A 57,671-nucleotide genomic window follows, 5' to 3' on the forward strand; every position below is an offset into this window, starting at 1 on the left:
GTCCCCGGGTGATCGGGGAGCGCCCTCCGGCGTTCGCTCGCGCGGTCGGCCGTGCGGTGTCGGCCGCGGTGCCTCAGTGGTTGCCGCCGCCACCGGGTCGGCCGCCGCCGCCACCGGCACCGTTCCCGCCGATGACGCCGGGCGGGAGGGTGAAGGTGCCGCCGATGACCCCGCCGTGGTGGCCGCCGGGCTGGCCCTGGTTGCCGCCGGCCGCCGCCGCGTCGCCGCTCGGCGGGGTGGCGGGGGCGGTCGGGTTGGGGTCGGCCTTGACCGGGTCCGGGATGGTGACGGTCTTGAAGTCGATCCGCTGGGTGCCCTTGAGGGCCTGGTTCATGGCCATCTGCCAGATCGGGCCGGGGCCGGTGGCGCCGAAGACGTCCGGGAAGTACGTGCCGCCGATGCTGATGTTCTTCATCTTCACGCCGCCGGCCGGGCCGCCGAGCCAGACGGCGGTGGCGAGCTGCGGGGTGTAGCCGTTGAACCAGGCGGCCTTCTTCTCGTCGGTGGTACCGGTCTTGCCGGCGATCTGGCGGCCGTCGTCCAGACCGAGGTTGCGGGCGGTACCGCCCTTCTCGGTGACGCCGAGCAGGACGGTGTTGAGGCTGTCGGCGGTCTCCTCGGACAGCGCCTGGGAGCACTGGCTGGCCGGGACCTTGACGTCCTTGCCGTCGACCGTGGTGATCTTGTTGATCGCGACCGGGGTGCAGTACTTGCCGCGCGCCGCGAAGGTCGCGTAGACGTTGGCCATGGTCAGCGGCGACAGCTCCTGCGCGCCGAGGACCATCGACGGGACCTCCTGGAAGTCCTTGCCGCTGGCGAGCTTGGAGATGCCGAGCTTGTTGGCCATCTGCTTGATCGGGCAGAGGCCGATCTGCTGCTCCATCTGCACGAAGTAGGTGTTGACGGAGAGCGCCATCGCCTCCTTCAGCTGGTAGGGGCCGACCTCGCTCTCGGACTCGTTCTTCACCGTGGCCTTGGGGCGGTCGGTGTTCTTCCAGGTGCCCGTGCAGGTGGACATCGAGGGGTACTCGATCTTGTTCTCGGAGGGGAACGCCTGGGTCGGGGACATGCCCGCCTCCAGCGCCGCCGCCGCGAGCAGGGGCTTGAACGTCGAACCGGTCTGGAAGCCGTTGCCGCCGCCCATCGCGGCGTCGACGTTCAGGTTGATGATCGTCTGGTTCTTGTTGGCGTCCAGGCCGTAGGGGCGGGTCTGGGCCATCGCGAGGATCTTGCCGGAACCGGGCTCCATCATGGTGGCGGCGGCCGAGACGGTGTCGGTGACCTTGACCTTGCTGGTCACCGCGTTCTGCGCGGCGGCCTGCTTCACCGGGTCGAGGGTGGTGTAGATGTTCAGGCCGCCCTGGTTCCAGAGCTTCTTGCGGTCGGCGGCGGTCTTGCCGAACACCGGGTCCTGCTTGACCACGTGCCGGACGTAGTCGCAGAAGAAGCCCATGCCCGCGTTGGCGGTGATGCAGCCGTTCTGCGGCTCCTTGTACTTCAGCCCCAGGTCGCTGGCCTTCGCCTCCTTGGCCTGCTCCGGGGTGATGTGCTTGTTCTCCAGCATCTTGTCGAGGACGACGTTGCGGCGCTTGACGGTGCTCTCCGGGTAGCGCACCGGGTCGTACTGCGACGGGTTCTGCACCAGTCCGGCCAGGGTGGCGGCCTCGCCGATGGTCAGGTCCTTGTTGGCCTTGCTGAAGTAGCGCTGCGCGGCGGCCTCGACCCCGTAGGCCTGGTGGCCGTAGAAGGTGATGTTGAGGTAGTTGGTGAGGATCTGGTCCTTCGTCAGGTCCTCCTCCAGCTTGATCGCGACCTTCAGCTCCTGGATCTTGCGGCCGAGGGTCTTGCGCTGGGCCTCCAGGACGGCGGCGGTGTCGTCGCCGGCCTTCTCCACGTTGACGTTCTTCACGTACTGCTGGGTGAGCGTGGAGGCGCCCTGGGAGGTGGTGCCGCTCTCGGCGTTCTTGCCGATCGCGCGGAGCACGCCCTTGAGGTCGACGGCGCCGTGCTCGTAGAAGCGGGCGTCCTCGATGTCGACCTGGGCCTGCCGCATGTACGGGGACATCTGCTCGGCGGTGAGCACGGTGCGGTCGCGCTCGTAGACCTTGGCGATCAGGCCGCCGTTGGCGTCGTAGATCTGGGTCGCCTGGGAGAGCGGCGGGGTCTTGAAGTCGTCCGGGATGTCCTCGAAGCTCTCCGCGGTGTTTTTGGCGGTGAGGCCGAGCGCGCCGACGGCGGGCAGGGCCATGCCGGCCATCAGCACGCCGGACAGCACGCTGACACCCACGAACTTCACGCCGTGGCCCGCCAGGTCGACGGGGGAGCCCCGGCGGGGGGTTCGCGGAGCCCCGGATTCGCCGGGGTGGTCGGGGCGTCGGGGTGCCTGGGGGCGCTTCGGTGCCATGGGGAGAACCCTACGTCGCCGAATACCGTACATAGGGGCAGGTGTTCGCCTAGGCTTGTCACAAGCTTGCGACAGCTTCGGTGCGTCAACATCGGTCACTCTTGTGAGTGATGAGCTTTGCCCGAATTGACCCATTGTCGCCCGTTATTGGGGTGGCTGTCACCTGCTGTGCACCAGGATTTCGTAGCGCTGTGTAGTGGCGCGCGTGGCGAGAGTGGTGTGCGTTTCCCTGGCAAGGCTTGCGACCTGCAGTCACTCCAACGAGTGAGCTGACCGATACCCATAGTCCAATCGGGTCATTCGAGATTGAGCCCGAAGGGGCTGTTGCAAGCTGCCGTTCTTCCGTAACGTCCTCAACTGGCAACGGTGAATATGCCGTTGCCGCCGTGGGGGAGCCTCGATTCGGGAGAGGACGGCGCCGGCATGGGCTGGGTAGACGACTGGAGTGCGCAGGCCGCCTGCCGCACGAGTGATCCGGACGAACTGTTCGTTCAGGGGGCGGCACAGAACCGCGCCAAGGCGGTGTGCAGCGGGTGCCCCGTGCGCACCGAGTGCCTGGCGGACGCACTCGACAACCGGGTGGAGTTCGGGGTCTGGGGCGGGATGACGGAGCGCGAGCGGCGGGCGCTGCTGCGCCGCCGGCCGACCGTGATGTCGTGGCGGCGGCTGCTGGAGACCGCCCGTACGGAGTACGAGGCATCGCTGGCGACCGGCGTGATACTGACGGACTACGCACAGGCGGGCTGAGCCCGCGACACACCGCTCGGCCCCGCGACACGCCGGGCGGAGCTCGGAGGGCAGCACCGCGGACGGGCCGTTCGGCCCGGTGCGGAGCCGGCACGGCAGCGCGGAATGGGGGGTCAGACCGCGCCGCTGAGCCGCTCGCCGATCGCCCGCAGACCGTCCAGGTCGTGGACGTCCCCGGGCAGTGCGGCCACCTCGACGATCGGTACGTCGGGGTAGACCGAGACGAAGCGGTCCCGGGTGCGGCGCTCGCGCCCCATGATCTGCATCCGCTCGGCGTGCAGTCGCAGCAGTCCGGCAGCCAGGAGCTCGGCCGCGGGGGAGGAGTTCTCCGAGCCGTTCTCCTCCAGTGCCTCGGCCGCGGCCAGGGCCCGTTCGGCGGTGAGCTGCGGGGCGTCCGTGCCGTGCACCCGGTTGAGCACCAGGCCGGCCAGCGGCATCCGGTCGGCGGCCAGCCGGTCGACGAAGTACGCGGCCTCGCGCAGCGCGTCCCGCTCGGGTGCCGCCACCACCAGGAACGCCGTGCCCGGCGCCTTCAGCAGCTGGTACGTCCGGTCGGCGCGCTCGCGGAAGCCGCCGAACATCGAGTCCATCGCGCTGACGAAGGTCTGCACGTCGGTGAGCAGCTGGGCGCCGAAGATCTTGCCCAGGGTGCCGGTGAGCAGGCCCATCCCGGCGTTGAGGAACTTCATCGCGCTGCGCCCGCCGACCTTGGCCGGTGCGGTCAGCACCCGGATGAGCTTGCCGTCCAGGAAGGACCCGAGCCGGTTCGGCGCGTCCAGGAAGTCCAGCGCGGAGCGGGACGGCGGGGTGTCGACGACGATGAGGTCCCACTCCTCGGCCGAGCGGAGCTGGCCGAGCTTCTCCATCGCCATGTACTCCTGCGTGCCCGCGAAGCCGGCCGACAGGGACTGGTAGAACGGGTTCTCCATGATCGCCCGGGCCCGCTCGGGGTCGGCGTGGGCCAGCACGACCTCGTCGAAGGTCCGCTTCATGTCGAGCATCATGGCCTGCAGTTCGCCGTCGCCGGTGACGCCCTTGACGATGCGCGGGGTGTTGTCCAGCTCGGTCAGGCCCATCGACTGGGCGAGCCGGCGGGCCGGGTCGATCGTCAGGACGACGACCTTGCGGCCGCGTTCGGCGGCCCGCAGGCCGATCGCCGCGGCCGTGGTGGTCTTGCCGACGCCGCCGGAGCCGCAGCAGACCACGATCCGGGTCGCCGGGTCGTCGATCAGGGCGTCCACGGCGAGCCGGTTGCCGCCCCCGCGCACGCCGTCACCGCTGCCGCCCATGCCGATCCCGCCCGCCGTTGTGCCGCCGCTCACGCCGCCCCCTGCCGCTTCAGTTCACCCGCCAGCCGGTACAGCCCGGCCAGGTCCGCGCCCTCGCCCAGCAGCGGCAGCTCGTACGCGGGGAGCTTCAGCTGCTGCAGATCGCCCCGCTGGGCGCGCTCCAGTTCCACCCGCTCGGCGTGCTCGCGGGCCTGCCGCAGCAGCGGGTCGAGCAGCGGCTCCACCGCCGCCCGGACGGTCTCCGGCCGGCGCGAGCGCCCGCCGAGCCCGGCCTCGCCGAGTGCCAGCGCGACCTCCTCGCGGTGGTCGCCGTCCACCGCAGCGACCGCCGCCGCGTCCAGGACGGGCGGGCGGACCATGTTCACCAGCACCCCGCCCACCGGCAGCCCGGCCTCGCGGAGTTCGGCGAAGCCGTCGACGGTCTCCTGCACCGGCATCTCCTCCAGCAGGGTGACCAGGTGCACCGCGGTCTCGGGTGACTTCAGCACCCGCATCACGGCCTGCGCCTGGGTGTGGATCGGCCCGAACCTGGCCAGCCCGGCCACCTCGGAGTTGACGTTCAGGAACCTGGTGAGCCGACCGGTCGGCGGGGCGTCCATGACGATCGCGTCGTACGCGCGCCGCCCGTCCGGGCCCTTGCGCCGGGCCGCCTCGCAGGCCTTGCCGGTCAGCAGGACGTCGCGCACGCCCGGGGCGATGGTGGTCGCGAAGTCGACGAAGCCGACCTTCTGCAGGGCCTTCCCGGCGCGGCCGAGCTTGTAGAACATGTCGAGGTACTCAAGCAGCGCCTGCTCGGGGTCGATGGCCAGCGCGAACACCTCGCCGGCGCCCGAGCCCCTGCCCGCGTCGGGGTCCCTGCCGGCACCCGTACCCGGGCCGGCGCCCCGGCCCGCGCCGTCGGCCGGGCCGAGCTGCGCGAGCGACACCGAGGCGATCCGGCGCTCCTCGTACGGCAGTGCGGCTATCCCGAACAGTTCGGCGATCCCCTGGCGGCCCTCGACCTCGATCAGCAGGGTGCGCCGGCCCTCCGCGGCGAGCGCCAGCGCGAGCGCCGCCGCCACCGTCGTCTTGCCGGTGCCGCCCTTGCCGCTGACCACGTGCAGCCGGACGCCCTCCCAGTCGGGATCACGCCGGGCCGCCTGGCCGGGGGTGCGTGCCACGCTCCGTCTCCGTCCGTCTCCGAGGGCCGTCCGTCTTCGAGGGCGGCCCGCCTCCGAGCGGCGGGAGGCCGCTCCGAGGGCCGGCACCGCTCAGGTGCCCTCCCGCGAGGGTAACCAGGGACCGCGCCGGATGCCCGGAGCATCGGGGGGACCGGACCTGAATCATGCCCGGTTTGTGGGCCACCTCACACGCCGGGGTGCGGGCCGCCCCGCCACCCGGACCGGCTCGTCTAGAGTCAGCCCATGACCAAGTGGGAATACATGACGGCGCCCCTGCTGGTGCACGCCACCAAGCAGATCCTGGACAACTTCGGCGAGGACGGCTGGGAGCTCGTCCAGGTCGTGCCCGGCCCGAACCCGGAGCAGCTGGTGGCCTACTTCAAGCGGGAGAAGGCGGCATGAGCAAGGTCGAGGAGAAGCTCGCCGAGCTGGGCCTGACCCTGCCGCCGGTGGCCGCCCCGGTCGCCGCGTACGTGCCGGCCCTGCGCTCGGGCGAGTTCGTGTTCACCTCCGGCCAGCTGCCGATGGTGGGCGGCAAGCTGCCGAGCACCGGCAAGGTCGGCGCCGAGGTCACCCCCGAGGAGGCCAAGGAGCTGGCGCAGATCTGCGCGCTGAACGCGCTGGCCGCCATCAAGTCGGTGGTCGGTGACCTGGACCTGGTCGAGCGGGTCGTGAAGGTCGTCGGCTTCGTCGCCTCCGCGCCGGACTTCACCGGCCAGCCGGGCGTGATCAACGGCACCAGCGAGCTGCTCGGCAAGGTGCTGGGCGACGCCGGGGTGCACGCCCGCAGCGCCGTCGGCGTCACCGTGCTGCCGCTGGACGCCCCGGTCGAGGTCGAGCTGCAGGTCCGGGTCCGCGCCGACGTGTGACCCCGGGCACGGCCGCGCGTGCGGTCGAAGGCGGGGTTGGCTCTTCCAACCCCGCCTTCCGGACGCTTAGCATCCGGGCATGGACCATCGAGCAACGTCGCTCCCGATGCCGCCCGGTTGGCCTGCCCGGATCCGGGCAGTCGCCGCCGGCGAGCTGACCCCGCCGGAGCCCCGGCCCGCCGCCACCGTGGTGCTGCTCCGGGACGGCACGGCCGGCCCCGAGGCGTACCTGCTGCGCCGGCGCACCTCGATGGCCTTCGCCGGCGGGATGTACGCCTACCCGGGCGGCGGCGTCGACCGGCGCGACGCCGAGGCCGAGCTCGGCTGGGTCGGCCCCGGCCCCCAGGAGTGGGCCAAGCGGCTCGGCGTCGATCCGGCGACCGCCCAGGCGGTGGTGTGCGCCGCCGTCCGCGAGACCTTCGAGGAGGCCGGCGTCCTGCTGGCCGGCCCGGACGCCGGGAGCACCGCCGAGCCCCGCGACTGGAGCGCCGAGCGGGCCGCCCTGGAGGCGCACGAGCTCTCCTTCGCCGACTTCCTGCGCGAGCACCGCCTGCTGCTGCGCAGCGATCTGCTGGCCGGCTGGGCGCGCTGGGTCACCCCGGCCTTCGAGGAGCGCCGGTACGACACCTGGTTCTTCGTCGCCGCCCTGCCCGCCGACCAGAGCGCGGCCCTGGAGGTCGGCGAGGCCGACCGCGTCGCCTGGCTCTCCCCCGCCGAAGCCGTCCGGGGGTACCGGGAGGGCCGGTACGGCATGCTGCCGCCGACCGTCACCGTGCTGCGCGAGCTGCAGTCGCTGCACACCGCCGCCCAGGCGCTGGACGCGGCGGAGGACCGCGTGCTGGAGCCGGTCCTCGGAACGGCCGAGGTCCGCGGCGATCGGATCACCGTTCGCTGGGCAGGGTATGAGGAGCTGACCATCGACGGGGAGTTCCCGGGTACGAGCACCGCACCGGAGTCCTGACCCGCCGCACCGGAACCGCAGTCCCAAACCGCACTACGGCGGTCCTGAACCGCCGCAACCGCACCGCAACCCGCACCACGACCGCAACCGCGACGCAGAGAGGAAGACCTCCGATGACCCACAACGACGTGGCTCGCCGGACGGCACACGAGATGCCCGCCCGCAGCCTGACGCCCCGCACCACCGCCTGCGACTGCGACCTCGCCGAGTCGTACGGACCGGGCCGGCGCGCACTCACCAGGGCACTGCCGTTGCGCGCCCTGTTCAGGACCTGCGAGGGCGGCCGGTGAGCGGTCTCCTCCCCGGTGACCCCGCCGCCGTCGTCGACGGCGGGGCCACCCCCCGGGCGGTCTGCGTGCTGGCGCCGAACCCGTCGCCGATGACGCTGGACGGCACCAACACCTGGCTGCTCTCCGAGCCCGGCTCGGACGTCGCCGCGGTGGTCGACCCCGGCCCGCTCGACGAGGGCCACCTGCGCCGCGTGCTCGACCTCGCCGAGCAGCAGGGCAAGCGGATCGCGCTGACCCTGCTCACCCACGGCCACGCCGACCACGCCGAGGGGGCGGCCCGCTTCGCCGAACTCACCCGCACCGACGTGCTGGCCCTCGACCCCGCGCACCGGCTTGGCTCCGAGGGGCTGATCGCCGGCCGGCGCCTGGACATCGGCGGACTCGACCTGCGGGTGGTCGCCACCCCCGGCCACACCTCGGACTCGCTGACCTTCCACCTGCCCGCGGACGGCGCCGTCCTCACCGGCGACACCGTGCTGGGCCGCGGCACCACCATGGTCGCCCACCCCGACGGGCGGCTCGGCGACTACCTGGACTCGCTGCGCCGGCTGCACACGATGGCCTCCGAGCACGGCGTGCGCACGGTGCTGCCCGGCCACGGGCCGGTGCTGCGGGACGCCCTCGGCGCCGTCGACTACTACCTCGCCCACCGCGCCAACCGGCTCGCCCAGGTGGAGACGGCCGTGGAGGCCGGCTGCCGGACGGCCCCGGACGTGGTGGCCCGGGTCTACGCGGACGTGGACCGCGCGCTCTGGCCGGCCGCCGAGCTGTCGGTGCGCGCCCAGCTGGAGTACCTGGAGGAGCACGGGCTGATCTGACCCTCCCGGGTGGGGCGTGCGGGAGGGCCCGTACGCATCGGCGTACGGGCCCTCCCGGCGTGCGGACGGCGGTGCGCCCGCGGGGTCGGTCAGCGGGAGCGGCGCGACAGCCGCTCGACGTCCAGCAGGACGACCGCGCGGGCCTCCAGCTTCAGCCAGCCGCGGCCGGCGAAGTCGGCGAGCGCCTTGTTGACCGTCTCGCGGGAGGCGCCGACCAGCTGGGCCAGCTCCTCCTGGGTCAGGTCGTGCGCGACGTGGATGCCCTCCTCCGACTGCACGCCGAAGCGGCGGGAGAGGTCCAGCAGGGCCTTGGCGACGCGGCCGGGCACGTCGGAGAAGACCAGGTCGGACATCACGTCGTTGGTGCGGCGCAGTCGGCGGGCGATGGCGCGCAGCAGGGCGATGGAGACCTCGGGGCGGGCGTGCAGCCAGGGCTGGAGGTCGCCGTGGCCGAGGCCGAGCAGCTTGACCTCGGTCAGCGCGCTGGCGGTCGCGGTGCGCGGGCCCGGGTCGAAGAGCGACAGCTCGCCGATCATCTCGCTGGGGCCGAGGACGGCGAGCATGTTCTCGCGGCCGTCCGGCGAGGCGCGGTGCAGCTTGACCTTGCCCTCGGCGACGACGTAGAGGCGGTCGCCCGGGTCGCCCTCGTGGAACAGCGACTCACCGCGGGCGAGGGTCACCTCGGTCATGGAAGCGCGCAGCTCGCCGGCCTGTTCGTCGTCGAGTGCCGCGAAGAGTGCGGCGCGCCGCAGAACGTCGTCCACGTGCTTCCTCCTTCTCGGCCGGTCGGCTGTCAAGCCGGTCGGCGCAAGTTCGTACAGTGCTCTGCATCACCAAGCATGGCGCATGTCGCTCCGATCATATGAGGAGGGGGTGCGCCGAGGTGTCCTGCGCGGGGCCATTCGTACTCAGGGGTCACGTCCGGACGACCCGGTCCGGTGCCCGCCCCGTCCGGCACCGGGGCCTGCCGTCCGCCGCGCCCGTCCGCGCCGGCCGGCCGTCCACCGTGTCCCGCACCGGGCCGGCCGTCAGCCCGCGGCGGCGGCCAGCAGGGTGTCGGCGGCCGCGGTCCGCGCGTACAGCACCGAGCGGCCCGCCCGGTGGGCGCTGACCAGGCCGGCGGCGCGCAGGGCGGTGAGGTGCTGGGAGGTGCCGGCGGGGGAGAGGCCGCAGCGCCGGGCCAGCTCGGTGGTGGACGCCGGGGTGTCCAGTTCGGCGAGCAGTCGGGCCCGGGAGCGGCCGAGCACCGCGCAGACGCCCTCGGCCGGCGTGCGGTCGCGCTGCTCCCAGAGGGTGGCGGCGGCGCGCGCCGGATAGGCCAGCTGGGGCGGCTCGGGCGCCATGATCCGGGTCAGCACCCGGGGCCAGGCGAAGACCGAGGGGACGAGCACCAGGCCGCGTCCGGCGCTCTCCCGGGTGATCACGCAGTGCCGCTCGGCCAGGCGCAGGGTGCCGTCCTGCCAGCTGATGGTGGGGTGCAGGTCGCCGAGCAGACGGGCGGCGCCGTGCTCGGCCAGCTGCAGGGCCCGGTGGCGGACGTCGGCCTCCAGCACCGTGCGGATCCGGCTCCAGTACGGCGCGAGCGCCAGCTCCCAGTACTGCTCGGCCTCCTCGGCCAGCCGGGCGGTCGTCCGGCGGTGGTCGCCGGTCAGGTGCCGCAGCCGGGCGGGGACCGGTGGCAGCAGGGCGAGGTCGCGGGCGAGCTGCTCGGCGCCGGTGGCCCGGATCGCGGCGAGTTCGTCGGCGAGCCGCGGGGCCGCGGAGGCGGGCGCCGGGGTGAGGAGGTCCGGCAGGTGGCCCTCGGGCGGGATCAGGGCGAACAGCAGGCCCCGGTCGAGTCCGGCCGCCGCCAGCCGCGGCCGGACCTCGGCGGCCCAGCGGCGGTGCAGCGCCGGCACCGGGTCGCCCACCAGGGCCCGGATGCCGGTCACGACCTCCCACATCGGGGAGACGGCGAACCGGGCACGGGCCAGGTCGTCCGTCGAGAAGGCCAGTTCGGCCCGCATGCTCCGGCCTCCGCAGGGTCGGGGATTCGGTCAGAGCTTAATCAATTGGGCCCGTCGACGGGGGTGGTCAGCATGGTCGGGCGGGCAGGGCGCTGCCCGGTCCGACGATCCACCGAAGCGCGAAGAGGCGGCACCCCCATGTCCATCGACACCATGCCCGGCACCCCCGGCACCCTCCCGGCCGGCACCTCCGGAACCCCCGACACCCCCGGCGCCCTCCCCGACGGCTCCGCGGTCGGTGCCGACCAGCGGGCCAGGGCGCTGCGGCTGCGGGAGCTGGTCGCCACCCCGCCGCTGGTGCTGCCGAACGCCTGGGACGCGGCCAGCGCCGCCGTGATCGCCTCGGCCGGTGCCCCGGCGATCGCCACCACCAGCGGGGGCGTCTCCTGGTCGCTCGGCTGCGGCGACGGCGAGCAGCTGGACCGGACGCAGGCCGTGGCGGTCGCCCGCCGGGTCGTCGCGGCGGTCGACGTGCCGGTGACCGTGGACGCCGAGGGCGGCTACGGACCGGGGCCGGACGAGGTCGCGGCCACCGTGCGCGAGCTGATCGCCGCCGGGGCGGTCGGGGTCAACCTGGAGGACTCCACCGCCCCGGGCGGGCCGCTCTTCACCGTGGCCGAGCAGGTCGAGCGGCTGCGGGCGGCCCGGGCGGCGGCCGAGCGGGCCGGGCTGCCGGAGCTGCTGGTCAATGCGCGTACGGACGTCTTCCTGTTCGGGATCGGGGAGCCGGCGGGCCGGGCGGACGAGGTGCTCGCCCGCGCCGAGGCGTACGCGGCGGCCGGCGCGGACGGCCTCTTCGTGCCCGGCCTGCTGGACCTCGCGGTCCTGGCCGAGCTGTGCGAGCGCTCGCCGCTGCCGATCAACGCGATGGCGGGCCCCGGCGGGCCGGACGTCGCCGCGCTCGCCGCCGCGGGCGTGCGCCGGATCAGCGTGGGGACGGCGGTCGCCCAGCTCGCGTACACCGCGGCCCGCCGCGCCGCCGAGGAACTGCTCGGCGCCGGTACGTACGGGCAGCTCGACGGTGCGCTCGGGTTCGGCGACCTCGACGGGCTGCTGCGCCGCTGAGCGACCCGGGCGGGACCGGAGGGTCGGATTCCGCCGGCCGGTAGCCTTGCACCGACCGGGTGAGGGCACCTCGGTGGACTGCTCGACGAAGAACCGGGAAGGGCGCGGATGAGGCTGCTGGTCACCGGCGGGGCCGGCTTCATCGGGTCGCACTTCGTCCGCGGGCTGCTGGCCGGCGCCCACCCCGGTCACGAGGACGACCGGATCACCGTCCTCGACGCGCTCACCTACGCCGGCACCGTCACCAACCTGCCGACCGACCACCCCCGGCTGGCCTTCGTGCACGGCGACGTCCGCGACGAGGCACTGCTGGCCCGGATCCTGCCCGGCCACGACGCGGTGGTCCACTTCGCAGCCGAATCGCACGTCGACCGCTCCCTCGCCGGGGCGCGGCCCTTCATGGAGACCAACGTCGTCGGCACCCAGACGCTGCTGGAGCAGTGCGTGCGCGCCGGCACCGCCCGGGTCGTCCACGTGTCCACCGACGAGGTGTACGGCTCGATCGCCGAGGGCTCGTGGGACGAGTCCTGCCCGCTGCTGCCCAACTCGCCGTACGCCGCCTCCAAGGCCGCCGCCGACCTGGTCGCCCGCGCCTACTGGCGGACCGAGGGGCTGCACGTCTCCGTCACCCGCTGCTCCAACAACTACGGCCCGCACCAGTTCCCCGAGAAGCTCATCCCGCTGTTCGCGACCAACCTGCTCGACGGCCTGCCCGTCCCGCTGTACGGCGAGGGACTCAACGTCCGCGAGTGGCTGCACGTGGACGACCACTGCGACGCCGTCCGGCTGGTCCTCGACCACGGCCGGCCCGGCGAGGTCTACAACGTCGGCGGCGGGCACGAGCTGACCAACCGGGACCTCACCGAGCTGCTGCTGCGCCACTGCGGACGCGGTCGGGAGCTGGTCCGCCGGGTGGCCGACCGCAAGGGGCACGACCTGCGCTACAGCGTCGACGACCGGAAGATCCGCCGGGAACTGGGCTTCCGCAACCGGGTGCCGTTCGAGCGGGGGCTTGCGGAGACCGTCCGCTGGTACCGGGAGAACCGCTGGTGGTGGGAGCCGCTGAAGAAGGACGGCTGACGCCCGGCCGCGGGCGGAGGCGGGCCGCCGGGGAAGGACCGCCGGGGAGCGGCGGAACCGCCGACGCGGGACGGGCCCGTCGGCGTAGCCTTCGTCCATGGCAGAGAGCAAGGTCACTCGGACCGGGGCGGCGGGGAAGCCGACAGCGAAGGCGGCACCGGAGAAGACGGCTGCGGCCGGGTCGAGGAGACCCGCGCCGAAGAAGCCGGAGTCGCGGCTGGCGATGGTGCGCAGGGCCCGGCGGATCAACCGCGAGCTGGCGGAGCTGTACCCCTACGCGCACCCCGAGCTGGACTTCGAGAACCCCTTCGAACTGCTGGTCGCGACCGTCCTGTCGGCCCAGACCACCGACCTGCGGGTGAACCAGACCACCCCGGCGCTGTTCGCCAAGTACCCCGCCCCCGAGGACATGGCCGCCGCCGTGCCGGAGGAGCTGGAGGAGATCATCCGCCCGACCGGCTTCTTCCGGAACAAGGCGAAGGCGCTGATCGGCCTCTCCATCGCCCTGCGCGACGACTTCGACGGCGTCGTCCCGGGCCGCCTGGAGGACCTGGTGACCCTCCCCGGCGTCGGCCGCAAGACCGCCAACGTGGTCCTCGGTAACGCGTTCGGCGTGCCGGGCATCACCGTGGACACCCACTTCGGGCGGCTCTCCCGGCGCTTCGGCTGGACCGCCGAGGAGGACCCGGAGAAGGTCGAGGCGGTGGTCGCGGAGATCTTCCCGAAGTCCGACTGGACGATGCTCTCCCACCGCGTGGTCTTCCACGGCCGCCGGATCTGCCACTCCCGCAAGCCCGCCTGCGGGGCCTGCCCGATCGCCCCGCTCTGCCCCTCGTACGGGGAGGGCGAGACCGACCCGGAGAAGGCCGCCAAGCTGCTCAAGTACGAACTGGGTGGCCAGCCCGGCCAGCGGCTGCGCCCGCCCGCCGACTACCCCGGCGAGGCCGCCGCCCGGGCCGACGCCGACCGGCACGGCGGCACGGTCGCCGACCTCGCCGCCCCCGAGGCCGTCCGGGCCGCGGAGGCCGCCGCGGAGGCCGTCCGCGGTGACGACGAGGGGCCGACCGGAGCCGTCGGCGGTTCGGCAGGGGGTTCGGTCGGCGGTTCGGCCGGAGCCGGTGCGAACGGGCCCGCGGCGACCGACCGGGGGGTGGCGCGATGATCACCGACATCCGGCGCGAGGGCCTGCCGCAGTGGCTGCTGCCGGTGCGGGACGCGGCCGAGCGGGTCCTGCCCGAGCAGCTCAGCCGCTTCCTGCCGCCGGCCGAGGGCGGCCGGGCCTCCGCCGTGCTGATGCTCTTCGGCGAGGGCCCGTACGGCCCGGACCTGCTGCTCATCGAACGCGCCCGCTCGCTGCGCTCGCATGCCGGGCAGCCGTCCTTCCCCGGCGGCGCGCTGGACCCGGAGGACGGCGACCCGGACGGCCCCGGACCGGTCGCCGCGGCGCTGCGCGAGGCGGAGGAGGAGACCGGGCTGAACCCCACCGGCGTCCAGGTCTTCGCCACCCTGCCCGCCCTGTACATCCCGGTCAGCCGCTTCGTGGTGACGCCGGTGCTCGGCTGGTGGCGCGAGGAGTCCCCGGTCGCCCCGGTGGACCGGGCCGAGACCGGCGCGGTCTTCCGCGTGCCGATCGCCGAACTGACCGACCCGGCCAACCGCGCCCGGCTGCGCCACCCGTCCGGCCACACCGGCCCGGCCTTCGAGGTCGCCGGGCGGCTGGTCTGGGGCTTCACCGCGGGCGTCATCGACCGGGTGCTGCACCACAGCGGGCTGGAGCTGCCGTGGGACGGCTCCCGGACGCTGGAGCTGTCCGAAGAGGCGCTGGAGCTCGTCCAGGGGCAGCGCCCGCACTCCGGAGCCGTCCCGGGCGGCGACAGCCCGGCGCGGTGAGTCCGGTGCTCGGCGAGGCTCCGGTGGGTACCCGGCTGCGCGCGGGAGCTGCCGTGGCCTGCGCGCCGCAGGCGGGTGCGGGCTGCGGGTCGTGGGCGGGTTCGGACCGCGCGCCGCGGCCGGGTTCGGGCCGTGGGCCCCGCCACGGCAAGGACCGCGGACCCCGTCCCGGCGCGGCCTGCGGGCCCCGTCCTGCGCTCCGGCGTGGGAGGGTGTCCGAGTGAACGTCCTGGATCTGCTGCTGATCGCCGCCGCCATCGGGTTCGCCGTGTCCGGCTACCGGCAGGGCTTCGTGGTCGGCGTCCTGTCGGTCATCGGCTTCCTCGGCGGCGGCCTGCTCGCCGTGCAACTGCTGCCGCTGCTGCTCAGCCACCTCAGCCCGGGGACGACCGCCTCGGTCGTCGCCGTGGTGGTGGTGATCGTGCTCGCGGCGATCGGCCAAGCCGTCACCACGCACTTCGGCTGGAAGCTGCGCGGCCACATCGACCGGCGCCCGACGAAGGCCCTGGACGCCGTCGGCGGCTCGGTGGTCAACGTGATCTCGATGCTGCTGGTGGCCTGGCTGATCGGCTCCGCACTGGCCGGGACGTCCTTGCCGACCGTCTCCAAGCAGGTCCGGTCGTCGGCGATCCTCGGCGGGGTCCAGGACGCCCTGCCGGCCGACGCGCCCAACTGGTTCTCCGACTTCTCCAAGGCGCTCTCCCGCAACGGCTTCCCGCAGGTCTTCAACCCCTTCGAGCACGAGCCGATCACCGAGGTCGACAGCCCCGACCCGGCCCTGGCCGCCAGCCCGGCGGTGGCGCGGGCCCGGCAGAGCCTGGTCAAGGTCGTCGGCACGGCGACCGCCTGCGGCAAGAGCCTGGAGGGCAGCGGCTTCGTCTACGCCCCGCACCGGGTGATGACCAACGCCCACGTGGTCGGCGGGGTCGACGAGCCCACCGTCCAGGTCGGCGGCACCGGCCAGCTCTACGACGCGACCGTGGTCCGCTACGACTGGCAGCGCGACATCGCGATCCTGGACGTCCCCAAGCTGAACGCGCCGCCGCTGACCTTCGCGGGCGACGCCAAGACCAACGACAGCGCGATCGTCGCGGGCTTCCCCGAGAACGGCGCGTTCAACGTCCAGCCCGCCCGCATCCGCGGCCGGATCCAGGCCAACGGCCCGGACATCTACCGCCGCGGCCAGGTCATGCGCGACGTGTACTCGGTGCGCTCGCTCGTCCGCCAGGGCAACAGCGGCGGGCCGCTGCTCACCCCGGACGGCCAGGTCTACGGCGTGGTCTTCGCCAAGTCGCTGGACAGCGCGGACACCGGGTACGTGCTCACCGCGGCCGAGGTGCGTGCGGAGGCCGAGGCGGGGGCGAACGCGACCGCCCGGGTGGACACCCAGGGCTGCGCGCTCTGACCGGCGCGCACTGACCGGAGTGCACCGAGCGTCGGGTGCGGTGCCGTCCTGCGGGCGGGGGCGGGTCCCGCTCGCGGGTCCCGTGGGTCCCGTGGGTCAGATCTCGCGCCTCAGCCGGGCACCCACCCAGCGGGCGCGGCGGCCCAGGATGCGCGGGATGCCGAGCTGGCGCTGGGCCGGGCCCCGACCGCGGTCGGCCCCCTCGTAGCCGAGGTCGTCCGCCCGGTCCGGACGGTGCCCGGACCTCGGCGTGCCGCTCTGCCGTGAACCGTTCGGCTGCGGGCTGCTGTGGCGTCGGCCGCGCGGGGCGCTGTCGCGATCGGGCATCCAGGTCATACCGCAATGGATGCCCGTGGGCGGACGGGGGTAACCGCCTGCGGCGCGCCGAGTTGGCCTATGCGTTTGTCATATGAGCTGAGCGATAGGGGAGTTGGCGGCCCGCCGACGGTGGGTCCGCGTCCCGCCTCCCCCTCCGCACCGCGGTGCCGGGTACCGGGGCCCCCGGTCAGTCCTTGTGCTGGCCCACCCAGTCGAGCAGCTCCGCGGTGAACTCCTCCGGCGCCTCCTCGTGCGGGAAGTGCCCGACCCCCGGCAGCAGCCGCCAGCGGTACGGCGCCGACACGTACTCGCCGCCGCCGAGCGCGGTGTGCGACAGCAGCACCGGGTCGGCCGCGCCCTGGACGTGCAGGGTCGGCGCGCTGATCGGCTTCTTCATGCGGCGGGCGAACTGGATGCCGTCCGGCCGGGCCATCGAGCGCAGCAGCCAGCGGTACGGCTCGATCGAGCAGTGCGCGGTGCTCGGGATCTGGATCGCCTGCCGGTACGCGGCGACCGCCTCCCGGTCCAGCAGGTTCCGCCCGGTCCAGGCGTCCAGGTAGCGGCCGACCAGGGCGCCGTCGTCGGCCACCAGGCGGCGTTCCGGTATCCACGGCCGCTGGAAGCCCAGGACGTGGTCGAAGGCGGCCATCTGCCGGCGGTCGGTGAGCAGCGCCCGGCGCAGGTCCCGGGGGTGCGCCGCCGAGACCACGGTGAGGCTGCGGATCACCGACGGCCGCATCACGGCCGCCACCCAGGCGAGGGTTCCGCCGGAGGCGTGGCCGACCAGGTGCGCGCGGTCCTCGCCGAGCGAGCGGATCACACCGGTGATGTCCAGGGCGAGGTTGCCCGGGTCGTAGCCGCGCGGGGTGCGGTCGCTGCCGCCGATACCGCGGAGGTCCAGCGCGACGGCCCGGTAGCCGGCCTCGGCGAGCGCCGTCAGCTGGTGCCGCCACGCCCACCAGTACTCGGGCCAGCCGTGCACCAGCAGCACCAGCGGGCCCGCGCCGAGTTCGGCGATGTGGAAGCGGGCGCCGTTGGCGGCGACGTCCCGGTGGGTCCACGGTCCGGCCTGCCGGATGCTCCAGGCTGCGGCTGCGGCTGCGGCTGCGGCTGCGGCGGCGGTCGGCGCGGGGCCGTCGGTCGGCGCGGTCTCGTCGGTCGTGCCGTCGTCGGCCGCGGGGCGGTCGGACGCGCCGTCGGCGGCTGCGGTGCCGTCGGGGAGCGTGTTGCCGGGATCCGCCTCACCGGGCGCGGCGCGGTCGGGCCCGGGGTCCTCGGACGGGGCGCGGTCGGACCGGGCGTTCCCGGCCCCGGTGCCGACCGTGCTGTCCGGGGCGTCCGCCGGGCGGCCCGGTCCGGCGGTGCTGCGGTCCGCGGTCCGGCCGGGGCCGGAGTCGGCGGACGGCTGCGAGGGCACGGGCTTCTGGTCGAGCGGCATACCGAGAGCGTGTCACATCCCCGTGCCGGACACGTGCCCGGCACTCGCTCCCGGTGCGCCCGAAGCCGTGCGACCGATGGCCGAAGGCGGTGCGACCAGGCCGCCCGAGGCGGTGCGACCGGCGGTCGGAAGCGGTGCGACCAGGCCGCCCGAAGCCGTACGACCCGGGGACCGGAAGCCGTACCGCCTACGGGATGCGGCCGAGCGCCCGGTCGATCTCCTCCTTGGTGGCCGGCCGCGGCCGGGCGTTCTTCAGCACGTCGGCGGTCTTCTGGGCGCCCTCGATCGTCCGGTGCGGCTTCTCGATGCGCTTGAACGAGCGCAGCGCCAGCAGCCCGAGCACCGCCGCCAGCAGCAGGTAGGCACCCGCCACGATCAGGAACGACCAGCCGAGCGAGAGGCCCAGCGCGTGGATCCCGAACGCCGCCGCGGCGCTCAGCATCGGGACGGCGGCCAGCGCCACCACGCCCGCCACCGTGAGCGAGACACCGCCGGAGACGCCGCGCTTCACGTCCGCGCGGATCTCGGCCTTGGCCAGCGCGATCTCGTCGTGGACCAGGGCGGACAGATCGGCGGTGGCCGCCGCGAACAGCTGCCCCACCGAACGCTCGCCCTCGTAGGGCACCCGGCCGTTGCTGGACGGATCTGCGGCTCCTGCGGGCATCAGCTGTTCTCCTCTGCGGCTGTGCGGCATGACGCCGCCGTGCGGTGCGACACCGGGGACCGGAGGGGGTCCGGTGCCATCCAGTGGCGTCCGTGGACTGTCGACAGCTCAGAATCATGCCCCTACCGGTCAGTCGGACACCACTCCGGGGGCCCCGCCGGAGGGACGTGTCCGGTACGGCAGGCGCCCCCGGTGCCCGCGGGCGTCGCCGGTCCGTCCACCGCGTCGGTCGCGCGGCCCGCCACCCGGTCGGTCCGGGCCGCTCGGTGCGTCAGGTGTACCCGGAACAACCGCTACGTCCGGACCGTCAGGCCCGGGGCCCGCCCGGACCGTCGGTCCCGCGCTCGGTGGTCTCCCCTGTCGTACCGCGGTCCGGGCGCTCCGCGAGCGCGGCCATCCGCGCCTGCCAGGCGGGGTCGTCCTGCTGGTACACGTCGGGGATGCCGTCGCCGTCCTCGTCGCGGTCCTCCTCCTCGCAGAGCAGCCGGTAGTGCTTGTTCCGCAGCTTGAGCAGCACGCTGGCGATCAGCGCGCAGAGCAGCGAGCCCACCAGGACGGCCGCCTTCGACCGGTCGGCCAGCGCCTGGTCGTTCGGGAACGCGAGCTCGCTGATCAGCAGCGAGACCGTGAAGCCGATCCCGGCCAGGACCGCGACGGCGAACATGTCGGCCCACGTGAGCTGCGGGTTCAGCTCGGCCCGGGTGAACCGGGCGGTCAGCCAGGTACCGCCGAAGATGCCGACCGACTTGCCGACCAGCAGGCCCAGGATGATGCCGAGCGGCGTGGCCTGGGTGAACACCTCGGCCAGGGCCGGCCCGGAGATCGTCACCCCCGCCGCGAACAGCGCAAACACCGGTACCGCGATCCCCGCCGAGAGCGGCCGGACCAGGTGCTCGATGTGCTCGCCCGGGGACTGCTCCTCGTCGCCGACCCGGTGGCAGCGCAGGATCAGGCCCATCGCCACACCGGCGACCGTCGCGTGCACCCCGCTCTCGTGCATCAGCGCCCAGATCACGAAGGCCAGCGGCACGAAGAGGTACCAGCCGTGCACCCCGCGCCGGTGCAGGAACCAGAACAGCACCAGGCCGGCGAAGGCGAGCCCGAGCGCCCAGAACCTGATGCCCGAGCTGTAGAAGACCGCGATGATCAGGATCGCGATCAGGTCGTCGACCACCGCCAGGGTGAGCAGGAAGGCTCGCAGTGCGGACGGCAGATGGGTGCCGACGACGGCGAGGACCCCGAGCGCGAAGGCGATGTCGGTCGCGGTCGGGATCGCCCACCCGGACGGGTGACCGCCGCTGCCGGAGTTGGCGACGACGAACAGAACCGCCGGCAGCACCACCCCGCACACCGCGGCCACCACCGGCAGCAGCGCGGCACTGGGCGTGCGCAGCTCGCCCGCCACGAACTCGCGCTTGAGCTCGATGCCGGCCACGAAGAAGAAGATCGTCAGCAGGCCGTCCTTGGCCCACGCCTCCAACGGGAGGTCGAGGTGGAGCGGTGCGGACGGGCCGATCGTGAAGTCGAGGACGCTCTCGTATGCGTGCGGCCACACGTTCGCCCACACCAGCGCGATCACCGCGGCCACCAGGAGCAGGACGCCGCCGACGGTCTCCGTGCGCAGCGCGTCGGTGATGAAGGTCCGCTCGGGCAGGGAGAGCCTGCCGAGGAACTGGCGGCGGCCCGACGTCGGCTCGGTCGTGGGCGGCTGGCTGGTCACGCGGGACCTCCTGGGGCGGGAACGGCATACGGGTACCGCAGTGCCGACCAGACTTCCCGGCGCGCCCAGTGACGCGAATCCTGTCGCGTCTTTGACAGTCTACGGGGAACCCCGCGGCGACGTCCGGTTCGTCCTCCTTCAGGACTTAAGCCTCCGTGGCCCGTCGTGCACCCGGGAGCAGCACCCGCCCGGCACCCGAATGGCTTCGGCCGCATGCAGACGGGTGAACGCCTCCCTAGGGTCGAGCGCAGGCACCGCCCACTCCGGACGGTGCCCTCTCGCACAGTCAGGAGGCACCACGATGCCCAGACCTCCGCTCTTACCGCACCTCGTCGTCCTGCTCCGGGTGGCACTGCTCCGAGCGGTGCTCCTTCCCGTTGCGCCGTCCCGCGACGTGGCCGCCCGGTCGGCCGGGAACGCCCGATGAACGCAGCAGGCAGAACCGACTCTGTACGCACCACCGAAGCCGGACTGCTCGACGACACCGCTCGCCCGGACATAGCCTGCCCGGACACCGCTCGCCCGGATACCGGCGTTCACGACGCTGCTCGACCAGAAGCTGCTCGCGCGGGGGTCGTGCTCCGCGGCCCCGCGACCCACGGCACTGCGCTCCACGGCCCCGCGCTCCACGGAGCGACCGAGAGCCGCTCGATGGCAGCCCGGGCCGCCGCCCGCGCCGCTGCCCGGGGCGCCGAACGGGGTCCCGGTGAGCCGAGCCGCGATCTCGACCGGCTGCTCCGCCCGCTGTACCGCGCCGCCGCCCCCGGCGGCGGATTCGCCGTGGCGGTGATCCGCGGCGACGAACGGACCGTGGCCTGCCACGGCCACTCCGGACACGCCGTCGGGCGGCCCGTCCGGGCGGACACCCGCTTCGAGATCGGATCCGTCACCAAGACCTTCACCGGACTGCTGCTCGCCGAGATGGCAGCCCGGGGCGAGGTCCGCTACGACGACCCGATCGACCGCTACCTGCCCGCCCGTACCGCCCCCGGCTATCCGCACGAGCGCCCGATCACCCTCCTCCACCTGGCCACCCACACCTCAGGCCTGCCCAGGCTGCCGGTCGGTCTGGTGCCGGCCCTGGTACCCCGGTGGTTCACCGATCCGTACGCCACCTTCGGCCCGGCCCATCTGCTCCGGGCGCTGCCGAGGACACCCGTCCGCGGCACCCCCGGTACACAGGTGCGGTACTCCAGCCTGGGCTACGGGCTGCTCGGACTGCTGCTCGCCAACGCGGCCGGGCAGCGCTACGAGGAACTGCTCGCCTCCCGGGTGAGCGGCCCGCTCGGACTGGTGGACACCTCCTGCAGCCCCGGCCGCGAGGAGGGCGCCGGCTACCGGCGGGGGCGGCGCGTCCCGTCCTTCCGGATGCCGGCCCTGCCCGGGGCGGCGGCCCTGCGCTCCACGGCCGACGACATGCTCCGCTACCTGCAGGCACACCTCGCCCTGGAGGCCGTCCCGCTGCCCGAACGGGCGGACGCGGCGGTCCTGCGCACCGCCCTCGGGGAGGTCCGCCGTCCCCGGGCTGGCCGCCACCGCAGCGGTACGCAGGTCTGCCTGGGCTGGTACCGCCGTTCCCTGGTGACCGGCGCCTCGGTGCCGGCCCCGGGGACGGGTGCGGATTCCGCCCACTCCACGGATGCCCCTGGCCCCTTCCCGCCCGGTGAGGGCGGCGGTGCCATCGGGTTTGGCGGTGCAGGTGGGATCGGTGGGGCCAGCGGAACCAGCGGGACTCTCGGGCTCGGGGAGCCCGGCGAGCCGTTCGGGGCGGGCCGGGAGTTCGGTGAGGTCGGCGAGGACCTGCTCTACCACGCAGGCGCCACCCGGAACTCCACCGCGTTCGTCGGCTTCAGCCACCGTGCTCAGGTCGGACTCGCCGTCATGGCCGGTGCGCTGCCGTTGCGCAGCCGGGGCTTCGTCCAGAGCGCGTACGACACGCTCCGCACCCTGGTGACGGAACGTCGGTCCGACTGCTGACGCACCGCTCCGGTGAACGGGTGTGCCCCGGACGGTCTTGACCGTCCGGGGCACACCCGTCGTTCCCGTCCGCACCCCGACCGGCCCCGAGCGCACCCCGGGGCTGGGCCCGGGGTGCGGGACGGTCGGGTGCGGGGGCTCAGTCCTCGCTGCCGGCTGCGGGCAGCTGCGACTGGATGAGGTTCATGACGGTGCTGTCGGCGAGGGTGGTGGTGTCGCCGACCTCGCGGCCTTCGGCGATGTCGCGCAGGAGGCGGCGCATGATCTTGCCGGAGCGGGTCTTGGGGAGTTCGGCGACGACCTTGACCTGCTTGGGCTTGGCGATGGGGCCGAGGGTGCGGCCGACGTGGGCGCGCAGTTCCTCGACGAGTTCGGGGCTTTCGGTGGCGTTGCCGCGCAGGATGACGAACGCGACGATGGCCTGGCCGGTGGTGGGGTCGGTGGCGCCGACGACGGCGGACTCGGCGACGGAGGGGTGGCCGACGAGGGCGGACTCGACCTCGGTGGTGGAGATGTTGTGGCCGGAGACGAGCATGACGTCGTCGACCCGGCCGAGGAGCCAGATGTCGCCGTCCTCGTCCTTCTTGGCGCCGTCGCCGGCGAAGTAGCGTCCTTCGAAGCGGGACCAGTAGGTGTCGATGTAGCGCTGGTCGTCGCCCCAGATGGTGCGGAGCATGGAGGGCCAGGGCTCGGTGAGGACGAGGTAGCCGCCGGAGCCGTTGGGGACCTCGTTGGCCTCGTCGTCGACGACGGTGGCGGCGATGCCGGGCAGGGCGCGCTGGGCGGAGCCGGGCTTGGTCTCGGTGACGCCGGGCAGGGGGCTGATCATCATGGCGCCGGTCTCGGTCTGCCACCAGGTGTCGACGATGGGGGCGGTGCCTGCGCCGATGTGCTCGCGGTACCAGATCCACGCCTCGGGGTTGATCGGCTCGCCGACGCTGCCCAGTACCCGCAGCGAGGACAGGTCGAACTTGGCGGGGATGTCGTCGCCCCACTTCATGAAGGTGCGGATCGCGGTGGGGGCGGTGTAGAGGATGGTGACGCCGTACTTCTGGACGATCTCCCAGAAGCGGCCCTGGTGGGGGGTGTCGGGGGTGCCCTCGTAGATGACCTGGGTGGCGCCGTTGGCGAGGGGGCCGTAGACGATGTAGGAGTGGCCGGTGACCCAGCCGATGTCGGCGGTGCACCAGTACACGTCGGTTTCGGGCTTGAGGTCGAAGACCGCGTGGTGGGTCCAGGCGGCCTGGGTGAGGTAGCCGCCGGAGGTGTGCAGGATGCCCTTCGGCTTCCCGGTGGTGCCCGAGGTGTAGAGGATGAAGAGCGGGTGTTCCGCGTCGTGGGGCTGGGGGGTGTGCTCGGTGGACTGGCGTGCGGTGATCTCGTGCCACCACACGTCGCGGCCCTGGGTCCAGGAGACGTCCTGGCCGGTGCGGCGTACGACCAGGACGTGCTCGACGCCGTCGGTCTTGGTGAGGGCCTCGTCGATGGCCGGTTTGAGGGCGGAGGGCTTGCCGCGGCGGTAGCCGCCGTCGGCGGTGATGACCAGTTTGGCGGCGGCGTCCTGGATGCGGGAGGCGACGGCGTCGGCGGAGAAGCCGCCGAAGACGACGGAGTGGGTGGCGCCGATGCGGGCGCAGGCGAGGATCGCGACGACGGCCTCGGTGATCATGGGGAGGTAGATCGCGACGCGGTCGCCCTTGGTGACGCCGAGTTCGAGCAGGGCGTTGGCGGCGCGGGAGACCTCGTCCTTGAGCTGGGCGTAGGTCAGGGAGCGGCTGTCGCCGGGTTCGCCCTCGAAGTGGAGGGCGACGCGGTCGCCGTGGCCGGCTTCGACGTGGCGGTCGACGCAGTTGTAGGCGACGTTCAGGGTGCCGTCGGCGAACCATGTGGCGAACGGGGGGTTGGACCAGTCGAGGGTCTCGGTGGGCTCGGTGGCCCAGGTGAGGCGGCGGGCCTGCTCGGCCCAGAAGGCCAGGCGGTCCTCGGAGGCCTGCGCGTACGCGGCCGCGGTGACGTTGGCGGCTGCGGCGAGCTCCGCCGGCGGAGCGAAACGCCGCTCCTCCTTGAGCAGGTTGGCCAGGCTCTCGTTGCTCAACACGCACTCCTCATCGAGTCATGATCGGGGACATTCCCGTGCGTGGGGATTGTCCCGTGTGTCCCAGCGCACAGCTCACCAGGCGAAGCGCCCGGTTGACAAGAGGCTCCCGTGAATTGGTGTAGACCTTTGACCGAGAGAGGGGCTGTGTGCGCGGCCGGGCCTCCGTGCGCGGCCGGTTCGGACGGGGTCGGCCGTGTGTGGCCGAATCGGCGGCCGGGCGTGTGCCGCCCGGGTCCGAGCCGCGGTGTGCCGGGCCGGTGTGCCGTGTCGGGCGTGTTTGGCGTGCCGGGCGGGGGCGGCGGCGGGGGCGGCGTGCCGGGCGTCCGGGTGCTGGACGGGCCGGACGGCGCCGGGCGGGCCCGCGCTCCGCGCTCCCGGGCGGGGTGCGGGGGCGCGGGCCCGGCGGGGTCAGGCCGCCAACTGCGGCTGCTCCCCGGCGATCTCACCCGTGCGGGTCGGCGCCGCCGCCTCGACCGGGCTGAAGCTGCCGGTCGCGCGGTCGAGGACGTACGCCTGCGCCGTGGCGAAGTCGAAGTACATCCCGACCAGCCGCAGGCTGCCCTCGGCGACCCGGCGCTCCACGGCGGGGTTCGCCAGCAGTTGGTCCAGTTGCTGCACCACGTTGGTGATGCACAGTTGCTCGGCGAGGTCGGCCACGGGCCGTGTCGTGAATTCCGCCGGGGCCCGGCGCAGCCGGTCCAGGGACCCGCGCCCGTTGCGCAGCCAGCGGGTCAGCGCGGTCGGCGGCCCGGGTTGTTCGTGTACGCCGTCCAGCAGGGCCTTCATCGCACCGCAGCCCGAGTGCCCGCAGACCGTGATCGAGCGGACCTCCAGCACCTCGACGGCGTACTGCACGGCGGCCGCCACCGAGTCGTCGGCCGCGCCGGGCTCGAAGGGGGCGGGGGCGAGGTTGCCGACGTTGCGGACCGTGAAGAGGTCCCCCGGCCCGCTGTTGGTGATCATGCTGGTGACCATGCGGGAGTCGGCGCAGGTGAGGAAGAGCTGCGAGGGCGTCTGCCCCTCCCTGGCGAGGCGGGCGAGCTCCGAGCGGACCAGGGGGGCGGTGTGCAACTGGAAGCCGCGGACGCCGTCCAGCAGTCGGCCGTGCGCGTCCTCCTGCTGGTCGATGCAGTGGTGGCCCACCCATGGCGTCCAGGCCCGGCAGCGGTGCGGCCCGGGCGAGCTCCCGGCGCGGACCGTGCCGTCCGGATCCAGGACGCCGTCCTCCTGGCGGTCGGTCACCATGGACACGTGGCCGCCGGCGGCCTGATGGGACGTCCGCCAGCTGTGCAGGGTCTCGTACGCGGCGTGGTCGAGGAAGGAGCCGTCGTGGACCACCGCGGCCCGGGCCCCGGTGGGGATGCCGGCCAGTGCGCGGCTGAGTCGGGGTACGGCGGCGAAGGTCAGCGGGCCGTACATGCGGACGGTGAACGAGCCGTCGGAGTCGGCGAGGACGTCCACGTGGGCGCGGGTGAGCCGGTAGAGGGCGAGCAGGACGGCCGTGACGGCCCCGAAGGCCACACCGGCGAGCACGCCCTGCAGCACCACGCCGAGCACGGTGGCCAGGTAGACCGGGAACTCGCGGTGCCGGTGGACGTTGCGGATGTGCGCGAAGCTCACCATCTGCAGGCCGACCACCAGGACCAGCGCGGCCAGGGCGGCCAGCGGGATCCGGCGCAGCCCACCGGTGAGCGCCAGCGCGGCGACCAGCACCCAGGCGCCGTGCAGGACGGAGGACCACCGGCTCGCGGCCCCGGCGCGGATGTTCGCGGTGCTGCGCACGGCGCCCCCGGCGATCGGCAGCCCGCCGATCAGGCCGCTGACCATGTTGGCGATGCCCTGCCCGCGCAGTTCGCGGTCGAGGTCCCCGGTGCGGCGGGACATCCGGTCGACGGCGACGGCGGAGAGCAGTGATTCGACGCCGGCCACGGCGGTGACGGTCAGCACGGCGGCGACGACTCCGGCGATGGGGCCGTCCGGCAGGGCGGGGGCGAGGTCGTGCGGTTCCCAGGCGGGCAGTTCGACGCGGGCGAGCTGCAGACCGAGCAGGAGGGCGAGCAGGGTGGCGGCGGCGATCGCGGCCAGCGGCCCGGGCAGGCGGGCCAGCTTGGCGCCGAACGTCCCGGCCCGGCCCGGGAGTCGGCCCAGGCGCGGCCAGCCGAGCAGTACGGCGGCGGTGAGGCCGCCGACGACCAGGGCGGGAGGGTGCGGGCCCGCCAGTTGGCCGGGCAGGGCGAGCAGGTTGGCGAGCGCGGAGCTCTGCGGGGAGCCGCCCAGGACGACGTGCAGCTGGGCGATGGCGATGGTGAGCCCGATGCCGGCCAGCATGCCGTGCACGATGGCGGGGGAGACGGCGAGGGCGGTGCGGGCCACCCGGCGGACTCCGAGCAGGAGTTGCAGCAGGCCGGCGGCGAGGGTGATGGCGCAGGTGGCCTGCCAGCCGTACTGGGTGATCAGCCCGGCGGTGATCACGGTGAGTGCGGCGGAGGGGCCGCTGACCTGGAGGGGGGTGCCGCCGAGGAGTCCGACCACGATGCCGCCGACGGCCGCGGCGATCAGGCCTGCGGTGAGCGGGGCCCCGGTGGCCAGGGCGATGCCGAGGGAGAACGGCACGGCGATCAGGAAGACCACCAGGGAGGCGGAGAGGTCCTTGGCCGGATGGAAGCCGGAGCGGGGTCGCGGCCGCTTGCCCGGCGGCGCGTGGTCGTTGGTGTCGGAGGCGATGGGGGCGGTGGAGATGTCGAGGGTCATGGGTCTTCCCGTCTGTCCGGGGAACGAACGCAGTCAGTCCGGCTGTGATGTCCGACGTGGCGTCTGGCGCGACGTCCGGGGTGACACCCGGGATTCGGGCCCGGCGAGTCGGATCGGCTGTCGTGGGTCGCGACGGTGTGGCGGGATGGCGTGGCAGCGGCGGGAGTGCGGGGTGTTCACCGGCCGGGCCGTGGACCATCAGGGGTTGTTCGAGCGGAGCATCAAGACTCGGTAAACCGAGAGTAATGAAAGCTTTGCACAGCGTCATGCCCGGCGCCGGGTCGAAAGGGTTCGATTCACCCCATTGGGTGGTGTCCGAACGGGTGGGAATCTGCTGGTGGGGCGGGTGGTTGGCATCCTGGATGCGGGCAGTTGGCCCCCGGATACGGGAAACGGGCCGTGGTCCCCCGGTGCTGGGGGTCCACGGCCCGTTCGAAGCCGGCGGGGCCGGCTCAGGCGTGCGCGCCCGCCGTGGCGGGGTGGCCGGCGCCGAGCACGAACTCCTCGTCCACCTGGCCGGACAGGTCGATGCCGACCTTGGCGTTGGCCCAGCTCTCGGCGTTGCGGAGGTGGAAGAGCACGGCCTGCTCGGTGTAGCGGCGAGCGTCCCGCCGGTCGTACGCCGCGTCGGCCTCCGCCCTGAGCTGCTCCAGCACGGCGCGGTTGGCGGGCTCCAGGGTGCGCAGGGCGGGCTCGGCGCCCTGCTCCAGGCGGCGCACCCAGTCGGACTGGCCGAAGGTGGTCAGCAGGTCGTCGCCGACCTCGCGGTGCAGGAACTCCAGGTCGGCCCGGCCCTGGACCTTGTTGCCGACGACCCGCAGCTCCACGCCGAAGTCCCGGGCGTAGTCCTTGTACTGGCGGTACACCGAGACGCCCTTGCGGGTCGGCTCGGCCACCAGGAAGGTCAGGTCGAAGCGGGTGAAGAGGCCGGAGGCGAAGGAGTCGGAGCCGGCGGTCATGTCGGTGACCACGTACTCGTCCCGGCCGTCGACCAGGTGGTTGAGCAGCAGTTCCACCGCGCCGACCTTGGAGTGGTAGCAGGCCACGCCGAGGTCGTCCTCGGTGAAGGCGCCGGTGGCCAGCAGCCGGACGGAGCCCTCGTCGAGGGCGATCGGGCGGGCGCAGGCCGCGTACACCGGGTTCTCCTCGACGATGCGCAGCAGGCGCGAACCGCGGCCGGGCGGCGTCGTCTTGATCATTTCATCGGCCGAGCCGATCAGCGGGTTGCTGCCGCGCAGGTACTCCTTGATCTGCGGCAGGTGGTTGCCGAGCGCCGGAAGCTCGGCGGCCTGGGTGTCGGTCAGGCCGAGTGCGGGGCCCAGGTGTTGGTTGATGTCGGCGTCGACGGCGATGACCGGACGGCCCGCGGCGGCGAGGTGGCGGATGAACAGTGAGGACAGCGTCGTCTTGCCGCTGCCGCCTTTGCCGACGAAGGCGATCTTCATCTGGGACTCCGGCTCTCGATCCTGGGATTTCCAGACTTGGAAATCGTTATCGTCTCCGATAGCAGCCATGCTAGCGGCGGTTTCCGGCTGCTCGCGGCAGGGAAGTGAGGATTGCCTCGAACGGGTGATGCGGGGTTGCTGTTCCGGGAGGCGCCCGGGTCATTACTCTCGGGTAGGTGAGCAATGGAACAGATCCCCTCGCCCCGTTGGCCCAGCTTCCCGGCGTCCCCGACGCGGTGGCCGACGTGCGCAAGTCCGTGGACCGCCTCTACGGCCACCGGGTGATGCGCCGCCGCGCGGCCGAGGTCACCTCCGAGTCGGCGCTGCGCGGAGCCCGCGCCTCGGCCGCCCTCGACGGCGCCGACTGGCCTCTGGAGGAGGTCCGGCGGCGCACCGATTTCGGGGCGGACGCCGAGGCCCGTACGGTCGGGGCCGCGCTGCGGATCTCCGCCGAGGCCGGGCAACTGCTGAGCGTCTGGCGCCACGCGCCGCTCCAGGTGCTGGCACGGCTGCACCTGCTGGCGGTCGGCGACGCGGACCCGTCGGCGGGCCGGCCCCGCCACAGCGGGGAGACGGCGGAACCGCTGTTCCCGCGGGAACTCAGCCCCACCGAGGGCGACGGGCACGACCGCGAGCCCGGTGCGGCCGCACCGGTCGTGGAACTCCAGCCCGCCCCGTCGGCGGACGAGGTCGCGGCCAGGCTCGACCAGCTGGCGGGGCTGCTGGTCGACCGCGCCGAGGGCAAGGGCGTCGGTACGCCCGCCCTGGTGGTGGCCTCCGTGGTGCACGGCGAACTGCTGGCGCTGCGCCCGTTCGCCTCGCACAACGGGCTGGTCGCACGGGCCGCGCAGCGGATCGTCCTGATCGCGGAGGGGCTGGACCCGAAGGCGATCTGCCCGGCCGAGGTCGGCCTGGCGGAGCTGGGCACCGCCGCGTACCGGAAGGCGCTGAGCGGCTACCTGGCCGGAACGCCGGAGGGTGTCGGCGAGTGGATCGGGCACTGCGGGCGCGCGCTCTGGCTCGGCGTGCGGGAGAGCACGGCGGTCTGCGAGGCGATGCAGCGCGGCATGGTCTGAGCGGGGGCGCCACGGGGGCGGTGCCGGTTCGCCGGCCCGCCCCGCCGCCGTCGGTTGCTGGGGGCGGTCGACGCCGGATCCGCCGGGGACCCCGGCCGCCGGGAGCCTCATTCCGAAACCGCGGGCCCTGGTCGGTCCGAGGGTGCTGAGAACGCAGAGATGCGGCGGCACCTGATCCTGCTGGGTGCCGCCGCTGGCACAGGTGCCGGGTGACCAAGCATGCACCGGAAGTGCCCATCAGACGGGGATCCTGCCCGTTCGTCTGGTGCGGCGGCCCGACAGCGGGTCGGCTGCATGTGGGTGCTCGGCTATCTGTACGCGCGGTCCGTGGGGCCTGAACTGCGTTGTCGGTTTGACCTCTTCGGTCCTGACCGGGTCTCGCGGGCCGTGCTTCATTTGTATCGCGTTTCGGGCGAAAGCGGAACCCGAAACGAGAAGTCTTTGGCTTTTGCCCGCTCTGTCCGAATCGGTGGCCGGAGCGTCGCGCGGGGGCGGCCGTCGACCGCGGCGGGCGGCCGGGGCAAGGGGTCGCGGCAGCCGGTCGGGGCGCCGGGCGGCGGTCGCGTGAAGCGGCCCGCACCGGCGCCCCGTTCGGGTCGTCGCCACTCAGGCGGTGGGCCGGCGCCGCCTGGCCGCCCACCAGATCACCCCGGCCGTCAGGGCTGCCGTGCCGACCGCCACCGCCGTCAGCACCGAGCCGCTCGGCGCCGAGAACTCGGGCAGCCGCCGGCGCAGCTGCACCGGCCGGTCGAAGACCAGCACCGGCCACTCCCGGGCGACGGCCTCCTTGCGCAGCGCGCGGTCGGGGTTGACGGCCGACGGATGACCCACGGCCTCCAGCAGCGGCAGATCGGTGGACGAGTCGCTGTAGGCGTAGCACTCGGAGAGGTCGTACCCCTCGGTCTCGGCCAGCTCGCGGATCGCGGCGGCCTTGGTCTCCGCGTAGGCGTAGTACTCGATCTCGCCCGTGTAGCAGCCGTCCTCGACCTGCAGGCGGGTGGCGATCACGTGGTCCGCCCCGAGCAGTGCGCCGATCGGCTCGACGACCTCGGAGCCCGAACTGCTCACGATCACCACGTCGCGGCCGGCCGCGTGGTGCTGCTCGATCAGCGAGGCCGCCTCGTCGTAGATGATCGGGTCGATGAGGTTGTGCAGTGTCTCGGCGACGATCTCGCGCACCTGCTGGACGTTCCAGCCGCGAGTGAGTGCGGAGAGGTACTCCCGCATCTTCTCCATCTGGTCGTGGTCCGCGCCGCCGACCAGGAAGACGAACTGGGCGTAGGCGCTGCGCAGCACGGCCCGACGGTTGATCAGACCGCCCTGGTAGAAGGGCCGGCTGAAGGCCAGGGCGCTCGACTTGGCGATGATGGTCTTGTCGAGGTCGAAGAAGGCGGCCGTGCGGGGCCCGGTGGGGCGCGGCCGGACGGTGGCGGGGGCGGCCGCGGGGGTCGGCGGGGCCGGCTGTGCCGCTGCCGGATTTACGGCCTCCGGCTTTGCGGGCGTCGGCTCTGCGGCGGGCGATCCGGCGCCGGCGGCGGCCTCCGCGTACTCGTCGGCGTTCTCGGTGGTGTCCACGGGAACCGAGGATAGAGGGCGTCCCAAAACGGGCCGCCATTCGGCGTACTCGTGGGCGCGTGGGTTTGTGTTTCTGGCCGCTCGGGTACACCATGGAAGTCACGGATCGTTCGCGACCGTGCTAACCCGGTCCGGCTCCTCCCCCCCGAGTCGGGCTGTGGATAGACGACCCCCGCTCTCCCCCCCGGCGGGGGTCGTCGCACGTCCAGGGCCATTTTCAGGGCTTGAAGGCCGCATGCGGAGGATGCCGCGCGGATGCCCGGTCCGACGTACAGGGGATGATGCCGAGCGAGCCCGCCCTCCACTTTGGTCACCCTGCGTTATGGGTCACTCATAGTTGTGGATGTCCGGATGAGGCTCTTCGGAAGGCCTGCGTGCGGCCCCGGTGATCTCCCCTCGGTGATGCGCCGACTCTTCTCGGTGACGTTGTTTCGTCAATTCTTTGCCCAATAGCCCCCCGGCCGGGTGAACCTTGTTATCCACATCCCCGAGTTATCCACAGGGAATCGGAACGGGGATGACGGAATCCGGATCGCGCTCCACCGTGGTGGTCGGCAGCGGTTGCCGGAACCCTTCCGTGGCCCCTCCCGAGGGGCGATCCGGGTCGGTGCGCCGTGGGCGCCCCCGTGCGGGGCGATCCGGTGACCGCTGTCGACGAACCCAGCGATCCGCGTCCGTCCGCCCACCCGGCGGACCGGCGCCCACCAGGGAGAAGACCGCCATGTCGACACCGATCACCGACCACTCCGCACCCGCCGGCCCGCTCGTCGTCACCGGCGACGCGGCGCTCACCGAGCACCTGCTGCGCCTGTGCGCGGCGGCCGGGACGGAACCGCGGCTGATCCGGGGAGCCCCGCCGCCGCTCGCCCTCTGGGAGGCGGCGCCGATCGTCCTGGTCGGCGACGACCGGGTGGCCGACTGCGCCGGGTTGCCCAGACGCGGGGGAGTGCTGCTGCTGGGGCTCGACCTGGACGACGCCGCGGTGTGGGTCAGGGCCGTCCGGCTCGGTGCCGAGCACGTGCTGTTCCTGCCGGACGCCGAAGCCTGGCTGCTCGACCGCATCGCCGACGCCACGGAGGGCGCCGGAGCGTCCGCGCTGACCGTCGCCGTGCTCGGCGGCCGGGGCGGGGCCGGAGCGTCGACCCTGGCCTGCGCCCTCGCGGTCACCGCCGCGCGAACCGGCCGCCGGACCATGCTCGTCGACGGCGATCCGCTCGGCGGCGGGCTCGACATCCTGCTCGGCGGCGAGAGCGCCCGGGGCCTGCGCTGGCCCGATCTCGTCGGCGCCAGGGGCCGGGTCAGCGGGGCCGAACTGGTCAAGGCGCTGCCCGCCCACCGGAGGCTGACCGCGCTCTCCTGCCTCTCCTGGGACCGCAGCGACACGCTGGCCGTCCCGCCCGAGGCCATGCGCAGCGTGCTGGCCGCCGCCCGGCGCAGGGGCGGGGTCGTGGTCGTCGACCTGCCCCGACACCTCGACGCGGCAGCGGGGCAGGCGCTGGAACAGTCCGACACCGCCCTCCTGGTGGTCCCGGCCGAACTGCGCGCGGTGGCCGCGGCCGACCGGGTGGCAGCCGCCGTCCGCATGCGGCTCGGGGACGTCCGTGCGGTGGTCCGCCCGCCGCGGGCGGCGGGGCCCGTGCCGACGGACATCGCCCGGAGCCTGCAGCTGCCGCTCGCGGGGGAGTTGCTGCCCGAGCCCGGCCTGACCGCCGACACCGAGCGGGGGGTGCCGCCCGGCCTGCGGGACAAGGGGCCGCTTGCCCGCTTCTGCTCGACCTTCCTGAACGAAGTGCTGCCGCCGGTGCCGGCGGTCGGAGGAGGTGTGTACTGATGGTGCGTCTGATGCAGCGCCGCAGGTCCGGTTCCGGCACGGGGCCCGCCGGCTCGACCGCCACGGGGACCGGGCCGGCGCGGAACCCGGCCCCCGCCCGGGGCGCCGCGGCGGGCGGCCCCGACGGCCGCTCCCCGTGGCCGCCGCCCTACGGCCGCACCGCCCGGGAGGAGCAGACGACGGCACTCGTCGACGCCGTACGGCTGCGGCTGGCCGAGTCCGGTGCGGCGCCGACGGCCGGTTCGGTCGCGGCGGCTCTGCGGGCCACCACACCGCCGCTCGGCGGCGGGGACGTCCTCGACACCGTGCGCACGCTGAGCGCCGAGCTGATCGGCGCGGGGCCGCTCGACCGGCTGCTCGCGGCGCCCGATGTCACCGACGTCCTGGTGAACGGCCCCGAGGAGGTGTGGGTCGACCGGGGCGGGGGCCTCCAGCGGGCGAGCGGTGTCGGATTCCCGGACGCCGAGGCCGTCCGGCGGTTGGCCCACCGGCTGGCCACGGCCGCCGGACGCAGACTCGACGACGCCCGCCCCTGGGTGGACGCCCGGCTCCCGGACGGCACCCGGCTCCACGCCGTGCTGCCGCCGATCGCCGCCGGTTGCACCCACATCTCGCTCCGGGTCTGCCGACCCCGCCCCTTCACCCTCGACGAGTTGGTGGCCGGGGGAGCGCTGCCTCCACAGGGCGCCGACCTGCTGGCCGGCATCCTGCGGGCCCGCCTGTCGCTGCTGATCAGCGGTGGGACCGGCACGGGCAAGACCACGCTGCTCGCCGCGCTGCTCGGGCTCGTGGGGCACGGGGAGCGGATCGTCCTCGCCGAGGACTCCGCCGAGCTGCAGCCCGCCCACCCGCACGTCGTCCGGCTGCAGAGCAGGCCGCCGAACCAGGAGGGGCTGGGCGAACTCACCCTGCGGGACCTGGTCCGTCAGGCCCTGCGGATGCGACCGGACCGGCTGGTCATCGGCGAGGTGCGCGGCGCCGAGGTCTCCGACCTGCTGGCAGCCCTGAACACCGGGCACGAAGGCGGCTGCGGCACGGTCCACGCGAACCGTGCGGCCGATGTCCCCGTCCGGCTGGAGGCCCTCGGCTCGCTCGCCGGGCTCGACCGGCCCTCCCTGCACAGCCAACTCCGGGCCGCTCTGGACCTGGTGGTGCACCTGGTCCGAGATCCCGGTACCGGCAGGCGTCGGGTCGCCGAGATCCACACCCTGACCGGCGACCGCGACGGGCTGGCCGTGACCACCCCGGCGGTCACCTTCACGCCCGACGGCGGTACGGCGCTGGGCCCGGGCTGGGAGCGGCTCGTACGGCTCTGCGCGGCACGCGGTGTCGGGCTCGCGGAGACCGCGGGCGGCGGTGCCGGGACCGCGGGCCGGCGGACGTGACGGCCGTCGGTGCGGCGGTGGCCGACGCGGGGCCGGCCCTCGGCCCGGTGACCGGCGCGGCGTCCGGGGCGGGTCGAGTCCTCGGTCCGGTGGCCGGTGCCGCAGTGGTGCCACAGGAGGCGTTGGACGGTGCGGAGTTGGGGGCGGTGACGGCGCAGCAGGTGGAGGGGATGTTCGTCGTCCTGCTGCTGCTCCTCCTGGCCGCTGCCCTCGTACTGCTCGAACCATGGAACGGGAAGAGACGGTGAGAAGAGATGGACGACATGGCGATCCGGCAGGCCGAGCTGGTCTGGGTGGCGGCGCTCTGCTGCCTGGCACTGGGCGGTTGGAGCACGGTGCAGCGACGGGCGGGCGTGCGGCGGTACCGACTGCTGGTCGCGGGCGAGCGTGCCGGGCCGGACCCCTGGTGGCCGCCACCTGCCGCCGCTGATCCTGCCGTCGCGGATGCTCGCGTCCGGCGGGGCGCCCGGGGGAAGGGCGATCGTTCCGGGAGCGGTCGGCGGCCGGCCTGGCTGGTCGCGGAACTGCTGCTCCTGCCTGCCGGGTTGGCGCTCGGAGGGGCCGCCGGTTCCCTCGTCCCGCCGGTGCTCGCGGCGCTGGCGGTCCTGCCCCTGCACCGCCACCGGCAGCAGCGCCGGGTGGCTGCGCAGGCCCGGCAGCGGGCCGAGGCGGTGGTGGACCTCTGCACGGGCCTGGCCGCCGAACTCCGCAGCGGAGCGACGCCCGAACAGGCCCTGCACCTGGTCACCGCGCGGATCGGCGAGGACCGCACCGTCCTGGGCAGCCTCGGGGAGGAGCCCGTGGCCCGCCTGGCGGCGGGCCGGTACGGCGCGGACGTCCCCGCGGCCTTCCAGCTCCTCGCCGAACTGCCCGGCGGCCGCGGGGCGACCGCGATCGCGGCCTGCTGGCGGATCTCCGCCGACAGCGGGGCCGCACTGGCGAGGGCCCTGGACCGGGTGGCCGACGCCCTGCGGGCCGAACGGGCACTGGTCGAGGAGATCGAGGGCGAGCTCGCGGCGCCGCGCACCACGATCGCGGTCCTGGCCGTGCTGCCGGTCGCCGGTCTGCTGCTCGGCGGGGCACTGGGGGCACAGCCGTTGGACGTCCTGCTCCACACCCCGGCGGGGCTGCTCCTGCTCGCCGTGGGCGCGGGCCTGGAGGCGGCCGGGCTGTTGTGGACGGGACGCATCGTTCGGGCGGCCTCGCGCGGTGCCCTCGGGCCCGGCGAGTCCGTGGCGCCCGTCTCGGTCAGGCCGTCGGCGCTGTCGGAGCCGTCGGAGCCGTCCGTGCCGGCGCAGGGGGCCGGCGGGCGGCGGTGCGGGATCTCCCGCATCCGGGCCCGGTCCGGGCTGCCCAACGGAGCCCTCCAGCGCCGCCTCCGGCGAGCCGAGGTGCTGTCCCGATGACGGACATTCTCGAAGCCCTGGGCTGGGGAGCCGCCGCGTTCGGTGGCGCGCTGCTGGTGGGGAACCGAACGGCGGCGGTGCGCCGAAGGCGGCGCTGGAGAGCGGCCTGGAAGGAACGAGCGGGGCCGAGGTCCGGCCCCTACCGGCGGGCCCTCGACCGACGCAGCGGTAGGTGCGGCGGGCGGCACCGCGGCGATCGCCACGGTGCGGCGGGCCGCTGGGGGCCGCTGACGGCGGGCCTCGCGGCGGGCGGCTTGATCGCGGTGCTGATCGGTGGCGTCGCTGGACTCGTGGTCGGAGGCCTGATCGGAGCAGCACTCGGCCGGAGCCTGCCGAAGGCCCGTTCTGCGGCGGAGCGCCTGGCCGAGCAGGAGGAGGAACAGCTGGCCCGGCAACTGCCGCTGACCGCCGAACTCCTGGCGGCCTGCCTGGGTTCGTCCGCCTCGCCCTCCGCCGCGGTCGCGGCGGTGGCCCGGAGCGTCGACGCCCCCATGGGCCCCGTGCTGGCGGCCATCTCGGCCGAACTGGCCCTCGGCGCGCCGCCGGAGGTCTGCTGGGCCCGGGTCGGAGAGCAGCACCCGGTCCTGGCGCCGCTGGCCCGCTGTCTGGTCCGGACGAGTCTCAGCGGCGCCCCCGTGGGCGGCCCTCTCACCGACCTCGCGCAAGGACAGCGCGCGGCGGCGACCCGGGCGGCCCACGCCAGGGTCCGGCGGGCGGGCGTCCTGGCGGTGGCCCCCCTGGGCCTCTGCTTCCTGCCGGCGTTCGTGCTGATCGGCGTCGCCCCGGTGGTCCTCGGCCTCACCGATGCCTTCGGCCAACACCTCTGAACCACCATCGACCGGCTTCGCGTGCTCGGGCACCGGGCAGCGCGAAGAACCACTGCAAAGGAGACACACCATGGCCGTAGTCGCTGCCCCCAAGCCCGCAACCGCCCCGCCCCGGCGCCACCTGGTCGGCTTCTGCCGTCGACGCGGACGCTGGGTGGCCGGCCGGATCCGCCGGGCGGCTCGACGGGGAGGCGCGCCGGACGCCGGGATGACCACGGCGGAGTACGCGGTCGGCACGGTCGCGGCCTGCGCCCTGGCCGCCGTGCTCTTCAAGGTGGTGACCAGCGACACCGTGCTCGCGGCCCTCACCGGCGTCCTGGAACGGGCACTCGGTGCGGCCTGACCGCAGGCCCTTGCCGCGGCGGTGGCGGCCCTCGCGCCCCCGCCGCCGCGGTATCGGCGAGGTGAGCACGGCGGAGGCCGGCTACGCCACGGCGGAGACGGCGGTGGCGCTGCCCGCACTGGTGCTGCTCGCCGTTCTGCTGGTGTGGGCCGTGCTGGCGGCCTCCGCACAGATCCGGTGTGTCGACGCGGCGCGGGTGGGTGCCCGCGCGGCGGCGCGCGGCGAGACGGGTGCGGTCGCCCTGGCCGGGGCGGCGGCGCCACCGGGGGCCGTGGTGCATTTGGCGACCGATGCGAGCACCGTACGGGTCACGGTGGAGGCGCCGTGTCCGGGTCCGGGCCGACTGGCCTCGGTGCTCTCCGTACGGCTGGGCGCGGAGGCCGTGGCAGCCCGGGAGGACACGCCGGCCGGGGCAGGGGGTGCCGGGCCATGGCCCTCCTGACGAGGCCGGGACGGGGACCGGAGCCCCGGCAGCGGCGGCTACGTCGGCCGGGGCAGCGGGCCCGGAGTGCGGCGCACCCGGGGAAGCGGCAGCCCGACGGCGGTTCGGCGACGATCTGGCTCCTCGCCGTCGGCCTGCTCGGGTGCGCGGTGTTCGGAGCCACGCTCGCCCTGGGGGCGGTGGTCGCGGCCCGCCACCGGGCGGAGTCGGCCGCCGACCTCGCCGCGCTGGCCGCCGCCGACCGGCTCCTCCTCGACGCGGACGGCGGGTGCGCCCGCGCGGCCGGGATCGCGGGGGCCCACCGGGCTGCCCTGGTGCGGTGCACGGTCGAGCCGGCGGTGGACGCCGTCGAGGTGGTGGTCGAGGTTCCGGTGACGGGCCTTCCCCGCAGCATCCCGGTGCTGCTGGGCCCGGCCCGGGCGAGGGCCCGCGCGGGCCCGGCCAGGGCACCCGGGCCGGCGGAGGAGGAGTGGGCCTCGGATCCGTAGCCCGGGCGGCGCCCACCCCGTCGAGCCGCCGCAGGACCTCGGTGCCGACGAGGAGCTCTTCGGCGGCCCGGCCCTCCCGTCCGGCCGGACCGCCTGCCTGCTGGCTTGCCCGCTCACCTGCTCGGCCGGGTCACTCAGCTCCCCTTCCGGGGCGGGGCCGCCTCCGGTGCCTCTGGCGACCCCTGTGCCTCTGGCGCGGCCTCCTCCTCCTTCGCCGCCGCCTTCGTCCCCGCCGCCGTGGCTGTCGTCTCCGCGCCCGGCACGCCGGCGAGCAGGATGTCCAGGAGCCGGACGGCAGCCTCCTTGTCCAGCGGGTCGTTCCCGTTGCCGCACTTCGGGGACTGCACGCAGGACGGGCAGCCGCGTTCGCACTCGCACGCGGCGATGGCGTCCCGGGTGGCGGTCAGCCACTGGGCGGCCCGGTGGAAGCCGCGTTCGGCGAAGCCGGCGCCGCCGGAGTGGCCGTCGTAGACGAACACGGTCGGCAGCCCGGTGTCCGGGTGCAGCGGCACCGAGACCCCGCCGATGTCCCAGCGGTCGCAGGTGGCGAACAGCGGCAGCAGGCCGATGGAGGCGTGCTCGGCCGCGTGGGCGGCGCCGGGCAACTGGTCGAGCGGGATGTTGGCGTCGAGCAGCTGGTCCTCCGTCACGGACCACCAGACCGCCCGGGTGCGCAGGGTGCGCGGCGGGAGGTCGAGTTTGCTCTCGCCCATGATCTCGCCGGTGGAGATCCGCTTGCGGAGGTAGCCGACGACCTGGTTGACCACCTCCACCGAGCCGAAGCTGAGGCAGCCCTCGCCCCATTCGACGCTGGTGTCGGTACTGAGGACGGAGATGGAGGTGATGTCGCGGGCAGCCGTCGTGTAGGGCGGATCGGCCGGTTCGACCAGGGCCACAGAGTTGTCGAGGTCGAGGTCCTGGACGAGGTAGCTGCGCCCCTGGTGGAGGTGGACGGCGCCGGTGTGGACGGTCGTGTGGGCGGCCGAGGCGTCCACCGTGCCGAGCAGCCGCCCGGTCTCGGCCTCGACGATCTGCACCGGGCTGCCGCCGCTGCCGCGCAGGTCGACGGCGTCGGCCGCCCGTTCGCGACGGGTCCAGTACCAGGCGTCGCCCCGGCGGCGGAGCAGGCCGCGCCGTTCCAGGACGGGCAGCAGCGGGCCGCTGGAGGGGCCGAACAGCGCGAGGTCCTCGTCGGTGAGCGGGAGCTCCGCCGCTGCCGCGCACAGGTGCGGTGCCAGCACGTGCGGGTTGTCGGGGTCGAGCACGGTGGCCTCGACGGGGGTGGCGAACAGCGCCTCCGGGTGGTGCACCAGGTAGGTGTCCAGCGGGTCGTCGCGGGCGATCAGGACGGCGAGGGCGCCCTGCGCCTCGCGTCCGGCACGTCCGGCCTGCTGCCACAGCGACGCCCGGGTGCCGGGGTAGCCGGCCATCAGGACGGCGTCCAGGCCGGAGATGTCGACGCCGAGCTCGAGGGCGGAGGTGGAGGCGAGCCCGAGGAGGCGACCGGTGTGCAGGGCGCGTTCCAGGGCCCGGCGCTCGTCGGCGAGGTACCCGCCGCGGTAGGCCGCCACCCGGTCGGCGAGCGGGCGGCCGAGCTGTTCCTGGGTCTGCAGGGCGACGAGCTCGGCGGCCCGGCGGGAGCGGACGAATACCACCGTGCGGGTCTGGTTCTCGACCAGGTCGGTCAGCAGGTGGGCGGCCTCGGCGGTGGCCGTCCGGCGGACCGGGGCACCCTGCTCGCCGACGTTCTCGGTCAGCGGCGGCTCCCAGAGCCCGAAGACCATCGGGCCGCGCGGCGAGGCGTCGTCGGTGACGGCCTCGGTGGGCAGTCCGGTGAGCCGGCGGGCGGTGGCCGCCGGGTCGGCGGTGGTCGCCGAGGCGAGCAGGAAGACGGGCGAGGAGCCGTAGCGGGCACAGAGGCGGCGCAGCCGGCGCAGCACCTGGGCGACGTGCGAGCCGAACACCCCGCGGTAGCTGTGGCACTCGTCCACGACCACGTAGCGGAGCGTCTTGAGGAAGGAGGCCCAGCGGGCATGGGCGGGCAGGATCCCCCGGTGCAGCATGTCCGGGTTGGTCAGCACGTACGAGGCGTACTGGCGCACCCATTCGCGTTCCTCGGGCGGGGTGTCGCCGTCGTAGAGCGCGGGCCGGACCCGGGGCGGGGCGAGTTCGGCGGCCCGGCGGCGCTGGTCGGCGGCCAGCGCCTTGGTCGGGGCGAGGTAGAGCGCGGTGGCGCCGCGGCCGTTGCGGGCCTCGGTGCCGTCCAGCAGGTCGCTCAGGACGGGGGCGAGGTAGCCCAGCGACTTGCCCGAGGCGGTGCCTGTGGCGATCACCACAGAATGACCGCGTTTGGCCAGGTTCATGGCTTCTGCCTGGTGCGTCCAGGGCTGTTCCACCCCGAGCTCCCGGGCCGCCGCCACGATCTCGGGCCGGATGGAATCGGGCCACGGCGAATAACGGGCAGGTCGGGCGGGAAGGTGCTCCGTATGGGTGAGCCGGTCGGACCGCCCCCGGGTGGCGGACAGGGTCGTGAGCAGTGCCTCGGGCAGGCTGTGACGGGGCGGCATGAGGACCCAGTGTGTCACCGGCGTGACGGAGAATCGTTGTAAGCCATCGTGCGGGCATGGTCACAGGTGGTTGAATGTGGCCGTGACGGCCGTACGGCCGGGGTCGCAGCGCTGAGGCTTGCCACGCATCGGCTGAGCGCGCCCGGGCAGGACGGCCGGACGCGACCATGCGGTGGCGGCCACCGGGCCGGGATCGCAATGACGTAGCAAGGCAAGGTGCTGGAGGTTCCGTGGACCTGTCCCTGTCGACCCGTACTGTCGGCGATCGCACGGTCGTCGAGGTTGGCGGTGAGATCGATGTGTACACCGCCCCGAAGCTGCGGGAGCAGCTGGTCGAGCTCGTCAACGACGGCAACTACCACCTGGTTGTCGACATGGAGGGTGTGGACTTCCTCGACTCGACCGGTCTCGGCGTCCTGGTGGGCGGTCTCAAGCGGGTGCGTGCCCACGAGGGTTCGCTGCGCCTGGTCTGCAACCAGGAGCGCATTCTGAAGATCTTCCGGATCACCGGTCTCACCAAGGTCTTCCCCATTCACACTTCGGTGGACGACGCGGTCAACTCGACCGACTGACACACGACCGACTGACGATCAACCGACTGACGACCGACTGACGTCACCGGTCGGCGGGCGGGGCCTTCCGGCCCGCCGGCCGGTGCGTCGTCGCCCCGGTCCGGGGCGCACTGCGCCGTCCGGGCCGAATTCCGGGTCGGTCCCGGGTCGGTCCGCGAGGTGCTGTCGGCTCCCGGGAACTCCCGGGGTCGCTGGTGCGGACCTCCGTTGGTGGAGCAGGCCGCCGAGTCCGTGCGGGTCCGTGGGTCGGTCGCGTCGGTCGTGTCCGCCGGAGCAGCAGTGCCGGGCCTTGGCGTCCGGTCTCATGCGTCCGGGGAGCCGCAGCCCTGTCCGGGCGCGGCGGCCCTGGTCGGAGTACCCCGAGGAGGGGGAGAGATGGCAACCGTCGAACTTCGATTCAGCGCACTTCCCGAGCACGTCCGTACGGCCCGGCTGGTCGCCGCGGCGGTCGCCAGACGGGCCGGGGTCGACGAGTCGGTGCTCGACGAGGTGCGGCTCGCCGTGGGCGAAGCGTGCTCCCGGGCCGTGGGCCTGCACCAGCGCGGTGGCATCACCGGCGCGGTACGGGTGGCGCTCACCGATCAGGAGAAGCGTTTCCTCATCGAGGTCGAGGACGAGGCCGGTCCGGTCGTCGTCCCGTCCTCCGGTTCCGCCGAGGGCGGCGACCCGGAGGAGGACACCCTGGGACTGGCCGTGATCACCGGTCTGGTGGAGGACCTGGAGGTCACCAACGGCTCGGTCGGCGGCCTGATCCGGATGAGCTGGCCCGTCTCGGTCGACGCGCTGGCGGTCTGAGCGCCCACGGGTTCTGCCCAGGGGATCACGTCGCTCGCGCGCCCACCTCTGTAACTGTTCGTGGCCGACGGCCCGATGCGGGTTCCCCGCCGGGTCGTCGGCTTTCGGTTGCCCGGGGCCCAGACCCGCCCAGCCCAGCCCAGCTTCCGGCCCCCAGTCCCAGCCTCGACCTCCAGTCCCAGCCCCGCCCAGCCCTGGTTCCAGCTCCAGCCCCGCCCCGAGCCCCTGCCCCGGTGCCGGCCGCGCCCCCGAGCCACCGGTGTCCGGCGCCGCCGATGGTCCGGGCCGGTTCCGCCCCCGCCCTGGGTTGACAAACTGTTGAAGGCGGGGGTTCTCTGCTCTCGGCACGACCGGGTCCGAGCGGTCTCAGTACTGCGCGGACCTGATCGCAGAATGGGGAACCCCATGCGGATACGCATCCTGTGGCCCGCCGGGCAGACGACCGCCACGCTCGACGCGACACCCACCACCGCCGCGCTCTGGGCCGCGCTCCCGATCTCCTCGACGGCCAGCACCTGGGGCGAGGAGGTCTACTTCTCGACGCCGGTCAGCGTGCCCAGGGAGGACGGCGCCCGGCAGGTCGTCGAACCCGGCACGGTGGCGTACTGGACGGACGGCGACAGCCTGGCGCTGCCGTACGGGCCGACGCCGATCTCGCGCGACGGCGAGTGCCGGCTGGCCGGCCCGTGCAACGTCCTCGGGGTGCTGGACGGCAGTGCCGAGGTGCTGCGCACGGTCCGGCCCGGTGACCCGATCCGGGTGGAGCGGGCCTGAGCCGCGGGCCGGGCGCGGGTCCGGGCAGGGAACCGGGAGCGGGTTGCGGCCGTGTAGGTTCGCAGTTCGACGACCGAAACCGAAAGGGCTCTTCCCGGTGAACAAGCGACTGCTGGCCGTACCCGCGCTCGGCGCGCTGCTCGCACTCGGCGCCGTCGGCTGCGGCGGCGACGAGGACAACAGCAAGCAGCTGAACGGCTGGGCGGCAAGCGTCTGCAGCGCCGCCAAGGACCCGATCGCGCAGGCCCAGGCGGCCCTCGCGGACACCGGGCAGGTCAGGACCGGCGAGGCGCCCGCCGACCTGAAGAAGCGCCTCTCGGCCGACATAGCGCGCCTCGCCAAGACCAACCAGCAGATCGCCGAGGCCATCGACAAGGCGGGTGCGCCGAAGGTCGCCGACGGCGAGGCCCTCCGCAAGGACACCGTCTCCGAGCTGAACCGGGCGGCCGAGGGCTACCTGGAGGTCCAGAAGAAGCTGGACGGGCTGTCCGGCGACGACCAGTCGAAGTTCGCGGACGGCCTGCGGAGCGTGGCCGACCAGCTGCAGGCGCTCGCCTCGCTTTCCACCCAGGCCCAGGCCAAGCTGCAGCGCGGCGACCTCGGGTCGGCGATGGCCAAGCAGGACGGCTGCAAGCCGAGCACGGCGTCGCCGGCGCCGGGCGGCGGTGCGGCGACCGGCGGGGCCCCGTCCGGGGCGCCGAGTGCGGACGCCGGCGGTGCGAGCCCGTCCACTGGGGCGACCGACGCCGCGGGCTCCCCGGCCGCCACCCCCGCGCCGTCGGGCTCGGCGGACGCCGCGTCCGGCACCCCGTCCTCGCCCGCGCCCAGCGCGAGCTGATCCCGGGGCGGGCTGATCCCGGGGCGGGCCGGTCCCGGGGCGGGCCGGTTCCGGGGCGCGGGCGCACCGTACGGGTGCCGCCCGCGCCCACGGACCGGCACTCCGGCACCGGTCCGCAGCCTCGCAGGCCCGGGAACGGCCCCTGGGCCCGCCACAGCCCGTCACGTCGTACGGCAAACCCACCGGGGCCCGCCGAGCTCCCACCGACGTCCTACCGAGCTCCCACCGACGTTCTACCTGACCCCGCCGACGTCCCACCGAGCCCCCACCGACGTCCTGCCGATGCGCACTGCGTCCCGCCGATGCGTACTGCGGCCCGCCCGGCGGGCCCGGTGGGCGGGCCGGACGGGTGCGGCGCGAGACAATGGCGGGGTGACCAGTAGCCCCGTTCTTGACCCGACCCGCCTCGCCAAGTTCCGCGAGGCGCTGCTCGCCGCGGCGTTCACCGCCGACGGCTGCCTCGACCTGCTCGGGCCCACCGGCTACGCGGCGCTGGCCCGCAGCGAGGCGGTACCGGCGTTGCGGGCGACCCGCGGCGGCAGCCCGCTGGAGACGCTGGTGCGGCTCTTCCTGCTGCAGCAGCCCGTGCCGTACCGGGCGGCCGCCGCCGCGCTGCCCGTCGAGGACTGCCTCGCCGACGGCTGGCTGCGCTCCGACGGCGAGCTGGTGCGCGCCACCGTGGACGTCCGCCCGTACGCCAATGAGGTGGCGGGCCTGCCGAGTTCGGACGCCTGGGTGGTCTCCGACCTGGGCTGCGCGGTCGGCGGTGCCGGCGGCATCGGTTCGGGGGAGACGGCGCACGGCATCGCCCGCAGGGAGCTGGTGCTCGGCGTCGGCGGCGCGTCCACCACGTTGGCCAACATCACCGTGCGCCGGCCCGTCCGGGCCGCCCTGGACCTGGGTTCGGGCTCCGGTGTGCAGGCGCTGCACGCGGCGCGGCACGCCCAGCGGGTGACCGCCACCGACCTCAACCCGCGGGCGCTGCGGTTCACCGAGCTGACCCTCGCGCTGTCCGGCTTCGACAACACGGACACCGCGGCGGGCAGCCTGTTCGAGCCGGTGGGGGAGCGGAAGTTCGACCTGATCGTCTCCAACCCGCCGTTCGTGATCTCGCCGGCCGGCCGCTTCACCTACCGTGACGGCGGCATGGCCGGTGACGACCTCTGCCGCAGCCTGGTCCGCAGCGCCGCCGCCCACTTGGAGCCCGGCGGTCACTGCCAGTTGCTGGCCAACTGGCAGCACGTCAAGGGCGAGGACTGGCACGACCGGCTGGCCGGCTGGGTCGCGGGCACCGGCCTGGACGCCTGGGTCGTCCAGCGCGAGGTCCAGGACGTCGCCCAGTACGCCGAGCTGTGGCTGCGCGACGGCGGCGACCACCGCGGGCCCGGCGGCGACTACCAGGCCCGGTACGGCGAGTGGCTTGACGCCTTCGAGGCGAACGGCGTCGAGGGCATCGGCTTCGGCTGGATCACCCTGCGGGCGAGCGGCGCCGAGCGGCCGACCGTACGGATCGAGGAGTGGCCGCACCCGGTGGAGCAGCCGCTCGGCCCGCACATCGAGGAGTGGTTCGCCCGGCAGGACTTCCTGCGCACCCACGACGACGCGGGGCTGCTCGCGGCCCGGTACGTGCTGGCGGACGAGGTGGTCCAGGAGCAGGTCGGCGCCCCCGGTGCGGAGGACCCGGAGCACGTGATCCTGCGTCACAACCGCGGCATGCGGAGGGCGACCAAGGTGGACACGGTGGGTGCCGGGTTCGTCGGGGTCTGCGACGGGACGCTGTCGGCCGGGGAGATCGTGGACGCCATCGCACAGCTGATCGGGGAGGACCGCGTCGCGCTGCGCGACCGGGTGCCGGAGTCGTTGCGGCTGCTCACCGAGGAGGGGTTCATCGACCCGGTCCGGTCGGAGGGCTGAAGGCCGAGCGCTGAGGTCCAGGAGCGCTGAGGGCCAGGAGCTGAGGGCCAGGAGCTGAGGCCCGCGAGCTGAGGGCCGCGAGCTGAGGGCCGAGCGCTGAGGGCCGGGGTCTGCGAGGCCCCCGGTCCGGCCGGTCGTTGGCCCGGCCGGTTCACCTTCCGGTAGCCCCCGCTTCGTCCGGCCGTTGCCGAGGGGCTGTCCGTCGTTGGTCCGGGACTGTGAGGCTCTGTCCACAGGCTGTGGACAAGGGTGGGGGCTCGCGGGGTGGAGACGACGACGGCAGTGCTGAGCGGCGGCGTGCTCGTTCTCTTCGGCGGCGCACTTCTTCTCTGGTGCGCCGCCGAAGTGCGCCTTCGCCACCGTGTGCGCCGTCGCGGGGTGCCGGTGGTGGCCAGAGTGGTCGCGGAGTCCGACGCGTTCGGCGAACTCGACAGCTCGCCGCTGCTCTCCTTCCCCGTGCTCGCCTCGGTCGGGGGTGCGGGTACGGGCCGGGGCGAGGTGGTGCTCGCCCGTCCGCGCGGGCACACCCCGCTGCGCAGGCCCGTGCGTTTCGCGCCGGGCACCGCGGTGGACGTGGCCTACGATCCGCGCCGGCCGAGCCGCGTCGTACTGGCGGCCGGGGAGACCGGCCGGGCCGCGGTCGCGGACCTCCTGTGGACGGCGCTCGGGGCCGCGTGCCTGGCGGGCGGCTGCTGCCTGCTCGCGGTCGGGCTCTGACCTTCCTGACCTTCCTGGCCTTACGGGCCTTCCGGGCCTTCCTGACCCCCCTGAGCTTCCTGACCCTCCGGACGGAGGGACGCGCCCACCACCCCCGATCACCACCCGCTGACCGGTGGCAGTCGCCCGTTGACGGACAGCGATATCCCGTTGACAGATTTTGAAATCCGTCATTCCATCCCCCTAAACCCGCCGAAGCCCCCCTTCACGCGGCACGAACCTCCATCATCGGGTTACCGTTCGAGTGGCGTCGGTCGGCCTTGCCGGTGAAAAAGAGGGATCCGTCCGTTTGACAAGGGTGGCCGGGGTACGGTCACACTCCGCTGGTGGGGTCGTCGTACAGCGGCGGCCCCCGGGACGGTGGAGGGGTCGGGCGGAGCGCAGCCCGTGCTGCCCGCGCCGACCAGCTCACATAACGACCGGGAGAGAAGAGCGAAGGTGTCCCCGAGCAGCGAGACCGCGCACGGACAGCGACTCGTCATTGTCGAGTCGCCGGCCAAGGCGAAGACGATCAAGGGCTACCTGGGCCCCGGCTACATCGTCGAGGCGAGCGTCGGGCACATCCGGGACCTGCCCAGCACGGCGGCCGAGGTGCCGGACAAGTACACCGGTGAGGTGCGCCGGCTCGGGGTCGACGTCGACCACGACTTCGCCCCGATCTACGTGGTCAACGCGGACAAGAAGTCGCAGGTCAGCAAGCTCAAGTCGCTGCTTGCGGAGTCCGACGAGCTCTTCCTCGCCACCGATGAGGACCGCGAGGGCGAGGCCATCGCGTGGCACCTGCAGCAGGTCCTGAAGCCCAAGGTGCCGGTGCACCGGATGGTGTTCCACGAGATCACCAAGACCGCGATCCAGGAGGCCGTGGCCAACCCGCGCGAGCTGAACCAGCGCCTGGTCGACGCCCAGGAGACCCGCCGCATCCTCGACCGCCTCTACGGCTTCGAGGTCTCGCCGGTGCTGTGGAAGAAGGTCATGCCGAAGCTGTCGGCGGGCCGCGTGCAGTCCGTCGCGACCCGGCTGGTGGTCGAGCGCGAGCGCGAGCGGATGGCGTTCCGCAGTGCCTCGTACTGGGACCTCACCGGTACCTTCGCGACCGGCCGCACCGCCGCGGACGCCGCCAACCCGGAGAGCTTCGGCGCCCGCCTGGTGGCCGTCGACGGCAAGCGGATCGCCACCGGCCGCGACTTCGGTCCGGACGGCAGGCTGAAGGGCGCCAGCACCAGCGCCAACACCCTGCACCTCGACGAGCAGGCCGCCCGCGCGCTGGCCGCCGCCCTGGAGCAGACCTCGTTCGCCGTGCGCAGCGTCGAGTCGAAGCCGTACCGCCGCTCGCCGTACGCGCCGTTCCGCACCACCACGCTGCAGCAGGAGGCCAGCCGCAAGCTGGGCTTCGGCGCCAAGCGGACCATGCAGGTGGCCCAGAAGCTGTACGAGAACGGCTTCATCACCTATATGCGTACCGACTCCACCACGCTCTCGGACACCGCGATCACCGCGGCCCGGGCGCAGGTGACCCAGCTGTACGGTGCCGACTACCTGCCGGACGCGCCGCGCACCTACGCCTCCAAGGTCAAGAACGCGCAGGAGGCGCACGAGGCGGTCCGCCCGTCCGGCGACCGCTTCCGCACCCCGGCCGAGACCGGCCTGTCCGGTGACGACTTCCGGCTGTACGAGCTGATCTGGATGCGGACCGTCGCCTCCCAGATGAAGGACGCGGTCGGGCAGTCCGTGACCGTCAGGGTCGGCGGCCGGGCGGCGGACGGCCGGGACGCCGAGTTCTCGGCCTCCGGCAAGATCATCACCTTCCATGGCTTCCTCAAGGCGTACGTCGAGGGCGCGGACGACCCGAACGCCGAGCTGGACGACCGCGAGCGCCGCCTGCCGCAGGTCTCCGAGGGCGACCCGCTCTCCGCCGAGCAGCTCAACCCCGAGGGCCACTCCACCAAGCCGCCGGCCCGCTACACCGAGGCGTCGCTGGTCAAGGAGCTGGAGGACCGCGAGATCGGCCGCCCCTCCACCTACGCCTCGATCATCGACACCATCATCGGGCGCCGCTACGTCTTCAAGAAGGGGACGGCGCTCGTCCCGTCCTTCCTCTCCTTCGCGGTCGTCAACCTGCTGGAGAAGCACTTCGGCCGACTGGTCGACTACGACTTCACCGCCCGGATGGAGGACGACCTCGACCGGATCGCGGCCGGCGAGGCGCAGTCCGTGCCGTGGCTGAAGCGCTTCTACTTCGGCGAGGGCGACGCCGGCAGCGGCGGCGCCGCCGAGGCCGGCAACGGCGACGGCGACCACCTCGGCGGGCTGAAGGAGCTGGTCACCGACCTCGGCGCGATCGACGCCCGGGAGATCAGCTCGTTCCGGGTCAGCGACGACATCGTGCTCCGGGTCGGCCGCTACGGCCCGTACGTCGAGCGGGTCGGCAAGGAGGGCGAGGAGCCCGGTCAGCGCGCCGACATCCCGGACGAGCTGCCGCCGGACGAGCTCACCCCCGAGCTGGCCGAGGAACTGCTGGCCAAGCCCAGCGGGGACTTCGAGCTGGGCCCGGACCCGGTCAGCGGCAACATGCTGGTCGCCAAGGACGGCCGCTACGGCCCGTACGTGACCGAGATCCTGCCCGAGGGCACGCCCAAGACCGGCAAGAACGCGGTCAAGCCGCGGACCGCCTCGCTGCTGAAGACCATGGCGCTGGACACCGTCACCCTGGCGGACGCGCTCCAGCTGCTGTCGCTGCCGCGCGTGGTCGGCGTCGACCCGGAGGGCGTGGAGATCACCGCGCAGAACGGCCGCTACGGCCCGTACCTCAAGCGCGGCACCGACTCCCGCTCGCTCACCAGCGAGGAGCAGATGTTCACGGTCACCCTGGAGGAGGCCCTGGCCATCTACGCCCAGCCCAAGCAGCGCGGCCGGGCCGCCGCCGCGCCGCCGCTGCGCGAGCTGGGCACCGACCCGGTCAGCGAGCGCCCGGTCGTGGTCAAGGACGGCCGCTTCGGCCCGTACGTGACGGACGGCGAGACCAACGCGACGCTGCGCAAGGACGACGACGTCGCCGCCATCACCCCGGAGCGCGGCTACGAGCTGCTCGCCGAGAAGCGGGCCCGCGGCCCGGTGAAGAAGACGGCGAAGAAGGCCCCGGCCAAGAAGGCGACCGCCAAGAAGACGGCGACCAAGACCGCCGCCAAGAAGACGGCCACCGCCAAGACCGCGGCCAAGAAGACCACCGCGACCAAGGCGGCCGCCAAGACGACGACGGCGAAGAAGGCCGCCGCGAGCAAGAGCGCGACCACCGACGAGGGCTGATCGCCCGTCGGCCGCACCGGGCCCGACCTCCCTCCGGAGGCGGGCCCGGCGCCGTTCGGGGGAGGGGCGGTGCCCGTGCGTCACAACCCTGCAATGACCGGCCCCCGGCGGGCCCGCTCACCCGTTCGCGGCAACCGTCGACCGCTACGCTGACGGTATGACGAGTGAGGAGCAGCCCACCGCCGGCGCCGCCGCGGCGGGCAGAGCCGGTACCCCAGACCTGCCCGAGGTCGCGCCCGCGGGTACCCCGGGCGAGCGGGCCCGCGCCCTGCTGCGGCTGCGCCCGTACCGCAGGCTCTGGACCACCCGGCTGATCGGCGGCGTCGCCGACCGGCTCGGGCTGCTGGTGCTGCTCGCGCTCACCGTGACCGCGGCCGTCGCCGGCCGGCAGTTCGGCGACCTGCCGCGCAGCCTGGCCTTCGCGATCGCCGCGGTGCTCGCCGTCCGGGTGTTCGCCACCGTGCTGTTCGGCGCCGCCCTGCTCGGCCCGGTCCACCGGCTGCTGACCACCCGGCTCGACCGCCGGTGGACGCTGGTCGGCACCGACGCGCTGCGCGCGCTGCTGATCGGCATCGCCCCCTGGTGGATCGTCTGGCTCGGCTCCGGCCCGCGCCCCTCCGGCGCGGCGACCTGCGTGCTGCTGGCCACCGTCTTCGTGACCGGAGCCGCCGAGCGGATCGCGGCGACCGCCACGGCGGCGGCCGTCCCCGGCCTGCTGCCGCCCGCCGACCCGCACGCGCCCGCCGCCGAGCAGCGCCCCTCCGCGGCCCAGCTCGACACCGTGCGCCTGCTGGACCTGCGCACCGGCTGGGCCACCGTGCCGCTCGGCGCCGCCGCGCTGATCGGGCTCACCCTCCTCAACAACGTCCTCGCCGCCCTGGGCCCGGACTGGCTGCGCACCCACCAGACCACCTGCGCCGCGCTCGGTGCGGCGGCCGCCTTCGCGGTCGCGGCCGTCCGCGGCCACCTCCAGCAGCTGCCGGTCGGCCCGGTCACCGCCGTGCCGCACTCCCCGCTGCAGGGCCTGCGCGCCCCCACCGACGCCACCCCCGGCCCGGCCCTGCGCAAGGGCCGCACCGGCTCGGCCCCGTTCTTCACCTTCGCGGTCGCCGCCGGGTACGCCACGATGGCGGGCGTCGCCGCGCTGGCCCTGCTGACCGCCGTCGAGCACAGCTCCGGTCCGATCGGCTACGGCCTGCTGGTGCTCGCCGCCGCCGGGGCGCCCGCGCTGGGCGTCCGCGCCACCCGGGCCACGCTGCCCGCGCTCTCCCGCCGCCGGCTGCTCGCCCTCGCCCTGGTGACCGAGGGCGTGGCGCTGATCCTGGCCGGCCTGGTGCTGGACTTCGTGCTGGTGCTGCTGCTGACCGTGCTGGCCGGCCTGGCCGCCGGGATCGTGATCCAGACCGGCCGCACCCTGCTCGCCCAGGAGGTCGAGGAGGTCCGGCTGCCCAAGGTCACCGAGCACCTGTACGCGGTGCTGCGGGCCGTCGTGGGTACCTCGCTGGTCCTCGTGCCGCTGATCGCCGCCGCGTACGGCGAGGTCGAGTACGGCGCCCAGCAGCCCGGCTCCTTCACCTTCGTCCACGGCGGGGCCGCCCTCGCGGTGGGCACCGCCGGCCTGCTGACCCTCGTCCTCGCCGCCGTGGTGCTGGTGCGGACCGACGACCGGCGCGGCACCGCCCCGTTCGGGCGCGACCTGGTGGACGCGCTGCGCGGCGGCGCCTCCCTCCCGCCGCACCGCACCACCGGCACCGGCTTCTTCATCGCCCTGGAGGGCGGTGACGGCGCCGGCAAGTCCACCCAGGCCCAGGCGCTCGCCGAGTGGATCCGCGGCAAGGGGCATGAGGTCGTGCTCACCCGCGAGCCCGGCGGCAGCCCCGTCGGCCAGCGGCTGCGCGGACTCGTCCTGGACGTCGGCAACACCGGCCTCTCGCACCGCGCCGAGGCACTGATCTACGCGGCCGACCGCGCCGAGCACGTCGAGAACGTCATCCGGCCCGCACTGGCCCGGGGCGCCGTCGTCATCACCGACCGCTACATGGACTCCTCCATCGCCTACCAGGGGGCCGGCCGCGACCTCGCCGCCACCGAGGTCGCCCGGATCTCCCGCTGGGCGACCGGCGGCCTGGTGCCCGACCTGACCGTCGTCCTGGACGTCGACCCGGCCCGGGCGCGGGAGCGGTTCACCGAGGCACTGGACCGGCTGGAGTCCGAGCCGACCGAGTTCCACCAGCGGGTGCGGGCCGGCTTCCTCGCGCTCGCCGCCGCCGACCCGGGCCGCTACCTGGTCGTCGACGGCAGCCAGGTGCCCGGCTCCGTCACCACCGCGATCCGCCACCGGCTGGACCGCGAGCTGCCGCTCTCCGAGCAGGAGAAGGCCGCCCGCGCGGAGCAGGAGCGCCTCGCCCGTGAGGAGGCCGCCCGCCGCGCCGCCGAGGAGGCCCGCAAGAAGGCCGAGGAGGAGGCCGCCGAGCGCAAGCGCCAGGAACTGCTGGAGCAGTTGCGCGCGGAGCAGGCCGAGAAGGAGCGCCTCGCCAAGGAGGAGGCCGAGCGCCTGGCCGAGGAGGCTCGCCGCAAGGCCGCCGAGGCGGCGCGGAAGAAGGCCGAGGAGGACGCCCGCCGGCGTGCCGAGGAGGAGGCCAAGCTGCGCGCCGCCGAGGAGGCCCGGCTCGCGGCCGAGGCCGCCGAGCGCAAGCGGCTCGCCGAGGAGGCCGCCGCCCAGGCCGAACTGCAGCGGCAGCGGGAACTCCAGCGCGAGGAGCAGCGCCGCCGCGCCGAGGAGGCGCTCCAGCGGGCCGAGGAGGCCCGGCTGGCGCAGGCCGCCGCCCTGGCCGCGGCGACCGCGGCCGCCGAGGAGGCGGAGCGTGCTGCGGCGGAGCGGGCTGCTGCGGAACGTGCGGCGGCGGAGCGGATTGCCGCCGAACGGGCCGCCGCCGAACGGGCCGCCGCGGAACGTGCCGCTGCGGAGCGGGTCGCTGCCGAACGTGCGGCGGCGGAGCGGGCCGAGGCCCGGCGTGCGGCGGACGCGCGGGCGGCTGCGGCCCCGGCGGCGTCCCCCGTTCCGGACAATGAGGTGACCACCGAGCTGCGGCTGGTGAAGGGCCCCGACGAGCCCACCGAGGAGATCTCCGAGCGGGACCGCCGGGCCGCCGTCCGGGCCGCAGAGCAGGCCGAGGCAGCTGCCCGGGCCGGGGCGGTCGACCACCGGGCCGGGGCGGCGCGGACCGCCGGCGCGGCCGGGGTCGACGAGACCGCGGTCCTGCCGAGGGTGTCGGCGGACGAGACCGCCGTGTTGCCGCGCGTGGCCGAGAACGAGGACCGGACGGCCGTCCTTCCGCGGGTGCCCGCGGAGGCCGAGGAGCGGACCACCGCGCTGCCCCGGGTCCGGCCGGACGCACAGCCGCCGGCCGACCGGGCGCCTGCGGACCGGGCGTCCGCCGACCGGGTGCCGCCTGCGCTGTGGCGGGAGGACGCTCCGCGTGCCGACCGGAGCGAGCCGGTCGACGGCACCCGCGAGCTGCCGGTGGTCGAGGAGGAGCCGGCCGCCGAGCCGCGCCCCCGGCCCTCCTGGGCCGAGGAGACGCCGATGGACGACCTGCCGAGCCTGACCGACACCCTCCTGGGCTCCCACGACGAGTGGTCCCGCTGGGAGCAGGTCGGCCCGAGCCAGGCCGCCCCCCAGGACCCGCGCGCCCCGTACGCCGACCCGCGCGACCCGCGGGCCGACGGCGGCGCCGCGGGCGGACCGGGTGCGACCGGCGACGAGGGCAAGGGCGGCAAGGGCAAGGGCCGCCGCTGGCGCCGGGGCTGAGCCCGGACGTCCGAGACACCACGGGCGGTGCCGTACGGGGGAGACCCCGGCGGCACCGCCCGTCGCCGTCCCGGCGGGTGCGCCGACGGCAGGGCGGACCGGGTGTCGCAGCGGCCACGTATGCTCGACCGCGGGGCTGCGGCGCCGTCGGTGCGGTGTGCGGTAGGGCAGCGCCGGGATCACCCGCACCGGGCTACGCGGGCTACGCGGGCTACGCGGGCTACGCACCGACGCCGGGACACGCACCGGGGCACGTACTGAGACACGCCCGACCGAACACGTCGGGCCGAGCCGGGGAGCAGGAGAGCAGTGGCCGTCTGGGACGACCTGGTGGGCCAGGAGCGGGTGGTCGAGCAGCTGACCGCGGCGGCCAGGGCGGCCGGGGCGACGGCCGCCGCCGGCCGCGGAGCCGCACCCGAGCCGGGCGGGAACGCCTCGCTGATGACGCACGCCTGGCTGTTCACCGGCCCGCCCGGGGCCGGGCAGGTCACCGCCGCCCGCGCCTTCGCCGCGGCCCTCCAGTGCACCAGCCCGGACCTCGCCCTCGGCGGCACCCCCGGCTGCGGCTTCTGCGACGGCTGCCACACCGTGATGGCGGGCAGCCACGCGGACGTGAAGTACGTGCGCACCGACGGCCTGTCGATCGGCGTCGGCGACATGCGCGACCTGGTGCTGCGCGCCTCCAGCTACCCGACCGGCGGGCGCTGGTCGGTCATCCTGGTCGACGCCGCCCACCGGCTCACCGAGGCCGCCGCCAACGCCCTGCTCAAGGGCGTCGAGGAGCCCTCCCCGCGGACGGTCTGGCTGCTCTGCGCGCCCTCCGTGCAGGACGTGCTGCCGACCATCCGCTCGCGCTGCCGCCTGCTGGTGCTGCGCACCCCCGCCGCCGAGGCGGTCGCCGACATGCTGGTCCGGCGGGACGGCGTCGACCCGGGCGCCGCCCGGTTGGCGGCGCTCGCCGGGCAGGGCGACGTCGAGCGGTCCCGCCGGCTGGCCGTCGACGAGCAGGCCAGGACCCGCCGCGCCGAGGTGCTGCGGATCCCGCTGGAGGTCGGCGACATCGGCGGCTGCCTGGCCGCCGCCCAGCGCCTGGTCGACACCGCCAAGGCCGACGCCGAGGCGCTCGCCGAGACCCAGGACGCCAAGGAGACCGACGACCTGAAGGCCGCGTACGGCGCGTCGGAGGGCAGCAAGGCCCCGCGCGGCATGGCCGGGGCGGTCAAGGAACTGGAGAAGCGGCAGAAGAGCCGGGCCACCCGGACCCGCCGCGAGACCCTCGGGGTCGCGCTGCTCGACCTGCTCGGCTTCTACCGCGACGTGCTCGCCCTGCAACTCGGCTCGACCGGCGCGCTCGCCAACGAGGACCAGCGCCAGGCCCTCGACCGGGTCGCCCAGGCCGGGCCGCCGGAGGGCACGCTGCGCCGGATCGAGGCGGTGCTGGCCTGCCGGCAGGCACTGGACCGCAACGTCGACCCGCTGCTGGCGGTCGAGGCGATGACGGTGGCGCTCCGGGCGGGCTGAGTCCGGGCGGGCTGAGCGGCCACTCCGGGACGGCGCGGGTGCGCGGGTGCGTCAGTGGATGCCCGAGCCCGTCGGCCCGCTCCGCGGCCCCAGGCCCGTCGGCGGGCGTGCGGGCGATGCGACGCGCCCGGCGCCCGTACCGCTTCCCGCCCCACCCCACCGTCCCTCCTTCGAGTGAACGGGCCGTACGCGCCGAGCACACCCGCGTGTGACGGCGCGGTCGTCTTGCACGCTGGGCAGGCCCTCTGGACCGGCCCGCCGGACCCGCCCCCGGACCCGGCCCCGCCGCCGGTCGACACCCCGGGGCCGTGGACCGCCGGGCCGACCCGGTCTCCGGCCCGGTACCCCGGCCCTCCTCCGAGGTGGTGCGTCCCATGCTCCGTTCGCTCCTCGCCCTTCCCTTGATGGCAGCCGCCGCCGGCGGTGTCTGGCTGGCGCGCGGCGCCCTGCTGCGCTGGCGCGACCTGCGGGCCGCCGAGACCTACGAGCTGACCGGCGACCAGCGGCCGATGCTGCTGCGTGCGGCCGGTGCGATGGCGTGCGGGGTCGCCGTCACCGTGCTCACCGTGCTGACGGCCTTCGGGGCGTTCGGGACGCTCGCCGGTAGCGGGCGCGACCGCTCCGCCGAGGCCGCCGCCCGGGCCGCCGCCGAGGAGGCGGGCGCCGCCTCCGGCGCGTGGCAGGCCGCCCCGCCGACCGACACCCCGGCCGCCGCGAACGCCGTGCCCGCGGCCGCGGCCCCCGCCCCGGCCGCCCCCGTGGTCAGCCGCTTCGACAGCGTCGGCCACCCCGGCGGCGGCGAGCTGCTGCAGTCCGCTGTCCCGGGCCCGGACGGGCACCCGCGCAACCTGCGGGTCTGGCTGCCCGCCCAGTACGCCAAGGACCAGAACGCCCGCTTCCCGGTGATCGTGATGCACGCCGCCACCCCGCGGAAGACCGCCGACACCGAGGTCCCGGACGTCTTCGAGGGCCTGGCCTCGGCCGTCCAGACCGGCAAGGCCAAGCCGTTCATCCTGGTCGCCCCCGAGGCGCCGTCCGGCACCGCCCACCCGTGCGAGCTGCTCGCCGCAGCCCCGCAGGCCGTCGCCGACGACGCGGCGCTGCGCACCACGGTCGCGGCCACCTTCCGGACGCTGCCGCCCGGCCCGGCCTCGTGGGCCGTCCTCGGAGTGGAGAGCGGCGCGCCGTGCGCGGTGGCCGCCGGCCTCGGCCGTCCGGACCTGTACGGCGCCGCCGCCGCGGTCTCCGGCCGGTACGACGCGCCGGCCCTGGCCAGGACCGGCGCCGACGCGCCCGCCCCGGGTGCCCAGCCCGGCGCCGCCACCGCCGTGCCGCGGCTGCTGCTCGCCGCGGCCAAGGCGGACTCCGCCGGGATCGACGCGGCCCGCAAGCTGCAGACGGCACTGCGCGGCGGCACCGGACCGGTGGCCCGGGCCGACGTGCGGATCTCCGACAACGTGCAGGACTTCGCGCCGGACCGCGAGCGGCTGCGGCTGGTCCGGCAGGCCGTCCAGTACCTGGGCGACACGCTGACGAAGGCGTCCTGAGCAGCCCCGTCACCGGGGACTACGCTTTCCCGGTACCCCGGACGGGCCGGGCAGGCGCCCCGGCGGGCGTCCGGGCCCGGCACCGGGCAGGTCGGGGGATCGATCCGAGGGGGACGAGGAGATGCGCGACCGCAGCGGCACGTACGGCGGTGATCGCGGTGACTGCGGTGACTGCGGTGACCGTGGCGACTTCCGGGGCCGTGGTGACCTCCGGGACCGCGGTCGCCCGGGCCGTCGCGGCTCCCGGCGCCGGGGTCCGGCGGCGGTGGCCGCGGCGGTGGCCGCCGGGCTGGTGCTCGGCGGTTGCACCTCCGGCGGCGGCCCCGGACCGTCGGCGGGTGCGTCCTCCTCCGCCGACCTGACCGCCGGTACCACCGGCGCCCCCTCGGCCGCCGCCGCCGGCGCGCCCACCGCATCCGCCACGGCCACCCCGCTGGAGCCGCTGCCCGCCGCGACTCCCGCCGCGCTGGCGCCCTACTACACGCAGAAGCTCAGCTGGCAGCCCTGCGACGGCACCTTCGAGTGCACCACCTTCAAGGTGCCGCTGAACTACGACCGGCCCGCCGACGGCGACCTCACGCTGACCGCGGTCCGCAGCCCGGCCCGCGGCGGCGGCTCCACCGGTCGGCTCGGCTCGCTGCTGCTCAACCCGGGCGGCCCCGGCGGCTCGGCGGTCGACTACGTCGAGGCCGTCGCCGGCACCTACGACAGCGGGGTGCACGCCGCGTACGACCTGGTCGGCCTCGACCCGCGCGGGGTCGGCCGCAGCGCCCCGGTGACCTGCCTGAACGGCGAGCGGATGGACGCCTACACGACCACCGACATCACCCCGGACGACCAGGCGGAGGTCGACGCCCTGGTCGCGGCGGACAAGGAGTTCGCGGCCGGCTGCCAGGGCAGTGCGGGCGCCCGGCTCGGCCACCTGTCGACGGTCGAGGCCGCCCGCGACATGGACGTGCTGCGCGAACTGCTCGGCGACCCCAAGCTCAGCTACCTCGGCAAGTCGTACGGCACCTTCCTCGGCGCCACCTACGCCGGGCTCTTCCCCTCCCGGGTCGGCCGGATGGTGCTGGACGGCGCGATGGACCCGTCCCTGGACTCGGTCAGCGGCAACCGCACCCAGGCCGGCGGCTTCGAGACCGCCTGGGCCGCGTTCGCCGCGGACTGCGTGGCGCGCAAGGACTGCCCGCTCGGCGGCGACGAACAGGCCGCGGGAGAGGCGCTGGGCGAGCTCCTGCGGTCGATCGACGCCGCGCCGCTGCCCACCACCGACGCCGGCCGCAGGCTCACCGAGGCGCAGGCCACCACCGGCGTGATCCAGGCGATGTACGCCGAGTTCCTCTGGCCCCGGCTGCGCACCGCGCTCGCCGACGCCCGGGCCGGCGACGGCACCGGGCTGCTGAAGCTCTCCGACTCGTACTACGACCGCAGCCCGGACGGCACCTACCCCAACCTGATGTTCGCCAACATGGCGGTGAACTGCCTCGACCTGCCCGCGCCCTTCGCCGACCCGGAGGCCGTCCGCCGGGCGCTGCCCGACTTCG

The 57,671-nt window shown here is 74.5% G+C and carries 45 protein-coding genes and 1 pseudogene (1 of these 46 running past the window's edge); 32 read left to right on the forward strand and 14 right to left on the reverse strand.

Going from position 1 to position 57,671, the window contains the following annotated elements; genetic code table 11:
• Nucleotides 1-73: 73 nt before the first annotated feature.
• A complete protein-coding gene (locus ACWGB8_RS06070; protein WP_452210724.1) occupies nucleotides 74-2,404 on the reverse strand; it encodes a transglycosylase domain-containing protein in 2,331 nt (776 codons plus the stop codon).
• Nucleotides 2,405-2,827: 423 nt separating this feature from the next.
• Here ACWGB8_RS06070 and ACWGB8_RS06075 point away from each other — a divergent pair, with 423 nt between their 5' ends.
• Nucleotides 2,828-3,151 (forward strand): WhiB family transcriptional regulator, encoded by a 324-nt coding sequence (locus ACWGB8_RS06075; protein ID WP_452210726.1) that lies wholly within the window; start codon nucleotides 2,828-2,830, stop codon nucleotides 3,149-3,151.
• A gap of 113 nt (nucleotides 3,152-3,264) precedes the next feature.
• Here the strand turns inward: ACWGB8_RS06075 and ACWGB8_RS06080 are convergent, their stop codons facing one another.
• Both ACWGB8_RS06080 and ACWGB8_RS06085 read right to left on the reverse strand, forming a co-directional pair.
• Entirely contained in the window at nucleotides 3,265-4,440 is a 1,176-nt protein-coding gene (locus tag ACWGB8_RS06080; protein ID WP_452210834.1) for an ArsA family ATPase, read from the reverse strand.
• Nucleotides 4,441-4,469: 29 nt separating this feature from the next.
• Entirely contained in the window at nucleotides 4,470-5,600 is a 1,131-nt protein-coding gene (locus ACWGB8_RS06085; protein WP_452210727.1) for an ArsA-related P-loop ATPase, read from the reverse strand.
• Nucleotides 5,601-5,843: 243 nt separating this feature from the next.
• Between ACWGB8_RS06085 and ACWGB8_RS06090 the strand changes: the two genes are divergently transcribed.
• From ACWGB8_RS06090 to ACWGB8_RS06110, 5 genes are all read left to right on the forward strand, one after another.
• Nucleotides 5,844-6,002, forward strand: a complete 159-nt coding sequence (locus ACWGB8_RS06090; protein WP_452210729.1) for a DUF4177 domain-containing protein — start codon at nucleotides 5,844-5,846, stop codon at nucleotides 6,000-6,002.
• The gene (locus tag ACWGB8_RS06095) at nucleotides 5,999-6,469 is read left to right on the forward strand and encodes a RidA family protein (protein WP_452210731.1); all 471 of its coding nucleotides are present in this window, start codon (nucleotides 5,999-6,001) and stop codon (nucleotides 6,467-6,469) included. Before ACWGB8_RS06090 ends, ACWGB8_RS06095 begins: the two co-directional genes overlap by 4 nt.
• A gap of 79 nt (nucleotides 6,470-6,548) precedes the next feature.
• On the forward strand, nucleotides 6,549-7,430 hold the full coding sequence (locus ACWGB8_RS06100) for an NUDIX hydrolase (protein WP_452210733.1): 882 nt from the start codon (nucleotides 6,549-6,551) through the stop codon (nucleotides 7,428-7,430).
• A 113-nt stretch (nucleotides 7,431-7,543) separates the two neighbouring features.
• A complete protein-coding gene (locus ACWGB8_RS06105) occupies nucleotides 7,544-7,720 on the forward strand; it encodes a hypothetical protein (protein ID WP_452210735.1) in 177 nt (58 codons plus the stop codon).
• Complete coding sequence (locus ACWGB8_RS06110; protein WP_452210737.1) at nucleotides 7,717-8,538, forward strand: MBL fold metallo-hydrolase; 822 nt, start codon at nucleotides 7,717-7,719, stop codon at nucleotides 8,536-8,538. Before ACWGB8_RS06105 ends, ACWGB8_RS06110 begins: the two co-directional genes overlap by 4 nt.
• Before the next feature lie 89 nt (nucleotides 8,539-8,627).
• Here ACWGB8_RS06110 and ACWGB8_RS06115 read toward each other — a convergent pair whose 3' ends face one another.
• Complete coding sequence (locus tag ACWGB8_RS06115) at nucleotides 8,628-9,302, reverse strand: Crp/Fnr family transcriptional regulator (RefSeq protein WP_030288117.1); 675 nt, start codon at nucleotides 9,300-9,302, stop codon at nucleotides 8,628-8,630.
• Nucleotides 9,303-9,566: 264 nt separating this feature from the next.
• On the reverse strand, nucleotides 9,567-10,544 hold the full coding sequence (locus tag ACWGB8_RS06120) for a DUF5937 family protein (RefSeq protein WP_452210739.1): 978 nt from the start codon (nucleotides 10,542-10,544) through the stop codon (nucleotides 9,567-9,569).
• Nucleotides 10,545-10,682: 138 nt separating this feature from the next.
• On the opposite strand from ACWGB8_RS06120, the gene ACWGB8_RS06125 reads away from it, so the two are divergent.
• The 5 genes and pseudogenes from ACWGB8_RS06125 (at nucleotide 10,683) to ACWGB8_RS06145 (ending at nucleotide 15,984) form a co-directional block, all read left to right on the forward strand.
• Entirely contained in the window at nucleotides 10,683-11,609 is a 927-nt protein-coding gene (locus tag ACWGB8_RS06125) for an isocitrate lyase/PEP mutase family protein (RefSeq protein WP_452210741.1), read from the forward strand.
• 108 nt (nucleotides 11,610-11,717) lie between these two features.
• Nucleotides 11,718-12,689, forward strand: coding sequence for a dTDP-glucose 4,6-dehydratase (gene rfbB, locus ACWGB8_RS06130; RefSeq protein ID WP_452210743.1), 972 nt, complete (start codon nucleotides 11,718-11,720; stop codon nucleotides 12,687-12,689).
• A 97-nt stretch (nucleotides 12,690-12,786) separates the two neighbouring features.
• Nucleotides 12,787-13,647, forward strand: a pseudogene (nth, locus tag ACWGB8_RS06135) (endonuclease III); the annotation flags it as partial.
• A 200-nt stretch (nucleotides 13,648-13,847) separates the two neighbouring features.
• A complete protein-coding gene (locus tag ACWGB8_RS06140) occupies nucleotides 13,848-14,579 on the forward strand; it encodes an NUDIX hydrolase (RefSeq protein WP_452210745.1) in 732 nt (243 codons plus the stop codon).
• A gap of 220 nt (nucleotides 14,580-14,799) precedes the next feature.
• Nucleotides 14,800-15,984, forward strand: a complete 1,185-nt coding sequence (locus ACWGB8_RS06145; RefSeq protein WP_452210746.1) for a MarP family serine protease — start codon at nucleotides 14,800-14,802, stop codon at nucleotides 15,982-15,984.
• A gap of 96 nt (nucleotides 15,985-16,080) precedes the next feature.
• Here ACWGB8_RS06145 and ACWGB8_RS06150 read toward each other — a convergent pair whose 3' ends face one another.
• The 4 genes from ACWGB8_RS06150 to nhaA form a co-directional block, all read right to left on the reverse strand.
• Nucleotides 16,081-16,311: a hypothetical protein gene (locus ACWGB8_RS06150; RefSeq protein WP_452210748.1), complete on the reverse strand. Its 231-nt coding sequence runs from the start codon at nucleotides 16,309-16,311 to the stop codon at nucleotides 16,081-16,083.
• 178 nt (nucleotides 16,312-16,489) lie between these two features.
• The gene (locus ACWGB8_RS06155; protein WP_452210835.1) at nucleotides 16,490-17,380 is read right to left on the reverse strand and encodes an alpha/beta fold hydrolase; all 891 of its coding nucleotides are present in this window, start codon (nucleotides 17,378-17,380) and stop codon (nucleotides 16,490-16,492) included.
• Nucleotides 17,381-17,927: 547 nt separating this feature from the next.
• Nucleotides 17,928-18,404, reverse strand: coding sequence for a phage holin family protein (locus ACWGB8_RS06160; protein WP_452210749.1), 477 nt, complete (start codon nucleotides 18,402-18,404; stop codon nucleotides 17,928-17,930).
• A gap of 307 nt (nucleotides 18,405-18,711) precedes the next feature.
• Nucleotides 18,712-20,124, reverse strand: a complete 1,413-nt coding sequence (nhaA, locus tag ACWGB8_RS06165) for a Na+/H+ antiporter NhaA (RefSeq protein WP_452210751.1) — start codon at nucleotides 20,122-20,124, stop codon at nucleotides 18,712-18,714.
• A gap of 651 nt (nucleotides 20,125-20,775) precedes the next feature.
• On the opposite strand from nhaA, the gene ACWGB8_RS06170 reads away from it, so the two are divergent.
• A complete protein-coding gene (locus ACWGB8_RS06170; protein WP_452210752.1) occupies nucleotides 20,776-22,101 on the forward strand; it encodes a serine hydrolase domain-containing protein in 1,326 nt (441 codons plus the stop codon).
• A gap of 139 nt (nucleotides 22,102-22,240) precedes the next feature.
• Here ACWGB8_RS06170 and acs read toward each other — a convergent pair whose 3' ends face one another.
• The 3 genes from acs to ACWGB8_RS06185 form a co-directional block, all read right to left on the reverse strand.
• Complete coding sequence (gene acs, locus ACWGB8_RS06175; protein WP_452210754.1) at nucleotides 22,241-24,196, reverse strand: acetate--CoA ligase; 1,956 nt, start codon at nucleotides 24,194-24,196, stop codon at nucleotides 22,241-22,243.
• 411 nt (nucleotides 24,197-24,607) lie between these two features.
• Nucleotides 24,608-26,950: a SulP family inorganic anion transporter gene (locus ACWGB8_RS06180; RefSeq protein ID WP_452210756.1), complete on the reverse strand. Its 2,343-nt coding sequence runs from the start codon at nucleotides 26,948-26,950 to the stop codon at nucleotides 24,608-24,610.
• A 452-nt stretch (nucleotides 26,951-27,402) separates the two neighbouring features.
• The gene (locus ACWGB8_RS06185; RefSeq protein ID WP_452210758.1) at nucleotides 27,403-28,395 is read right to left on the reverse strand and encodes an ATP-binding protein; all 993 of its coding nucleotides are present in this window, start codon (nucleotides 28,393-28,395) and stop codon (nucleotides 27,403-27,405) included.
• Between the two features lie 176 nt (nucleotides 28,396-28,571).
• Between ACWGB8_RS06185 and ACWGB8_RS06190 the strand changes: the two genes are divergently transcribed.
• Complete coding sequence (locus ACWGB8_RS06190) at nucleotides 28,572-29,471, forward strand: oxidoreductase (RefSeq protein WP_452210760.1); 900 nt, start codon at nucleotides 28,572-28,574, stop codon at nucleotides 29,469-29,471.
• A gap of 606 nt (nucleotides 29,472-30,077) precedes the next feature.
• Here ACWGB8_RS06190 and ACWGB8_RS06195 read toward each other — a convergent pair.
• The gene (locus tag ACWGB8_RS06195) at nucleotides 30,078-31,046 is read right to left on the reverse strand and encodes an HAD family hydrolase (RefSeq protein ID WP_452210762.1); all 969 of its coding nucleotides are present in this window, start codon (nucleotides 31,044-31,046) and stop codon (nucleotides 30,078-30,080) included.
• A gap of 721 nt (nucleotides 31,047-31,767) precedes the next feature.
• Here ACWGB8_RS06195 and ssd point away from each other — a divergent pair.
• From ssd to ACWGB8_RS06235, 8 genes are all read left to right on the forward strand, one after another.
• Entirely contained in the window at nucleotides 31,768-32,877 is a 1,110-nt protein-coding gene (gene ssd / locus ACWGB8_RS06200; protein WP_452210764.1) for a septum site-determining protein Ssd, read from the forward strand.
• Entirely contained in the window at nucleotides 32,877-34,262 is a 1,386-nt protein-coding gene (locus tag ACWGB8_RS06205; RefSeq protein WP_452210765.1) for a TadA family conjugal transfer-associated ATPase, read from the forward strand. The genes ssd and ACWGB8_RS06205 overlap by 1 nt, the downstream gene beginning before the upstream one ends.
• Nucleotides 34,263-34,351: 89 nt before the next feature.
• The gene (locus ACWGB8_RS06210) at nucleotides 34,352-34,510 is read left to right on the forward strand and encodes a hypothetical protein (RefSeq protein WP_452210767.1); all 159 of its coding nucleotides are present in this window, start codon (nucleotides 34,352-34,354) and stop codon (nucleotides 34,508-34,510) included.
• 6 nt (nucleotides 34,511-34,516) lie between these two features.
• On the forward strand, nucleotides 34,517-35,668 hold the full coding sequence (locus ACWGB8_RS06215; RefSeq protein WP_452210768.1) for a type II secretion system F family protein: 1,152 nt from the start codon (nucleotides 34,517-34,519) through the stop codon (nucleotides 35,666-35,668).
• Complete coding sequence (locus ACWGB8_RS06220; protein WP_452210769.1) at nucleotides 35,665-36,495, forward strand: type II secretion system F family protein; 831 nt, start codon at nucleotides 35,665-35,667, stop codon at nucleotides 36,493-36,495. Before ACWGB8_RS06215 ends, ACWGB8_RS06220 begins: the two co-directional genes overlap by 4 nt.
• 70 nt (nucleotides 36,496-36,565) lie before the next feature.
• Complete coding sequence (locus ACWGB8_RS06225) at nucleotides 36,566-36,838, forward strand: DUF4244 domain-containing protein (protein WP_452210771.1); 273 nt, start codon at nucleotides 36,566-36,568, stop codon at nucleotides 36,836-36,838.
• 61 nt (nucleotides 36,839-36,899) lie between these two features.
• Nucleotides 36,900-37,280 (forward strand): TadE family type IV pilus minor pilin, encoded by a 381-nt coding sequence (locus ACWGB8_RS06230; protein ID WP_452210773.1) that lies wholly within the window; start codon nucleotides 36,900-36,902, stop codon nucleotides 37,278-37,280.
• Nucleotides 37,268-37,768, forward strand: a complete 501-nt coding sequence (locus ACWGB8_RS06235) for an Rv3654c family TadE-like protein (RefSeq protein WP_452210775.1) — start codon at nucleotides 37,268-37,270, stop codon at nucleotides 37,766-37,768. Before ACWGB8_RS06230 ends, ACWGB8_RS06235 begins: the two co-directional genes overlap by 13 nt.
• 134 nt (nucleotides 37,769-37,902) lie before the next feature.
• On the opposite strand, the gene ACWGB8_RS06240 is transcribed toward ACWGB8_RS06235, so the two are convergent.
• On the reverse strand, nucleotides 37,903-40,335 hold the full coding sequence (locus ACWGB8_RS06240; RefSeq protein WP_452210777.1) for a DEAD/DEAH box helicase: 2,433 nt from the start codon (nucleotides 40,333-40,335) through the stop codon (nucleotides 37,903-37,905).
• Between the two features lie 230 nt (nucleotides 40,336-40,565).
• Between ACWGB8_RS06240 and bldG the strand changes: the two genes are divergently transcribed.
• The 11 genes from bldG to ACWGB8_RS06295 form a co-directional block, all read left to right on the forward strand.
• The gene (gene bldG, locus ACWGB8_RS06245; protein WP_148644090.1) at nucleotides 40,566-40,907 is read left to right on the forward strand and encodes an anti-sigma factor antagonist BldG; all 342 of its coding nucleotides are present in this window, start codon (nucleotides 40,566-40,568) and stop codon (nucleotides 40,905-40,907) included.
• A 375-nt stretch (nucleotides 40,908-41,282) separates the two neighbouring features.
• Entirely contained in the window at nucleotides 41,283-41,702 is a 420-nt protein-coding gene (locus tag ACWGB8_RS06250; RefSeq protein ID WP_452210779.1) for an ATP-binding protein, read from the forward strand.
• 405 nt (nucleotides 41,703-42,107) lie between these two features.
• Entirely contained in the window at nucleotides 42,108-42,476 is a 369-nt protein-coding gene (locus tag ACWGB8_RS06255; protein WP_452210781.1) for a cyclophilin-like fold protein, read from the forward strand.
• A gap of 97 nt (nucleotides 42,477-42,573) precedes the next feature.
• Nucleotides 42,574-43,314 carry a small secreted protein gene (locus ACWGB8_RS06260; protein WP_452210783.1) on the forward strand — a complete coding sequence of 247 codons (741 nt, stop codon included), beginning with the start codon at nucleotides 42,574-42,576 and terminating at the stop codon, nucleotides 43,312-43,314.
• A gap of 372 nt (nucleotides 43,315-43,686) precedes the next feature.
• Entirely contained in the window at nucleotides 43,687-45,228 is a 1,542-nt protein-coding gene (locus tag ACWGB8_RS06265) for a DUF7059 domain-containing protein (RefSeq protein WP_452210785.1), read from the forward strand.
• Nucleotides 45,229-45,615: 387 nt separating this feature from the next.
• Nucleotides 45,616-45,945 (forward strand): hypothetical protein, encoded by a 330-nt coding sequence (locus ACWGB8_RS06270; protein ID WP_452210787.1) that lies wholly within the window; start codon nucleotides 45,616-45,618, stop codon nucleotides 45,943-45,945.
• A 438-nt stretch (nucleotides 45,946-46,383) separates the two neighbouring features.
• Nucleotides 46,384-49,248 carry a type I DNA topoisomerase gene (gene topA, locus ACWGB8_RS06275; RefSeq protein ID WP_452210789.1) on the forward strand — a complete coding sequence of 955 codons (2,865 nt, stop codon included), beginning with the start codon at nucleotides 46,384-46,386 and terminating at the stop codon, nucleotides 49,246-49,248.
• A gap of 157 nt (nucleotides 49,249-49,405) precedes the next feature.
• Nucleotides 49,406-53,059, forward strand: a complete 3,654-nt coding sequence (tmk, locus tag ACWGB8_RS06280) for a dTMP kinase (protein ID WP_452210791.1) — start codon at nucleotides 49,406-49,408, stop codon at nucleotides 53,057-53,059.
• 309 nt (nucleotides 53,060-53,368) lie between these two features.
• Nucleotides 53,369-54,580: a DNA polymerase III subunit delta' gene (locus ACWGB8_RS06285; protein WP_452210793.1), complete on the forward strand. Its 1,212-nt coding sequence runs from the start codon at nucleotides 53,369-53,371 to the stop codon at nucleotides 54,578-54,580.
• A gap of 374 nt (nucleotides 54,581-54,954) precedes the next feature.
• Nucleotides 54,955-56,127, forward strand: a complete 1,173-nt coding sequence (locus ACWGB8_RS06290; RefSeq protein WP_452210795.1) for a hypothetical protein — start codon at nucleotides 54,955-54,957, stop codon at nucleotides 56,125-56,127.
• A 265-nt stretch (nucleotides 56,128-56,392) separates the two neighbouring features.
• On the forward strand, nucleotides 56,393-57,671 hold the 5' portion of the coding sequence (locus tag ACWGB8_RS06295; protein ID WP_452210796.1) for an alpha/beta hydrolase. It continues 326 nt past the right edge of the window; the window shows 1,279 of its 1,605 coding nt (coding positions 1-1,279); the start codon lies at nucleotides 56,393-56,395; its stop codon lies beyond the right edge, outside the window.

The sequence above is a fragment of the Kitasatospora sp. NPDC054939 genome (assembly GCF_053610105.1).

Coding starts and splice junctions, on each gene's coding strand:
- ACWGB8_RS06095 (WP_452210731.1), top strand. CDS start 5,999: ATGAGCAAGGTCGAGGAGAAGCTCGCCGAGCTGGGCCTGACCCTGCCG.
- ACWGB8_RS06100 (WP_452210733.1), top strand. CDS start 6,549: ATGGACCATCGAGCAACGTCGCTCCCGATGCCGCCCGGTTGGCCTGCC.
- ACWGB8_RS06090 (WP_452210729.1), top strand. CDS start 5,844: ATGACCAAGTGGGAATACATGACGGCGCCCCTGCTGGTGCACGCCACC.
- ssd (WP_452210764.1), top strand. CDS start 31,768: ATGTCGACACCGATCACCGACCACTCCGCACCCGCCGGCCCGCTCGTC.
- ACWGB8_RS06185 (WP_452210758.1), bottom strand. CDS start 28,395: ATGAAGATCGCCTTCGTCGGCAAAGGCGGCAGCGGCAAGACGACGCTG.
- ACWGB8_RS06235 (WP_452210775.1), top strand. CDS start 37,268: ATGGCCCTCCTGACGAGGCCGGGACGGGGACCGGAGCCCCGGCAGCGG.
- ACWGB8_RS06290 (WP_452210795.1), top strand. CDS start 54,955: ATGCTCCGTTCGCTCCTCGCCCTTCCCTTGATGGCAGCCGCCGCCGGC.
- ACWGB8_RS06220 (WP_452210769.1), top strand. CDS start 35,665: ATGACGGACATTCTCGAAGCCCTGGGCTGGGGAGCCGCCGCGTTCGGT.
- ACWGB8_RS06240 (WP_452210777.1), bottom strand. CDS start 40,335: ATGCCGCCCCGTCACAGCCTGCCCGAGGCACTGCTCACGACCCTGTCC.
- ACWGB8_RS06225 (WP_452210771.1), top strand. CDS start 36,566: ATGGCCGTAGTCGCTGCCCCCAAGCCCGCAACCGCCCCGCCCCGGCGC.
- ACWGB8_RS06150 (WP_452210748.1), bottom strand. CDS start 16,311: ATGCCCGATCGCGACAGCGCCCCGCGCGGCCGACGCCACAGCAGCCCG.
- ACWGB8_RS06125 (WP_452210741.1), top strand. CDS start 10,683: ATGTCCATCGACACCATGCCCGGCACCCCCGGCACCCTCCCGGCCGGC.
- rfbB (WP_452210743.1), top strand. CDS start 11,718: ATGAGGCTGCTGGTCACCGGCGGGGCCGGCTTCATCGGGTCGCACTTC.
- ACWGB8_RS06075 (WP_452210726.1), top strand. CDS start 2,828: ATGGGCTGGGTAGACGACTGGAGTGCGCAGGCCGCCTGCCGCACGAGT.
- ACWGB8_RS06205 (WP_452210765.1), top strand. CDS start 32,877: ATGGTGCGTCTGATGCAGCGCCGCAGGTCCGGTTCCGGCACGGGGCCC.
- ACWGB8_RS06180 (WP_452210756.1), bottom strand. CDS start 26,950: ATGACCCTCGACATCTCCACCGCCCCCATCGCCTCCGACACCAACGAC.
- ACWGB8_RS06120 (WP_452210739.1), bottom strand. CDS start 10,544: ATGCGGGCCGAACTGGCCTTCTCGACGGACGACCTGGCCCGTGCCCGG.
- ACWGB8_RS06105 (WP_452210735.1), top strand. CDS start 7,544: ATGACCCACAACGACGTGGCTCGCCGGACGGCACACGAGATGCCCGCC.
- ACWGB8_RS06160 (WP_452210749.1), bottom strand. CDS start 18,404: ATGCCCGCAGGAGCCGCAGATCCGTCCAGCAACGGCCGGGTGCCCTAC.
- ACWGB8_RS06170 (WP_452210752.1), top strand. CDS start 20,776: ATGGCAGCCCGGGCCGCCGCCCGCGCCGCTGCCCGGGGCGCCGAACGG.
- ACWGB8_RS06070 (WP_452210724.1), bottom strand. CDS start 2,404: ATGGCACCGAAGCGCCCCCAGGCACCCCGACGCCCCGACCACCCCGGC.
- ACWGB8_RS06255 (WP_452210781.1), top strand. CDS start 42,108: ATGCGGATACGCATCCTGTGGCCCGCCGGGCAGACGACCGCCACGCTC.
- tmk (WP_452210791.1), top strand. CDS start 49,406: ATGACGAGTGAGGAGCAGCCCACCGCCGGCGCCGCCGCGGCGGGCAGA.
- ACWGB8_RS06250 (WP_452210779.1), top strand. CDS start 41,283: ATGGCAACCGTCGAACTTCGATTCAGCGCACTTCCCGAGCACGTCCGT.
- ACWGB8_RS06215 (WP_452210768.1), top strand. CDS start 34,517: ATGGACGACATGGCGATCCGGCAGGCCGAGCTGGTCTGGGTGGCGGCG.
- ACWGB8_RS06080 (WP_452210834.1), bottom strand. CDS start 4,440: ATGGGCGGCAGCGGTGACGGCGTGCGCGGGGGCGGCAACCGGCTCGCC.
- ACWGB8_RS06140 (WP_452210745.1), top strand. CDS start 13,848: ATGATCACCGACATCCGGCGCGAGGGCCTGCCGCAGTGGCTGCTGCCG.